The sequence below is a fragment of the candidate division KSB1 bacterium genome, assembly GCA_034506255.1.
GTDB lineage: Bacteria > Zhuqueibacterota > Zhuqueibacteria > Zhuqueibacterales > Zhuqueibacteraceae > Coneutiohabitans > Coneutiohabitans thermophilus.
The window spans coordinates 115,344-173,014 of record JAPDPX010000008.1 but is presented as its reverse complement, the minus strand read 5'-3'; the positions used below and the strand labels follow the sequence as shown (position 1 = coordinate 173,014).

The window sequence follows — 57,671 nt, the reverse complement described above, 5'->3', positions numbered from 1 at the left end:
CCAATGGCCTTGTCCGCGCCGCCGTAATAGACCAGTAATTCCTCGCCGAAGAGTGCGGTACCGGTTGGAAAAACCACATTGGGGACGTCCCCGATCTTTTCGAACGGGCGTTCCGGTTCAAGGATGGGATCGGGGAAGCGCGCGATGACGCGCAGGGGATTTTCATAATCCAGCAAGGCGGCACCGGCGCGATACACCAGTTTGTCATCCACGCCATGATAAATCACCAGCCATCCCTCCGGTGTCGCAATGGGCGGGGCACCGCCGCCGATCTTTTTGGCCTCCCACCAAAACGCTGGCCGCATGACGGTGTAGTGGTCCAGTGCCGCCACATGCTTCTGCCAGTAATCCTTTTCCGGCCGTAGCAGATGCTCCAGGTCGCTGAAAAAAGCGAGTTGAATATTCGGTTCCAGGCGGTGCATCAGAATCAATTTGCCTGCCACCAGTTCCGGAAAGAGCATGGCATCCTTGTCCCACAGATCGGGAATGATGATGCCGTGTTTCTGAATGTTCTTGAAATCGGTGGTGGACGCCAGGCAGACACGCACGTTGACGCTGTCGTAGGCGACATAGACCAGATAATAGCGCCCGTCAAACCTGGCCAGACGGGGATCTTCGACACCGCGTTGCTCGTACGCCGCCTCGCGGCGCAGAACCGGTTGCGGCCAGCGTTCCACCACCCTGCCGTTGCGCTCGAGTTTGGCGTAGCCCAGCGTCGAATAGTTGTCACCCTCGACCGCGCGATAGATCAGGATCACATGCTCGCCTTCCCGAATGGCCGCGGGATTGAATACGGCCTGTGATTCCCAGGCGTTTTCCGGGATCGGTTCGAGAACGGCGTTGCCAACACGCTGCAGTTTGAACATCTTCCTTCGCTCCTCCAAAATGAATGGTGCCTTCAAAACACTTGGCCGGGAGGGCACTCGTTCAGAGCATCTTCCCTGGTGCTGCCCTGCCGGTGTGCTTCTGCGCAGCGGCGGGCGGCTGGCGCGCTGCGCTTCTTTCCCACAGTTTTCGACGTGCCACCGGATTGGCTTCGAGTTCGAGCATGGTGTACAATGCTTCGATGGTTGATTCGGCGCCGGCGTTGCGGTTGATGTCTTTTTCCGAGAGAATGCCGTCGAAACCGCGTCCGGTTGGCGGATCATACATGTGTGCCCCGGCGGCGTTCTCCCCAAAAAACCATTGCGCCAGCTCTGCCGCGCGCACCGCGAAACGCGGATCACCCGTGCTTTCCGCGACACGCAGCGCGCCCACGATCATCGGGCGCAGAGCGTAGGCGATTTGTGGAAAGCGGTCGATTTTCACGGCGTGCACCCGGTTGCCGTCACGGCGGAATTCCATTTCCCGCGGAAAACCTTGCTGCTGCAAATACGGGTAGAAGAACTCGGCTTCCCGTCTTGCCGCAGCGAGGAAATCCTCCCGCTGCAGCAGCGCGGCGATCGTTGCCAGGGCCTGCGTCTGGCCATTGGCCCAGCCGTGCCAGACATTCTGCCACGAAAGGATCGCACCGAAGGGGAAATGGTTCCGGTCGCCAGCCTGCATGGCCACAAAGGCTTCCCCGAATTTCTCCAGATAAGCTTTGACCCGCGGCTCGGCCGTGGCGCGATAATAGGCGGCCAAACCGAGAACCAGCTCGGAGGTGGCGTCGCCCGCGGCGTTGTGCAGCAACCAGCGCGGCGCAGGGAAGCCCTTGATGGTGTCGATGGTGGGATGGCGTTGCAGCAGCGTGTCGAGATGCCCGAACGTTTTGTGCAGGTGCTGCTGCAGCAACCCGGCGTAGGCCGGATCGCGGTCGCGAAAAATGCGATAGCCTTCTGCCAGTGCCCACACCCCGCGGGCCGTCCACCAGCCCAGGCTCTTGCGGCTCGTCGGACCGTCGCGATTGATGGCATGATCGGGAAAAATGAAATTGTAAAACAGGCCGTCGTCGGCCTGCATGTAGCGACAAAACTCGATCAGGCTGCGGCAGCGGCGCAGGTTCGCGCTGTCACCGGTCAATTCGAAATGCCGCAGGTAGACCACAGCCGCGCGTGCGGCGTCATCGACACAGGCGATGCCCTCGTCGCTGTCATCGACCCATTGATAGTCGGGATATTCCGAATAGATGTGGATGATCGCCATCGGCCGGCCGTCAATTTTGATGTCTTCATAAAGCGAATTCAAATGTGACAGGTTGGCGAGCCGCGGCTGCGGGGTTTGCTGTGGTGTGCACGCGCCCAGCGCAGCGGCCAGCACCGGGAAAACGGTTGCAGCCACAAAGGCAAAGTCGCGGAGATCCCGCCAAGAAAAACCCCGCGGGCATGGCCTTTGGGGAGGCTGTGCGCCCTGGCACCCATGCGGGCGGCATTTTTGCGTTGAAAAATTTCCCACGGACATATTGGGTTATTCCTTCAATCCCGTGGCCGCCAGGCTTGCAATGAAATACTTTTGAAAAAACGCATATGCAATCACGATCGGCAAAGCCAGCAGAGTCGCCGCGGCCAACTGCACACCGAGCTGGCTCTCGGCGGCGCCGCCCGTAACGAACAACGCCACAAGCTGCGGCATGACCATCAGCTCGCTCTTGCGAATCGTCAACATCGGCCACAACACTTCGTTCCAGATTCCCATGAACGTCAAGATGGCAACCGTGATCAGGGTCGGCAGCGAGAGCGGCCAGAAGATGCGAAAGAGAATACCGAACTCGCCGGCACCATCGAGGCGGGCCGCATCGATCACATCCTGGGGAATGGCTTTGAAGGCCTGGCGAAACATCAACACGCCCAGGGCATTGATGCCATGCGGCACGATGAGTGCAAGGTAAGTATCCAGCCAGCCAAACTTCACCATGAGAATGTACAACGGAATGAGGGTCAACTGCACGGGCAAAATCATGGTGAGCAACACCAGCAGAAAGATCAGGCTCCGGCCGCGAAAATGCAAGCGGGCAAGTGCGAAGCCGGTCATCGATCCGAACACCAGCACGCTCGCCACCACCGCAAGCGACACCAACAGGCTGTTGGCAAGGGCGCGCAGCAGGGGGATTTTCTGGAAAACTGCAGCGTAGTTCGCCAGTGTCCATTGTGACGGCAACAGCGTGAGCCCGCCGATCTCGTTTTCCGGCCGCAGCGTGGCGGAGAGCATCCACAAAAAGGGATAGATGAAAACCAGGGCGGCGAGACTCAGGACAAAGTACCGCAGGATTTTGTGCATCGCGCTGTCTTTCCGGTAAATGATTCCAGCGGATCAAAGCGGTCACGGATGGAAAAACCGCCGGCCGCCTTTGACCGTTGTTTTGCTCCATGCGTTGTGGGTTTCATTCCCGCTCAACCAGCCGTTGCTGCAGCAGCACCACCATCAGCACAATCATCGCAAACGCGAACCCCAGCGTGGCGGCATAGCCCATGTGATAAAAAAAGAAGCCTTGTTTGTAGATGTAAAGCATCGCCGACAGCGTGCGGTTCATCGGTCCGCCGCCGGTCATGACGTAGGGCTCGATGAAGAGGGAAAAGCCGCCAATGGTGGAGAGAATGACGATCATGAAGATCGTGGGATTCAGCAGAGGCAGGGTGACACGCCGGAATTTCTGCCAGGCGCCGGCGCCGTCAAGTTCGGCGGCTTCGTACAGTTGCGGCGGCACGCTTTGCAGGCCAACCAGAAAAAGCACGATGTAAAGACCGACGTTCTTCCACGTGGCCATGAGGGCAATCGCGGGCATGGCCAGGTTCGGGTCGGTCAGCCAGCCGACTTTGGGCAGCCCGATTTGTGCGAGCAGGGCGTTGAGGACACCGGAGTCCTGCGCGTAAAGCTGATCCCACAGAATTGCGACAACCACGCCGCTCACCACCACCGGCAGAAAAAAAGCGGCACGGAAGAATCCCCTGAGCTTGAAACGCTGATTCAATTGCAGGGCGAGAAACAGTGCCACGACGATTTGCAGCGGAATGTGCAGCAGCAGAAAACTGGCGGTGTTCAACATTGCCTGCCAGAACAGATGGTCGTGCACGAGTCTGGCAAAATTGTCCCCTCCCACCCACACCATCGGTGCGATGATGTCCCAACGGTGAAAGAGCAGCACCAGCGAGAACACCAGGGGGAAGCCGATGAAAATGGCGAAATGCAGGGCGTAGGGGGTGACAAACAAATAACCGATGTAATTGCGAGAGTGCATGGTTGCTGTTTGCAGACGCGTCTGCAGGCGCCGCTGCTCCTGAGAAATTGGGGGATGGCGCAGCCGACAAAGCATGTGGCCCCGCCAGGGCATTTGCGAACCTCATTCCAAAATCAACCGCACCCGTTTTGCGGCATCGCGCACCGCCGCTGCCGGCGATTTGGCGGCGTACACGACAGCCGCCTCGTATTCCTGCGATATCGCATCGAAGACTTCCTTCATCCCCGGCGATTGGTCGACACCGCGCACGTATTCGGCCTGTTGCGCAAAGGCAATCATGCGCGGGTTAGCGGCGAAATAACCGGCAAACAGCGCATCGTTGAGCATGTTTTTGCGCAGGGGCAACTGGCTGGCGGTTTCCAGCAGGCGCAAATCATTGCGGCGCGACACCATGAACTTGACAAATTCCCATGCCGCGCGCGGCCGCCGGCAGGTGGAGAAGATGACGATGTTCTTCAAATCGCCGAAGGTATAAACCGGCCCGCGGTGACCGTCCGGCACCGGTATGGGCGCGAAATCATACTCGAAACCCGCCGGTTTGTATTTTTCCGCATGGCTGATTTCCCACGGTCCGGTGAAGCGCGTCGCCACCCTTCCCCGAAGAAAGAAATCACCAGTGGCGGACATCTTTTGCCGGGGAAAATAGCCCCGGCGAAACAGGGTTTGCAAAAAACTCATCGCGGCAATGGCGCCGGCATTTTCAAACAGCACGCTGTCACCGGAGACCAGAGTCCTGCCACCACTGGCGGCAAGATACAAGGGATAAAAATCAAAAAAGCGCTGCCACCACAGGACCCGGATGTCACTCATGCCGATCCAGCATGAGAGACTGTCGTGCAGCTTCGCGGCGGCGGCAAGATACCCGGAATAGGTGGCGGGCGGCCGGTCAAAGCCGATTTGCCGAAACAACCCGGGGTTGTACATCATCATGATGGGATTGGTTTTCCACGGCATCTGGTAGAGTCTGCCGTCACGCGCGCGCGATTGTGCCACCACCTCGGGTGTGCAACGCGAATTGAGCACACTGTCACAATCCGGAAATTGATCGAGTGCAACGAGTGCTTTGGCACGGACATAAAACTCGACGTCACCCGGCCAGGCATTGGAGTAGATATCCGGCGTGGTGCGGCCGGCGATGGCGGCGAGAATCACCTCCTCACTGGACTGGCCCTCCGGAATCGGTTGATGATGCACGCGCAGCGCGGGATGCAATGCGTTCCATTCCTGCACCACCACGCGCGCCACCTCCTGCTCGTAGGGATTGTTGGCGGACCAATAGAGCAGCTCCGGACGGTTGGAGGCTGGCTCATTGCGGCAGCCGCCTGCAAACAGCAGGGCGAGCAATCCGAGAACGATCATGAACGAAGGGCGCCGGCTAAATGTGATGCGGTTGCTTTTTCGTTGTATCGGCCGCTGCCCCGGCAGGGAATGCCGCGCGCAAAGCGGACTGCGGCCCACGGAATCCCGTTGCGATGAGGCAGCGCACCCGTGGGCCGCGACATTCATCCAAAAGCGCAGCGAAGATCATTTCAACAGCAACAGTTTGCGTCTCTCCACAAACTTCCCCGCCGTCATCTCGGACACGTAGACGCCGGCGGGGAGGGGGCAGCCCCGGTCATTTTTCCCGTCCCACGCAATCTCGTGCCCACCCGCCGCTTTTTGCCGCTCTTCGAGCACGCGCACTTGCTGTCCGAGCAGGTCATAGATTTTGATGATCACCTGCCCGGCGTCACGCAGTCGATAGCGCAGAATGGTTTGCGCATTGAATGGGTTGGGGTAGTTTTGCAGCAGGGCATTTTCCCCGCGCCCACCATCCTGCGAGCGGCTGCCCACGGCGGTGCCGGCGTCATGCAATGCCTGGATCTGCGCCACGGAGAGCGCGTAATTATAGATGCGAATGTCATCGATCACGCCGTTGAAATTATAACTCCGGTTGCCGGGGAGAACCTGCCCGACCATCAAGTCAATTGTGGTCGGCAAAATGGCGCCAGCCCAGGAGGTGAGGGCATCGAGCTCGCCATTCACATAAATTTCAAAATCCCTGCCGCTGAAAAGTGCGGTGAGATGATACCATTTATCCACGACGAATTTGGTTTTCGAATCCAGGTCTTTGATGCCGGCATTGACGGGATGATCGGTTTTGACGGTCCATCGGACGCCGCCATTCGTGAGCGAAATTTTCCAGCGGTTTTCCCAATTGCCATGCGAGAGGGGGTAAGCTTCGCGCGCATAGAATTGCCCGATCTTCATCCAGAAACTGACGGTGATCGCCTGTTGGAAATTGAGGCCGGGGTGGTTGGGAATTCGAATATTGTCATCGACACCGTCGAAGGCGTAGGCGCGATCAGGCTGACCGAGGCGATCGGCGACCAATCTTGCGTCAAACACCGTGCCGTGATGCCCGTTTCCGCTTTCGTCATTGGCATTGCCGTTGAACGGGTAATAGGCCACCAGCCTGCCGGTCTGCGCTTGTGAGAAGTCGCGAACGCGCACAGCGATGCTGTCCGCGGCCTCCCCGCCGCGGCCGTCGTTGATCCTGCATACGATGAAATAATCGCCTTCGCGCATCGGCGCGGTCCATGTGACGGCCGGGCCGCTGCCGGTCAATGTGCCGTCTATCGCGCGCCAGAAAAAGGACAAGGTATCGCCATCGGGGTCCTGCGCAATGCAGGTCACTTCGGCGGCGGCTCCCAGGTCGATTTTCCCGGGACGCGCGGCAAGCGCGGAAATTTCCGGCGCGTGATTGATCGAGGCAACAACTTCGAGCGATACGCTTGCCGAATCCCGGCCGCCGCGGCCATCGTCCACCAGGCATCGAATGATATAATTCCGCGCCGAGTCGGGCGCCGTCCAGGTGATCTGTGCGCCGCTGCCGGAGATCGTCCCGCCCGTCATTTTCCAGAGGTGAGATAATTCCCCGCCGTCGCGATCTGTCCCCGTGCAATAAATCGCCGTGCTTTCACCGATGAGCAGCGTCGTTTTTTGGGCTGCCAGGCTTTTGATGCGGGGAGGATAGTTCGACACCGTTTGACCGGCACGGTAGTCGACCACGACGCCGTCGATCAACATTTTGTCGAGCTCATAGGTGACGGTGCCGCCGGCGGGAACGATCACCAGCAAGACCGCGGTATTTGCGGGAATCGCAAAGGCGGTCTTGCCACTCACATTGGTCTGCAGGAAATTATTGCCGACCGCATCGTACAGATCATGCCGGCCGCTGCCCACATCGAGCGCAACCGTCTTCCCGACATCATGGGGGTTGAAGTAAAGAAATGTCGGATAGGCCCGGTCATGAAAGTAGTCGGTTTTCAAAACATCCAACTGCAGAATCATTTCGACATTGGTGGGGGCGATGATGCCGCCGAGGATGCCCACGTGTGATGATCCATACAGTGCCAAATTCGTCCTGCCCCAGCCGCCGCTGAGGGCGTCACCGGTGGCATACGGGCTGGCGCCAAACGCGAATTCACGCAGCGCTTCGTGTGCGACAAGGGAGCGGGGATCATATTGCTGCGACCACTCTTCACTGTCCTGATTTTGATTGGGCAGATACTTCGGATAAAACAAGCGTGCGGCATGGGCAGCATTCAGCACCCACTTGCCGAGGGCGCGGGCAAAGCGGTCATCATAACGCACCAGCGGCACCAGCGCGCCGATGTGTTCGAAGGTATTCATCACGAATGCATAGCCGTTGCTGCCCGCTTCCCCGATCAAGCCGTGACAGTCATAACCGCCCCAGTTTTCCACGATGGCACCCCATTGCCGCAGCGGGCCGACGTCGAAACACCAGTTGAACATTTTAACGACGTCATAGGTTGTTCCGAGTTCGGCATTCATGCGCGCCGCGGTATAGCTCCCGTAGGGCAGTTGCAACTCATAAGAGGGATTCGTCTGCCAGTTGTTCAAAAACTCCATAGCCCATTCGGCGCCGAGGCGATAGCGCTCATTTTTTGTTTCGACATAAGCATTGTACAACAGCCAAGCGATGGCGCCGGCAGCCTCCGGCTGCGCAACCCCCGCGGTGTGGGGCGTCATGGTGGCGAGCGACCAGCCCCGATAGTTCATGTAGGGCACCCGCCACGGCGTGGCGCTGCCGCCCATTTTTTCAACGGCAGTCAACCATTGTGTGGCAACCGAGATGAACTGAAAGGCAAAATCACCGGTGTTGGGGTACAAATCATAAAGCTGATAGAAAAAAACATTGGGCATGGTGGCGTACCACCAATCATCGCCACTTTGTGCCACCGGATGATTGAGATATACATTTTCCTCCGGCCGGCGGTTGAAAAACTCTTCGCACATCAGCACCCAATTTTGGCCGTTCTGCCTGCTCTTGTCAACGCCCACCAGGCTGGCACTGATGACGGCCGGCAATACGTTGATCGCCTCGGCGGACCGGGGGGCTGTCGTGCCCACCACCGTGTGCAATCCAAAACTGGCGTGGTTGGGATAATTCACGGTGTTGTGCTGCCACCAAATGAGCGGCAAAAACTGGCCGCTGAGGTCAAAATTGAAGACCAGTGAATCATAGCCGAGTGCCACCTGTTTCCAATCACGCATTTCATACGGTGCCGGCAAATTCGGCATCATCTCGATACGATTGACGGTGATTTGCTGCGCGGAGAGCGTGGCGGCCAACAGAACCACCGCCATGGCACCGAATGCGCTTGGACTGATGACCGTTGCCTTGAAAACCAGGCTGGTGAGCGATCCCGCCGCCACCGGTCTGTGCTTTTTTGTGCCGTTCATTTTTCCATCACAAGCCCGATGCGGGTCTTCATGGCCGGGGCTTCCAGTCGAAATCGATCGTGGGGATCGCGGGACGGGGAAAGATGCCGCCCGTCTTCGCAGTGATCAGGTCAAAGGCTCGGGGGTCCGGCGCGGCACCATCGGGCAGGGCCTCCAGCGCGGCGCGATTGACCTGCACCGGGTATTGCGTTCGCAAAATCTCGAGCGTGCGCAACAGGGTTTTCGCACATTCCGCCGCGTAGCAATCCTGGCGCACTTTTTCCGCCACTTTCTCATAAGGCGGAATTTGCCCCTTTTGCTCGCGATAGCGGCCGGGGTTTTGCCGGTAAAACTCTTTTATTTGTTCATCCGTGAGGTGGACGGTCGCGAGCATTTCCTGCTTCATTTTGGCATAAACCAGCTTGTGCTCCCACCATTGTTTCTGTTTGCGAACCGCGGGCCGGAACTGCAATCCTCTTTGCCGTGCCCGGTCGATGAGCAATTTGTCCCGCACGCTGCGCCAGACCATTTGCTTGAGCGACACGAAGAAACGCTGCGGCGAATCCGTCTCGCAGCGCAGGTACGGGCGGCGGTTTTGATACCAGGTCCAAAACTCGCCCAGCAGCAAATCATCGTCCCGCAGCCGCACCAGGCTTTGACCATGATAACGGTCGATCACGAGTGAATCAAGAGCCCCGGCTTCCGACAGCAATTTCCCTCTCAGATTCCAGGCGTGGTATTTTTCCGGTGGCAGCACGGTTTTGCCGAGAAGGGCGCGCAGGAGGTTGAACGTTTGCCGGTCAATGACGGGATTTTGCTGTCGCATCAGGTCGTTGATGTAGCGCTCCGACAGTGCCTCCGCCCGGCGCCGGCGCAGCACACGCTGCACAGCTTGTTGCAGCCCGGCCTGCTCCGTTTGCGTCAGGATCGGATTCGTCCAGACGCTGGTGAGCCGCACGAGATAGAATCCATCCGGAGCTGCGATTGGCGCTGACGGCCTGCCAGGCGGGAGCGTGTCCACGACACTTGCCATTTCGGGATTCGAAGCCTCCAGGCGAAAGCGGGTGGTTGCGAGAGAACGGTTTGCAATGAGCACCGAGTCGTTGAGCTGGCGGTGAAAAAGCGTGTCAAACGGCACGCCCTGCGAGAGCTGGTCGAGCTGGTCGGCGAGCGCCGTACGATTCGGTGCGAACAGCCACTGCAGTTCAAGATGCAAGCGTTCTTTTTTGATGGCCGCTGCCAGCTCCTCCTGTTCAACGACAATTTGACTCAGAATGTCATCGCGATACAGCTCTTCGGTGGCCAGATCACCTTCGATTTCATGCAGCCTGCTCACGACTTCCGGATCATCTGCCAGGCCGCGGGCATAGCCGGCGAGCGCCACCAGTTTTTCATTGACCATCAACTCGAGATGGTGCTCGCGGGGATTGTCATGCCGCTTGACGAACGCCGGGCCGAAGGCAAAGCTCAACAGAAATTCTTCGGCGGTGAGCGGAAGATTGCCGATGCGCGCCACGACGACGGTGTCGCTGCCGGCGGGCAGCAGCGCGGCATGTTGCGAGCGGCCGTCTTTGCTGACGTCACCAGATGCCGCCCAGCCACCCGTGGCGGTGCCGGCAACAAGCAGGAGGGACTTGCAGCAAATGGCAAAAATCAGGCGGCTGCGCCTCCCTGGGCCGGAGATTGTCATGTTCATCGCGATGGTCCTGTTTCGCACAAACGGTCTGTGGCAGCGTGCAGGGGGGCACCCTTTTTTCATTCAAAACTCCACGGCCACGGAAAAGCGTTGTTCGTTCTCCAATCGACCGAAGTCGGCGTAGGCGTAATCGAATTTCCAGCGCACATTGCCGAGAAAGCGCACCGCCGCGCCGCCGCCGATTGTGAAGGTTTGTTCGCCGTCGCGCAGGAAGAGGTCGCGGTAGCCGCCGCGCAGAAAGAACTTTTCCTGCCAGGCATATTCGCCGCCAAGGTTGACGCTCTCGGTGTTGTCGCTCGGGTGCAGCGCATCGCCGGCTAGGGTCAGACGATGTTGCTCGTTCCTCAGGAGTTCCATCGCCACGCCGAATTGAAAAGTCAATGGCAACGCCCAGCTTTGTGTTTCAATGTGGGAGGGAATGCGCTCATTGTTGCCGCTGATGGCGGGATCCAGATCATGAAAGACCAGCAAATCCTTGCCGTTCATGCGCATGTCGCTGCCAAAATTGGACAGGGTGGCGCCCAGGCGCAAGCCGCGAAAGCCGGTGACGAAAAGCGTGCCCAAATCCAGCGCGAACCCGGAGGCGCTCTCGTGCCAGATGCGCTGATTGATGTATTTTGCAGTGAAGCCGATGGTGAAGCGGTCGGTGAGGCGCCGGCTGTAGCTGAGAGCAAGTGCCAGATCGGCGGCGGAAAACCGCTCGCCCGTCCCTTCCGGCCGCTCGATGGTGCGCACCGCCATGTCCCCCATGGTCAGCGCCGTAAGGCTGCCGCCGAGCGTGCCGAATTCGCCGAGCGGCAACACCACGCCGGCGAAATCGAAATCGGTATCGGCAAGCCAGCGCGTATGCACGAGCAGCAGTTCCGTGTGCTCGAGCCGTGCCAATCCGGCGGGATTCCAGTACAACGCACTGGCATCACTCGCGGTGGCAACAAAGGCGCCACCCATGCCAACAGCGCGCGCCCCCACGCCGATGGTCAGAAATGGCGCCGCGGTGATGCCGACTTTGGAGACATCGGTTTCGCCTTGGGCGAAGGCTGAAGAGAAACTCATCAGCAATGCCAATACGGATGATGAAACAATGAATTGCTTCATTGCTTTGCTCGTTTTGGTCAATGATGATTTTGGGAATGTCCGTTTAAGTTGCTCTTACCCGTTTTGAACGATTTCCAAAGCGAGGGCGAGTATTCATTATTCCATCTGGCCAACGGAACTCGGACTTTCGACCTCAGAGCTTATTTGATCACCGCAAACTTTCCAATCTGCGTTCCAATCCCCGGCGCGTCGACGTGATAAATGTAGACCCCGTACGCAATGTTCATCCCATCCTTTGAAATCAAATCCCATGCCTCGGCGCCATTTTCGGCCGGTGCCTCGTGCTCGATGGTATCCACCAGATAGCCACGCATGGTGTAGATCCGGATCGTGCATCTGGCCGGCAGATTGATGAAATAAATCCGGCGTTCGCCGCGGCCGAATTGAAATGGATTGCGCGGCTCCCACGAAGCCGCGCCCACATAGGGATTCGGCACGACGGCTATGTCGGCCAGCGCATTCTTTGCGCGTTGCGGATCAACGCGCGCACCGCGAATCTTGAACTCGAAGGATTCCCCGGTGCGGAACGGCTTGCTGACGACGAGGCGATAAACGTCACCGGCTTGGGGCGGTTTTGGAGATGCACCGGGATTATCGAAGAAAATCGTCCATGCCGCCCGAAAACGGGAGCCTTGCGGGCGTTGGCCCAGCGCCGAGCCGGTGACAATGGTCACGGAATCTCCCGGCGTGAACTGGCCGTCATTGTCCCGGTCGCCAAAAATAAAATCCATTTGCCGGTCTTCGGTGAGATTCCAAATTTTGAAATTGGTGGGAATGCGGCGCTGGCCAAAGAGCAACGATTCGGACGTATCGACGATGCTGTCGAAGAAGCGCAGCTCGAAATCCGCCGGATAAGTGACGAAGCGGCCGATCAAGCTGCGATTGGAGCCAACGCGCACGCCGTAGTTGCTCGAGCCGACCAGCCAGCCCGTTTCCGCCTCCAAGAGTTGCACCTGTGTGTCATTGAACAGAAAACTGACAAACCCCTCAGCCACCGGCGTGGTGGCGCGGCCGTCGAGAATGGGGGCCTGCTTGACGAGTGTATCGCCGGTCGTCACGTTGACCAGCGAATATCTCGGCGCTTTATCAATGGCGAATGCCGAAGTATCGCTGAACACGAAACGATAACGGTTGCCGTTTTTGATGCGGCCGGGATCCAGCATTTGCACTTCGATGGTGCCGGTACCCGGCCCGTTGTGAATAATCTCGCCGTCGATTTGCGGATCGACATAACCGGCGGCGGGGGCCTGCGGTGTGACGATCGCGGTGTTGATGTCCGTGCTTTGCACCACTCCGGCAACACTGACTTTAATGACGCTGGCGGCTTCCGAGGGCGTGATGCCGGAAATTTCGCCGGTGGCGGTGGTGTCCACCAAACCGCGATCATACGGCACCACCGCGTAATAGTAAGTTTGGCCGTTCTTGACATTACGGTCAATGTAAAAATGCTGCAAGCCGGTGTCATCGCCGAGATTGAATTTGATGCCTTCGACGTCGATGGGATGCAGGCCGCGGATGCCGTTTTTCAAATCGAACTTGGCAATCGGCTCGCGGAAGCGTTTTTTGCCGTAGCTGTCGGTGATGGTCTGCACCTCGAGAAATTCCGGATCAGTGGCCCGATAAATGTTGTAGCCCTCGAAATCGAAATCTTGCAGGAAGGGGTCATGGGAGCGCTCGGCTTTGTCGTCCCAGTAAAGCACGACTTTGCGATCGCCGGCAATGGCGGTGAGTTGTGGTTTGTCCGGCGGTTTGGCAAAACGATAGTCGGCGTTGTAAATTTGCTGGACGGTTTTTTTGGTGCGCGCCAGGTCGTTGATGTCCTCGGCAAACATCAGCGCCATGGAATAGAATTGCGTGTCGCCGGCTTTCAATTCAAACGGGCCGGAGGCGAAGAACATGCCGAGATTGGTGTTCTGCACCAGTTTGTCGCGCGGCGGCAATGCCGCCCGCAGGCCGTTCCAATACGCTTCGTCGTTTTCCATCTTGTACTCGTGCAGCACGAAAACGTTGAAGCCGGTGAGGCCAATTTGATCGCTCTCGTCCTTGTCGGTGAAATCGAAGTCCGGCTCGCCGGCGGTTGGGATGCCGTCCGCCTCGCCGTGGTCCGGGCCGGGATAGTTGGCGTCGAAGGGCCCGAGGCCATCACTGCCAACATCGTCGCGCAGCGGTTCGCCCTGATCCCACACCCCGTTTTGATTCATATCTTCGAAGGGGTCCCAATCGATATTTTCGTCGCCGGACCAGTGCGGCCGCAGCTCGTGCTCCGGATAAAATTTTTTGAACGCCGCGACGTCGTCGACTCCGTAGGGATATTGCGTCAAAAAAACGCCGGGCCCGCTGTCACGGCGCTCGTTGATCAAACCATCATGATCATTGTCGCGCGCGTCCCGGAAAATTCCCGGGCTTTCCAGAAAGGCGAAGCCGCCGACGCCGACCGGCGACCAGTTGCCGGGGCTGCCGAAGCCGTTGCCGTCAAACGCCCACGCGATATCGAGATCCTCGTCGTAGTTGCCGCCGTCATCGGCGGAATCATCGGTGCCGCCAATCCCCCAGTCGATGTGAAACGCGAAATAGGTGCTGTCGTAATCCGTCATGCCTTCGTTGGTGATGAAGTAAATCGCGAAGATGACATCCTGCGCCAGCACCTGGTTCCATTGAAACATGCGCGACGCCACCTCCAGACCCAGGCCGCGCCGGCTGGAATCGGCCGGGTCGGGGTAGAAAAGAAATTCCTCGTCGGGATCGTCATCGAAAACCATGTAGGATTCCAGATCCGCGTTGGTCACGCCTTTGCCAAAGAAACCATTCCACAGCCCGGCCCAGTCCAGCGGCTTGTCCGGCCAGCGAACCGGCCAGGTGCGCGGATCGTTGCTGATCGCCGGTGCATTGGAGGGATTGGTTTTGGGATTGTCATTGAAATAACCCGGCAACGGTGCAAAGCCCCAGGGAATTTGTTCCGGCGAAACGTCCATATCTTCGCGATAACGCGTGACCACCGAATGGCGCCGCCGGCCCTGCGCATCGACAATGGGCGCCGCTACCACCAGCGCCACGCCATCGACGTAGGAATGGCCCGAACCTTTCGGCCATTCGCCGGAGGGTTGATTCGGCCAGTCCGCCACCTCGCCGTGATTCCAAAAAATCGTGCGGACAAGATTGCCGTCCATGATGCCCTTGCGGGTGTTTTTCAACTGCCCGACGTTGGGATCAGGCTGGCGCTGGGCAAAGGCGGCAGACGCCAGCATGACCATACAACAAAATGCCCTGAAGATTCTGTTGAGCAATCTCATAAATTTTCACGATTTGATTTTTTGTGACAGAAAGAAACAAGACAGAAAATTTTTTACGGCTTCTCGTTGCTCAACAAGATGAAGGTTCCCTCAGTGATACCAATCCCATGTTTTCGGCCTTCATTTTTCTGTCAATGTTTTGTTCCGCGCCATGCGAATTTTTAAAACTCGACCGTCACTCCCGCTATCACCTGCCGCGGTTCCGAATAGAAATCCGGGCGGGTGAAATATTCCTGCGCAGTATTCAGCCCGAGGATCGTGCCGCCGGTCAGCGCTGACAGCGAATAGTTGGCGCGGCCGGTGTCGGAGAAAACTTGCAGTTCGTTCTTGCGGTCGAACAGATTGTAGACGCGCACGAAAACAGTGCTCTGCAGGCCCGCCCGGCGCACGTTTTTAGAGACATAGAGATCAAAATTGATGAAGTTCGGCCGGCGCTCACTGTTTTCCACGCCGGTGCGCACGTTCTGCGCCGTTGGCGTGTAGGGCAGGCCGCTGCCAAATTTGCCGATGACACCCAGCGAATGGCGCGCGGGATCGCCGGCGGTGAGCGTGACGTTCAGGCTGTGGGTGCGATCCCATTCCAACGGCACCAGCTCCTTGTTGGGCTCACGATTGGCCTGCACGTCGAGATAGGCGGAATTCGGATCACTGGCATTGCCTCTGGCGATCTGAAAGGTGTAGTCGACGGTGGCAGCCAGGCCGTTGAAACGGCGCTTTTCGAATGACACGGTGAAGCCGCGCACGCTGCCGTAATCACGATTGATGTAGCGTGCATAGCGGATGCCGGTCACGGTGTACAGAATCTCGGTGCCGAGCAGATTGCGAATGTCCTTGGCGTAGGCGGTAAGATCGAGCGCAAAGGCTTCGCCGAGCTGCTGTTGCAGGCCGATTTCGTAAATTGCCGTGTGCTGGGGTTTGAGCGCGGCATTGCCGATCACGTTGGGCGTGCGCTCCGGCGGCGGCGTGCTGCCATAGTATTGCGTCGGATAGATTTCAAACTCGGGCGTGGAGTAGAGATACGCGAAATTGGGGATCTGGAAAAAATGGCCGTAGGAAATGTGAATCACGCCGCGATCGGTGATGGGATAGGCCAAACCCAAGCGCGGGCTGAGCTGGCCGGTGCCGCCGGTTTGCAACAGACCCGCGAGGTTGGGGGCGCCGAAATCGTCCGGCACCCTGCCGTTGGCATTGAAATAGTCGAAACGCAAACCGGCATTGACGATGAGATCGTCGAATTCCATCTTGTCCTGCACATAGGCCGAGATTTCATATGGCCGGCGCAGATACATGTCGTTGTTGCTGACGTTGTTCGTCTGCTGCGGCACGTGCGGCTTGAAACCGGTGTCGCGATTCAGACGGATTTCAAACGCGCGCAACCACAGGCGGTGCCGCCGGGTTTCCAGCCCCATCTTGAGGAGATGGCGGGAGGTTGCCTGCCAGGTGAAATCCAGTTTGCCGATGTGGGTGCGGGTGTTGCGATAGAAATGCCACATTTGTTCGCCGCCGGTGCGAAAGGCATTGCCGCTGGCGGCGTTCAACAACTCGGGATTGACATGGGCGGGATCGAGGGGGTTCTCGTGGACGAACTGCCGGTAATCGGTGTTGAACGCCGCGCCTTTGATTTGCAAAAAAGTGCGGCTATTGAAGACCCTGGTCACGGCCAGGGCGCTGCTCCATGCCCGTTGTTTGCGCCGGGAATTGCCGTCCGGGTTGAAGCGAAAGCTGTGGTCATATTCACGAAAGTCGCGCTGTTGCAGCAGGCCTTCATAGTCGATTTTCACACTGGCGGCCGGCTGATAGACCAGTTTCAATTGCCCGGTGAGGCGCCGGTTGGGGTTCATCGCCACAAAATCCGCGCTCGCTTTCAAGCTGTCGGCCAGGCGCTGAAAGTCGGCGTCGGAGAGAAAACGATAGCCGCGGCCGCGTGCTTCGATGTACCAATCGCGCACGGCATTGCCGGGAAAATTCGAGGAGTCCGAGGGCCAAAAGACACGGCGGCCGTAAAGCGCGCCCTCGTTGTGATACGCGCGCGCCGCGGCAAAGAACGTGAGTTTGTTGCCCAATCGCGGCAGCGGCCCGGAAAAGCTCGCTTCAAAATTGTAGATCGGATTGAACGCGCCGATATTCCAAAAGATGTCGTCATGCGTGCTGACATAGTCGCCGAGGAAACTGGAGAGACTGCCGTGAAACTGCTCCCCGCCCTCCTTGGTCACCACATTGACGACCCCGCTCATGGCCTGGCCATACTCGGCATTGAAAGTGCCGCTGATGACTTCCAATTCCTGAATGGCGTTGTTTTCCACCTGCAGGGCAAACGAACCGGAGTAGACATCATTGACCGCAATGCCGTTGATGAGATAAGCCACCTCGCCACTGCGGCCGCCGCGAAAATGGCCCTCCACCACCCCTGCCTGCAAATTCACCACTTCGGAAAGATTGTCCACCGGCAACTGCGCGATGGTCTCCGCCCCCACTGTGTTCGAGGTGGACGTCAGGTCTTTTTGAATCAGCGGCCGTTGCGCCACCACCGTGACCGTCTGCCCCAGCTCGAGCACGGTCTCGCCGAGCTGAAAGTCAAGCGGCGTGGTGAGATCGATCGAAACCCGGACGCTTTCATAGACCATTTCCTGATAGCCAATCAGCGAGGCGCGGACGGTATGGATGCCCGGCGGCACCTGCAGGATGATGAATTTTCCCTCGTGGTCGGTGACAGTGCCCAGGCGCGTACCCGCCACCACGATGGTGACACCCGGCAGCGGCTCACCACTTTTCCGGTCCGTCACTTTGCCGGCAATCTTTCCGGTGGTGCCGGCAAAGCCCGCCAGGGCTGCCAGCAACACGCAGAAGACAATCAGGCGGTTGAAAGATGGCATGATCGCCTCGCAAGCTTGTAAAAATGGCGTCCGGTGATGCCCAAATTCTGCAACCGTCTCCCGACAGGATTGACGGGCGGCGGCGGCATACCCGCCAACCGCCCGCCAAGCACCCCGATTCCACCATCCCTTCCGGTACGCCGCACTACCGCATCAGCAGCATGCGCCGCGTGAGTTTGGCATCCGCGGTGCGCAGTTGGTAAAAATAGATGCCGCTGGCCACCGACTGGCCGTCATCGTTGCGGCCATCCCACACGATCTCATGCCGGCCGGCCGGCTGGTTGGCCTGCACCAGCGTGCGCACTTTCTGGCCGAGCGCATTGAAAATGGCAAGGGTGACATGGACATCCCGCGGCAGGGCATAGCTGATGCGCGTCTCGGGGTTGAACGGGTTGGGATAATTCTGCGCCAGCGCGTAGGCCGCAGGCAGTTCCCGGCCGCCCTGCACGCGCGTCACCTGACCCTCCACCACCGCGAAATCGTCGAAGTAAACCCGGCCAGTGGCCCGGTGTTGCATGCGGCCGCGAATCGACATGCGATTGGCCTCCGCCGGCGTGGTCAGCGTGAAGCTGTACAGCGACCAGTCCTTGTCCGTGACCGTTTGATCGATGACAAAGTAATCCTCACCGCGCACTTCCGCCCAACCGGCTCCGGCCTTGTGATAGGTCACGGTGAAAAAAATCGCCTGCTCGACATCAAACGGTACGTTGGTGTTGACGCCCACGGTCTTCACCCAGGCCGAGACTTGATAAACGCGATTGCCCTGCACGCTGTTGCGATTGCCAATCAGCACCACTTCGTCGGGGTTGCCGGCATCATCGGAAACCAGGAGGGAATAATCGCCGGAGTGTGCATAGTCCCGGCTGAGGCTCACCACCCCTTTGCCGGCCACACCTTCACTCATCTGCCCCTTCCAAAAAAACCAGCCTTCCGGCGTGCCGAAATTGGCGTTGAACAAATCACCCAGCCAGCCCTGTGCACCGGGCGCATTACGCAGGAAAAGATCGTCGAGCCAAACCGTGCCGGTGGCATCGGCGCCAAATTTGAACGTGACCACCAGGGAATCGGCGTCAACCGGCAGGACCACCGGCGAGGGGTTCTTGATTTCCGTCCAATCCGTGCTGGGCTGTGCCTGCGGCACGTTGAGCACGACGGGCTGACCAAAGATCAGTGCGCCATTCTTGTCATAGAAGGAATAAAGCAATTGAATCTCGCCGCTGGCACCGCCGGGGTTGACGTTGACATTCTCGGTTTTCACCCAGCCGCCGATTTCCATTTCGACGTTGGCCGGCGTGCCGGTCACCGGGTTCCAGTTGAGCTTGGCCATGTTGGCGCGCGTCTGCCAGGCCGGCTCGCCCCCGCCCCCGACCTTGCTGATCTTCAACGACCGCTGCGGCGAACGGACCTGATCGGTGGCCCATTCAACGGTGGCGGCATCGGTGTTCAGCTTCATCCAGTAAGCCGGCACCTCCGCCTCGTCGAAGCTCAAATTGGCATTCGGCGTGGCGATGGGCACAACGTGAAATTCATCCCAATAGGTGTCACCCGTGGCTTGATGCTGCAAGCGGGCGCGGATCGAGAGGCGATGTTCATCCGCGCGGGTTTTCAACCGGAAGGAGTACTGTGTCCAGTCCCGATCGACGGTGGTTTGATCAATGACGAAGAAATCCTCGCCGCGTTTTTCATCCCAGCCGGTGGGGCTGTTGCCGTGATAGGTGACGGTGAAGAAAATCGCCTTCTCCACGTCACGTGGCGGCGGATTGAGAACCGTGCCGACGCGCTTGACGCGTGCGGTGACCAGATACTCGGTGTTGGGCTGCACCGGGTTGCGGTCGGAAATGGCCACGACTTCGTCGGGATTGCCGGCATCATCGCTGACGCGCAACGAATAGCGCCCGCTGTAGGAGTATTGCGCGGTGATGGTGACGATGCCCTTGCCAGCCACGCCCTCGCTCATCTGTCCCTTCCAGAAGAACCAGCCTTCGGGCACACCAAAATTGCCATTGTAAAGATCGCCCAGCCAGCCCTGCGCGCCCGGCGCATTGCGCATGAAGACGTCATCGAGATAGACGGTGCCGCTGGCATTCGGCCCCATCTGAAATTCGATCACCATCGAATCGGCAGCGACCGGCAGCACCACGGCGGAGCCGTTCTTGATTTCGGTCCACTCGGTGGAGGCTTGCGTCTGCGGCACGTCCAGCACCACCGGCTGGCCGAAAATCAAATTGTGCGAAGCATCGAAAAACTTGAAGCGGAGTTGAATCTTCGCCGCGTCGTTGGCGGGGTTGGTGTTGACATTCTCCGTTTTCACCCAGCCGCCGATTTCCATCTCGATGTTGGCTGGCACACCGCCGGAGGGATTCCAGTTCAATTTTGCCATCTGCCGCGCCAGCCAGATTGGATCGGCGCTGCTGCCGGCGTTCTTGCTGAGCATCAGGCTGCGTTCGGCGGAACGATAGACTTTGCCAGTCCACACCGCCTGGCCGCCGTTGTGGAAGCCCTCCCAGTAGGCTGGTCGGCTCGATTCATCCAGGGTCAAATTCTTTCTGGCCACTTCCACCGGGTACATGCGAAAATCATCCCAGTAGGTTTTGCCGGTGGCCTGATGTTGCAGACGGGCGCGCACCGAGAGACGCGTGGCGTTGGCCGGCGGTGTGAAGGTGAAGGAGTAAAGCGTCCAGTCGCGCTCGCGGGCGGATTGATCGACAACGAAGAAATCCTGTCCGGAGATTTCCGCCCAGCCGGCGGCGTCGGTGTGATAGGTCAATGTGAAGAACACCGCCTTCTCGACGTCAAAGGGCTCATTGGTATTGACCCCGGCGAGCTTGACCCAGGCGGAGATGCCGTAGGCGCGGCCCGGCTCGATGGGATTGCGATCGGAAATCGCCACGACCTCATCCGGATTGCTGCCATCATCCTCCACCAGCAGGGAGTAAGTGCCGGAGTGTGACGCTTCGCTGGTGATGGTGACCACGCCCTTGCCAGCCACCCCCTCACTCATCTGGCCTTTCCAGAAGAACCAGTTGGCGGGAACGCCAAAGTTGCCGTTGTAGAGATCGCCCAGCCAGCCCTGCGCGCCGGGTGCGTTCCGCAGAAAAATGTCGTCGAGCCAGACCGTGCCGGTGGCACTGGCGCCAAATTTGAACTGCACCACCAGGCGGGCGGCATCCACCGGCAGTACCACCGCGGTGCTGTTCTTGATTTCGCTCCAATCGCTGGTGGCCTGGCCTTGCGGCACGGCGATCACGACGGGCTGGCCGAAGATCAGGGCATCGCTGGCATCGAAAAACCAAAAGGACAGCGTGATCCGGGCGTCGTCGCTGGCGGGATTGACATTCACCCCCGAGGTTTTCACCCAGCCGCCGACTTCCATTTCGATGTTGGCGGGAATGCCACCCACCGGATTCCAATTCAACCTGGCGAGGTTGTCGGATTCCCACATCGGCGCATCGGAACCGCTGCTCTTGCTGATCTTCAATGAACGCTGCGGAGAGCGATAGACGTCACTCGCCCATTCCAGCGTTGCCCCGCCGGCATTGGCTTTGTGCCAGTAGGCCGGCGCTTCGGCGTTCTCAAAACCGCCGTTGACAATCGTGTTGATCTGGCTGTGCACGCTGCCTGTCCCCATCAAACAGAAGATGAGGGGCAGCGCCAGCAAGACGGTCAAGCGAGATTGCATGGAACACCTCCCTTGGCTTGGGGTTGGACTGTGGGATGCTGAAGTGATGTGAGCACTTTTCAGCCTGTGCTTGCCGCCGTGGTGACTGCAAGCGTCACGGCGAACCCAAAAACCTCCTCATGTACCGCATCCAAATTCCACGCGCACTGCACGCGCCGGAACAGCAAGCGAGCAATTGACGGCCGCGCCACGGGCATTTCCCCCAGCTTTTGCACTGCCGATGCCCTGGCCGGCATTGTTTTTTGATCGACCGCAATTCTTTGTGGTGCTTGGTCACTGCCGAGGCCGGCATCTGGCAGCATACCCGGCGGAGCCACGAAAATGCCGGCGCCGGAGTGGCAATTTTGCGGCACAACGCCGGGTGCGCGGCCGCGCTTCTTTTCATGCGCGTCGTGCCGTCATCTGCTTGCGTGAAACTGCGACGGGACAACCCGGAGGTCACAGCATTCAGCGGGGGAAGGCCGACCTCTGCAGCGAGCACCGCCCCGCCGTGGTGCTTCTGATCAGATTGTTTCAATTGGATGATCCGCCTGCAGCCGCCGGCGGTGGCGGAGCAGTGGATTGCCGCACGACCAATTCGACGGGGGTGAAAACTTTGCCTGGTAATTCTTTTTTCGTCTCGATCATTTCCACCAGCCGGCGCAGCGCCACGGCACCGAGCTCTTCCTTGTCCACGCGAATGGTGGTGAGTTGGGGCTGCGTGTGCATGCCAGCTTCGATGTCATCAAACCCGACAACCGAGACCTCCGCCGGGATGATGCGCCCCTGCTCGCGCAGGAATTGCATGGCGCCGATAGCCATGGCATCATTGGCGGCAAAGATGGCGGTGAAGGGCGTCTTGCGCTGCGCCAGCGCGGCGGTGGCGTGATAGCCGTCCGCCGCGGCGGTATGGCTTTCCACGCTTTCAATCAGCTCTTCTGTAACGGCAAGCCCGGCTGCGCTGAGGGCTTGTTTATAGCCTTCCAGGCGGGCGGCGATACTGGGATGGCTGATGTCTCCGCCGATGAATGCGATGCGGCGGTGGCCCAAAGCAATCAAGTGGCGCACCGCCAGGGTGGCGCCCAGGAGATTGTCCATCATGACCACATTGCCCTGTTTGTGGCGCGGCGAGAAATCGATGAACACATGCGGCATTTTGAGATCGCGCAGGTATTCGCACAGGGCATGGGGGATATGGCCGGCGAGCAGCACGCCATCGACGTTGCGCTCGCGCAGAAAGCGCGGCAGATCGGTGTCGGGATGAAACGTGCGCGGCACGGTGGTGAGCAGGATGTAGTAGTTGTATTTGCGCGCTTCGAATTCGGTGCCGAGAAAGATTTTGGTGTAGAAGGGTTCGGCACGGGAGAAGTGATCGTCGGTGAGGATGAAACCGAAGTTGCCGCTCTTGCGGGAGGCCAGGCCGCGCGCCATGTGGCGGGGGTGATAGTTGAGTTGCCGTATGGCCTTGAGCACGCGCTGGCGGGTTTCCTCGCGGACGTTGGCCTTGTTGTTCAACACCAGGGAAACCGTGGCTTCCGAGACTTTGGCCTTGCGGGCAACATCCTTGATGGTGGCACCGAGTCCCATGCTTAAATCGTTTTTATGATTTTTTGCTCAGCAATCAAAAATTGTCTCTGATTTACATGCAGTTAAACCATGATGTCAAAAACGTTCAAAAAAATTTATTAAAGCGGTTTAATAGAATAGCAATCTCCTTCGCCTTTGTCAAGCAGAATCTTGCCAACCGTCGATCCTCGAGCTTTTCCCGGTATGCCCACCCGCTCCGCTATTCACGCAGGGCTGGCACCGCTGCCTGTTCCGTGTTGCTGCTCCCTGCGGCCTCTCCCATACTTGTTCCAATCGGCTCGCGCAGGTACCGTCTGACATAGCACGAGTTATATGAGAGCACCTCCCCTGGCACCCATCTATCTTCTAACAAAAGTCAAATCTCCTGCCACGTGATGTTGCGCTGTGATTTTCGCGTATTTCGTGGGAGGTTTCTTTTGCGCTGGAGAGAGGGATTGCAAAGTGCGGGGCTCGGGATTTTTTCAACAAAAGTCATCGGCTCATCCGTGCATTGAGTATCGAGCCACTTTTTCATCGTGCAGGCCGTGCGCTTTTCTGGAGAGTTTTGTGCAAGCTGTGCACAAAAAATTTTGCCTGCGCCGACATCACCTGCAGACAAGAGACAGATTAACAAAAAGTTGCGACGGAGCAAGCCGGCCGGCATGGTAATTGACATGACAAATGGCGTAACCTTCATTGACCCGCACTGGCCAAAGACCAGTGAAAAGCGCAGGGCTGGATCGTGATGCTGCCCCTGACTCGCGAAAGGGAGGGTTGCCCATGCGGGCGCAACACATCCGGAATGGCGGGAACACCACCCCATGGAGGTGCCATTCCGACCGGCGCGTTGGAATCAGTATGCTGGTGATTGCAACGCGTGGTGCGACCGGCCCCGCTTTTTCTCAGTCAAGCCCGCGATGTCCCTCCTCCCATTCTACATGGTCACCTTCCCAAAGCGACGACTCAATCCGAGAGGGTTCATTAGGTGACGGCTCATGCGAGTTGTTGCGGCAGAATTATCCCAATCCCTTCAATCCCGAAGCGCGCATCGTGTTTTAAGTGCCGTCGCAGGCGGCAAGGCAGCGCGTCGAGCTGGAGATTTACGATCTGCTCGGCCGGCTGGTGGCGGTGCTGTTCGACCGCGAAGTCACACCAGGGAGATATGAAGTAGTGTGGAACGGGAAAGATCTGCACGGGCATGAGGTGCCGAGCGGGATCCATGTCTATCGCCTGCGGGCGCAGGATTTTTCGCAGAGCAGAAAGCTCATCCTCCTGCGCTAATTTCATTGCTTCGTGTTCGAGAGAGGTGTTGCGAAACGCCTCCGTTCAAGCAGCGCGCTGCAGTGTTTCACCCTGCCCGGCGCGCGGCTGATTCGAACGCCGCGCAGATTGCCCGCCGGCCTCTGGAAGAGAAAAGTGCCGGCGGGCAACGCCTCCCCGGCTGTGCGGCTGTATTCCACACCAAAACCGCGGGCTTGTCTGGCATTTGCCTCTGCGCCGGGTTTCAGTGCGGTGGGGGGATGTTGTTGCGGCCCGACAACCTGGCGAGGGCAGAGCCGCCTGACAAAATCCTGTTAGAAAATGAGGGAATGCTTTCGTATCTTCGCCCGTTCTTTTCCCGACATTCACGGCAAGGCGGACGAATGCAAATGCGATTGAATTCCCAGATCCTGCGGGCTGCTCCGGTCATCATCGCGTGGGGACTGTTGATTGTGCTGGCGCGTGCCGGCGTGTTCACCGAACGTTTCTATGGCCTGCCGATATTGTTTGTGCTGGTGAGTGTGGCCACCGCGTTCTTTCCCGTGCCGGTCAATGTGTTGATCCTGCTGGCGGGCCAAGCGACCAGCGGGGTCGCGGTCGTGACCATTGCGGCTGCCGCAACGTTCTTTGCCTTCCTGCTGGAATACTTCATCTATGATTTCATCGTGCAGCGCGGCAGGATGCTCGATGTCAAGAACGTCAAGCTCATCGCCAGGTTGTTTACAGGCTTCCGCAAGCACCCTTTTCCCATCATTGCCCTGGCCGCATTTCTGCCCATCTCCTCGGAGCCGCTGCGGCTCTATGCCATTTCGGTGAAATACAACAAATATCATTTCGCGCTGGCCGGCGTGCTCGGCCGGGGGTTTCGCTTTGCCGCGCTGTTGTGGATCGGCGCGCTGTTGGGCACGCCGGACTGGCTGCTGGTGCTGGTGATGTTGCTGCCGGGGGTGCTGCTGCTCATTGTCTACGGCTTGCGCAAAATCAGGCTCGCTCTCGCGCAGGCGCGGTCCTCTTCTTCCCTGCCCGCGCGTGAAGGCCTGGCACTGGCGCCGGATGATCTTTCCGCCTGACACGCATTCTTTTGCAGACCGGCTGAAAATTGCGCCGGCCTCACGACCACCATTATTTTTGACCGGCTTTGAAATTTACAGGAAAACTGTAAAACCTGTGCCTGGAGCTCCGGCGCCCGGTTAACCCGGCTTTTGCTGGGTTGGAGCTGTTTGTCTGCGCCCGGGAATGCAACGGTGGGTTGTGGAACCGACGGTGGGCCACCCTGATCAGCAGAAAAAAAGGGAGCGCAAATGCGCTCCCTTTTGGTTTTCCGGGAGGGTTGGCATCATGCCATCACTTTGTCGGCCGGGGGTGAAGTTGTCACGCGCACTTTGTGAATGCGATAAACCGCAGTGGGCAGGATCAACACAGCCCAAAACAGCAGGGCCCACAGGCTGCTGAACAGCAGTGCGATACCCAGATAGGCAATGGCCGCGCCGAGGTCGAAGAGATGAAACAGTTTCGACTCTGCCGGCTCGAGTCCGACACGCGCCGGCTCACTGGCTTTTTTCTGTTTGCGTTTGGCGGGCTCGGTTTTGGGCGGGGCGTATTGCCACAGCGCCTGAATACGCACGGCTACGCCCGCCGCCAGAATGAGCAGCCCGATCCAGCTCCACCACGGGTCACGCGCGAACGGACTAGTCCAGCTCCATTCGCCGCGATAGCGATAGTCAGCGATCGGCAAAACCAGGTTGGTCAGAAAGCTCAACCCCACCGCCCAGAGCAGCCAGCGACTGTGCTCACTTTGATGGTGGCGGTTCTTGAAAACCTCCGCATGAGGCAGCAGGCTCTCCGCCAGCCAGCGCACCGCCATCACGAGAATAAAGCCCCACAGCATGAGATTGCCGCCGAACTGTGTCTGTTCGGAGAGCAATCCGACAAACAGGATAAGCAGGAGGGTATTGAGCAGGGGTTGAATCAGCTTGCCAACAGCGCTCATTGAATTTGATCAAATTGAAGGTGAACGCCTAGCGGGGTTTGTTATCAAGGCTCTGCCAGAGATACCAGGTTGCCACACTGCGATAGGGACGCCATTTCCCGGCGAGCTGTTGCAGGCGCCTGGCGTCGGGCAGTTTGCGCAGGCGATAGGCTTGCTGGACCGCCTGGCGGAAGCCGAGATCATCGACCGGCAGCACGTCCAAACGGCCGAGTGAAAAGATGAGAAACATTTCCGCGGTCCAGCGACCGATGCCTTTCACCCGGGTGAGCGCGGCGATGACTTCTTCATCGCTCAGGCGTGCGAGCCGGCGGCCATGCAGCAGGCCGTTCTGCCATTTGGCGGCAAGATCGCGCAAGTAGCTCGTCTTCTGGCGGGAGATGCCGGCCGCGCGAATTTGTGCATCGGTCAACTGCAGAATGCCCTGTGCGTTGATCCGGCCGCGCAGCAGGTTTTTGAGGCGGGCGTGTATCGTGGCAGCCGCCTTGACCGAAAGTTGTTGGGATAAAATGGCTTCCACCAGTGTGGCAAAGTACCGCCGCTCCGGCTGCAGGGTGCAGTCACCAAGACGGTCGATGATCTGCGCCAGCACCGGATCGGCGCGGCGAAGGTGGCGTTGCGCTGCAGTGAATTCAGACATGTGAAGAAGTTAAACGAATTTCCCAAAGTTGCAACAGCTTTGATGCGGTGCAACAGTCCGCAAAAAAAACGACGTTGGGTATATCATAGGGCTGTGTTGTGAGCTTGGCCGAACGGGGTTTGGAGTTTTGGTCTCAACCCACTGCAGGAGGCAGGTCTGCATGAAATCCACATGGCTGTTACTGGCTTTAATGTTCGTCGTTGGTTGCGGTGGCGGCGCCCGGCAAGTGAGCGCGCCGGTGCAACCGGTCGGCAAGGCGGAGGAGGTTGCGTCATTGCGCAAACGTGTGCTGAAGCATCCCACGGATGTGGCGGCACGGCTGGCGCTGGGCGAAGAACTTCTCCAACAGAAACAGTTCGAAGAAGCGGTGGCGCAATTCGACTCCGTGCTGCTGCAGCATCCGGCTTCGCTGCCGGCCAAGTTTGGCCGTGCGACAGCCCTCTATCACCAGGGCCGGCAAGCGGTGGCGCTCAGCGGTTTTCTGGATGTTTTGAACGCGCCGGAATCCGCGCCCTACGTGCCGCAGATTGCCGCGATTGTGGGCATGCCCTACTCGACCCGCCAGCTCACCTTCGGGCCGGGTGACAACATCAAGGGCCGCTATTCCCTCGCCGGCAATGAAATTGTCTTTCAATCCAATCGCGATGGCAATTGGGAAATCTACCGCATGCCAGCGACAGGCGGCAACGCGGTGCGTCTTACTTATGATCCGGGCGATGACCTGTCACCCGATTTTTCACCGGATGGCCGGCTGATCGTCTTTGCCAGCACGCGCGGGGCCGGGGACAAAAAAAACGCGGGTGAGAAGCAGCGCGGCATTTATCAGATGCATGCCGCGGACGGCAGCCGGGTCAAACGCCTGGTCGCCAATCAACACGACAACTGGAACCCGGTGCACTCTCCCAAGGGCGGCTGGCTGGTTTTCGTCTCAGACCGTGATGACCAGCGCGATCTCGAGTACGGCGGCCGCCAAAGCGATCTGTTCATTTATGACTTCGCCGATTCCTCCATCAAGCGCTTCACCCACGGGTTCGGCGACAAGTCTGCACCCTTTGTGAATCACACCGGCGAGGTGATTTACTACATCAACAATGTCAACGGTGATTTCGAAATTTACGAGCAGGGTGTGCGGGAAACAAACGGCCACCGCCTGCTTTTTGAGGGTGGGCCAAAGGGCAGCCCGCAGTGCTCGGAAGACGGCAAGTGGCTGGTTTATTTCGAGAAGAATCAAAACAACTTCGATCTCTATCTGCATCATCTGGACTCGCGGCAAACCGAACGCCTGACGTCGCATCCCGCAAGGGATACCTTCCCCGCTCTGCAACGGTATGGCAGCAAGATTCTCTTCACCTCGAACCGAACTGGCAGCCACCAGCTTTTTGAGATCGATTTGAAGAAGCCGATTACCCGCGAGGAGCTGTCCGCCGGGCTTTCGCACTTGCTTTCGGCAAACAAAACAGCCGCCGACTGAAATTTTTTAAAATTTATGTGAACTTCGTCGCCGATTCGGAGTCTAATAGGCTGAAAAGGATCTATACCTTTTCATCTCTCTACCCTCCCTTCGCGTGGCAGTGGCAACCCGGTTTGCCACTGCCGTGAGAAGGGAAATTTATTTTGGGCCTGACCGTTTCCCGCCCTGCTCCTGCTTTCCGAGCTCCTTCCTTCCCACCCTGATGCCAGCCTCTCGGGCTGGCCGTTGGCCCGGGTCATTGCTGTGATGGCAGAAAAATGCCGGTCTCCCGCTCGCGTTGCAGGTTGGCCTGCAGCGCGGCCCGGGCTTGCTCCACCAATTCCGGCGCGATCCCGAACAGCTCATGAATCACGGCGTGATAGTTGCGTTTGAGGTTGACGTTGCGTTTGCCGGTCATGGAAGTGATGCGCAGATGCTCCTTGTGAATGAAGATCAGCTCGTCGTCCTGCACCCGTGTGAGGCACAGACCATGCATGCTGTTGCGGTGAAAGGAAGCCTGCCAGTGTGCGAGAAACTCCGGCAGCGGCGTGGGCCGGTCGTCAAAGCGGTAGCGCCACTTCACTTCCTGGCGATTAAAAGTGAAGAGATCATAACCGGCTGCGGGGGGCAGCAGACGCAACTCCACGCCGGTGAAGTCATTGTAGTAGAGGCGCGGCCTGGCGGGATCGAGCGCCATCGGTACACGCAGCACATAGCCCGGGTCCACCAAATACTTGATGCCGTCGACGAACACGATCAAAGCGCAGTGCAGATTGGGGCCGGCGCGCATGTCCGCCATCACGATGTAACTGGCAAAACCACTGTGCCAGAGAATCGTGTGCAGAAAGAAGGTCAGAGAAAAACAGGTGCCGCCCAGTCGCCAGCGGGCGTGATCTTGCATCACCTCCTCCGGCAGGCGCAGCCGCTTTTCGAAGTCTCCGCCATAGCGGTTGAATTTGATGATCTTGCTCAAATTTTCATATGGCAGATTGCCGAAATGGCCAAGCAGCTCGCGCAGGTATGCCCGGCTCGGCGGTGCAACGGCGAGATGAAAATGCGCGCGGAAGTGTCTCACACTTTCCCGGTGTCGCGCGGGATCGAGCAGGGGCGTGGTCATTTGGTGGCGTCCGCAAATTCAGCTTGGGGTTTTCCCGATTGCGTGCTAAATTAGCCCGGTCAAGATAGCAAAATCCACGGCGTTTCGCATGCAGATTTTGGAGGAGAACGTGAGTAATCACTTGCAACCCGGCGACCCCGCCCCGGAGTTCGAAGCGCTGACCGACGCCCAAACCCGCGTCAAGCTCAGCGATTTTCGCGGCCAGCGCGTGGTGCTTTATTTCTATCCCAAGGACGACACCCCCGGCTGAACAGTGCAGGCATGCGGCTTTCGCGATCACCGCCTCGAGATCGAAGCGCAAAATGCGGTGGTGCTGGGCGTAAGCGCGGATGGCTGGGACAGCCATGTGAAATTCAAAACCAAATACAACCTGCCGTTCACCTTGCTGGTCGATCCCGACTATCGCATCGCCGAAGCCTATGGCGTGCTGGACAAGAAATCGCTGCGCCGCTTTCTCTTCTCGGGTTTGCGCCGCAGCCATTTTGTGATAGACGAAGACGGACGGATTCTTGCCGCCCACTACGGCGTTGCAGCCAATGCCAGCGCCACCGAGGCGCTGGCCACTTTGCGCGAGGCCGCAGAAAAGACGTGACGCAAACCGGCGGCCGCGGCAGGGGCGGGAACGGCAGGCCGGCCTGCTGGTTTGGAAACCCTGCCGGTTCCATTCATCCCGTGATTTTTTGCAACCCGATGCCGCCCGTTTCCCATCTCACTTTTCAGCTCTTATGAACCCTTCTGTTCCGCCGCGCACCGGCATGGACACAGTTGAAATCTACACCGATGGCGCCTGCTCCGGGAATCCCGGGCCGGGGGGCTGGGCTGCCATCCTGAAATACGCGGGGCATGAAAAGGAGATTGCCGGCCACGCCACCGCCACCACCAACAATCGCATGGAACTGACCGCGGTCATCGAAGCACTCAAGCGACTCAAGCGGCCATGCCGGGTGATCATCTACTCGGACAGCAGCTATCTCATCGACAGTTTTACCAAAGGCTGGCTGGCAAACTGGAGGCACAACGGCTGGAAACGCGGCCCGCACAAACGCGATCCGGTACCCAACGCCGACTTGTGGCAGCAGCTTGACCAGCTTGTAAACCAACATGAAGTGACCTGGCGCAAAGTGCGCGGCCATGCCGGCCATGCGTTCAACGAGCGGGTCGACCGCCTCGCGGTGCAGCAAATCGAACGGCTGCGCAGCCAGACAGAAGGAGGGGTGGCGTGATCATCAGAAATCGTCGCGCCCTCGTCCGGGGTCTTCTGTGCTTATGGCCGTCACCTTCTGGCTTCCGGTTTGCTGAAGATGAACTTGTCTGCGGAAAGCATGTGTCGTGATACAGCCTCCTTGTGCTGACAGATTTCGCCATTGGATCCTGCTGCCTGCCTGCTGCGCCGCCGGCATACTTTCGGGCGTCGCGGCACATGCCCAAACCGGATATTCCCCAGCAAGCCCGACAGATTCCACCCTGACTTCGGCTGCAGACTCGGCGCTGGCCGCGTGGAGTGAGGCCGCCGACTATGAAATCTCCCGGTTGCGCTTGCAGCGCTGGCTGATGCGAAATCATCCCGAGGCAACGGCCGACCTGCGGAAGCAGGTAAGCAGCCTGTTGCGGGATGCCGAATCTTTTGCCGCACAAGCCGATTGGATAACCGCCAAGCTGCTGCTGGAGGTGGCGGCGGATCTCATCTTTCCCTTTCCTGCCCCGGAGTCTGATAAACCAAAGGGCAACAAAGCAAGGGCGCAGTCAGCCAAAGAGGCAAAAGGGCAACCAAAGGAGAAGGCCGGGGGAAAAGAGGACAAGATCGCGTGGCGGTGGCAGCCGCAGGCACTGGCAGGCGTGGACTTTTGGCGCCAGGAATTTGAAATCGGCTATGCCCGGGACGAGAGTCTGTTTGTGCAAAACACGGGCAATCCCTATGGCGGGCTGCGGCTGGGCGTGAGTCGCTCCAACGGGAGCCAGGTGCCCCTGCTGATGTCGGCGTTGCTCAAACTCAGCCGCGACTACAACAGCGGCGAAATCGAGCTGCGCGGGCAGCAGGCATTGGGCACGGCACTGCAGATGCGCCTGGAAAACCGTTTTGAAACCACGCGCTATTTGCGCGATTTTGACCTGCGTTACTGGCAAAACAACGCCAAGGTGCTGCTACACGCCACGCTCAGCCGACGGGTCAAACTCGAGCTGGAAAATGAATGGCGCATGCGGCGCTATGCCCGCGAAGACGAACTGTCGCGCAACTATTCACAAAACGAAACCGGACTCGCGGGGGTCTTTTCCGCCGGGATCAGCACGCGTGCCCGCGCGCGCTACAGCTATCTGACACGCAGCCATCTCTCCTTCGATGAATACAATTACTTCGAACACCGGCTGGAAGGCTCATTCTTCCACACCGCCGCCGGCGGCTCCTCGCTTTTTTTGCAAAATCTCTGGCGCCGGCGCCTCTACCCGCGCGGCTTGTCGGACAGCACCTTCGAAAACACCCATAGCGAAGAGTATCTGCGCGCCGATCTGCGGCTGGCCACCGGCCGTACCGCGGCACTGCGGCTGGAAGGCGAATTCTCTCTGCGGCGATACCCCGCAGAACTGGATAATCAATTCACTCCCGACTTTTTTGACTTGCGTTGCAACCCGCAGTTTCAGTTCAAGCTGCTGGCGAATTGGCAGGCCAGCGCCGGCTATCTCTTCCTGTTGCGCCGGCACGAGCGCAGCCCCGCGGCCACGGCGGGCGAAGGCTTTCTGATTTTTGAAGATTACTACAGCCACGGTCTCACCCTCGGCGTGGATTTGCTGACCACCTCAGGCATTCTCCTGAGCTGCAGCAATGCCTTCGAAATCCGGACTTATCCAAACGTCACTTCCAGCAATTTGATCATTTCCAATTCCTATTCCGACCGCAACATCCATTCGCTGCTGTTTTTCCTTTCCTGGACGCTGGCCCCCCGCTGGCAGCTCGGCGCCATCATGAATTTTGACAATGAGATCAGCCGGGGGCGGGAGGCGAATGATTCACGCCACACGCTTTTCTCCGTCGATTTGACCCATACTTTTTGAGGGGGAAACCGGGGAAATCGCCTTATTTAATATTGCCCTGGAAAAACCATCACAATCGCGAAGATTTTTTGAACCGCCAAGCGCGCCAAGAGCACAAAGAGAATGGCATGGCTGGCTTCACGCGTTGAGGTCGACCTGCCAACAAAGTTATGCTTGAAAACTACGCGAGCGCGGTTTACGAGTGGATTGCGAAGGATCGCCACTGACTCCATATGACGGCCGGCAGATTGCTGCCGGCTACCGCATTGACCGGCTCGTCGAAGGTTGTACCAAAAACTGTTACAAATACACGAAGCCCAACTACTGCCCTGCTTGAAATGATGCGCCTGCCATCCTGGGTTCTTCTTGAACTGGAACGTCAAACCAATGAAAGAAGGCATACAGCGAATGATGAGTAATCGCAACGCATGATCGATCGCAAAGCATGAAAAGCACAAAGGAATGCTTCGCGCTCCTTGCGGCTTCGCGGTTGACGGGTTTGCTTGCGGCTCTGACCGCCCTGTGAGTGTCTGGCTGAAAATGTTTCAACCCCGTCTGAGCCGGGTCTCTCATGTTGGCAACGCCGACAAGACCGCGGGAATTTTGTTGCAATGGCAAACCGCTGCCGAAGCAGGTGCTCGCAAGCCTGCCCCGCCGGACTGACGCTGGTTAAAAGGGGAATTTTCTCCGCACGTGGATGCATATGACCGTAGTTTCTGGTGTCGCGATGAGGGACAGGTGAGGTTGGCCGCCGGCTTCCCGATTATGAAACGCCGGGGTGGAGGCAACCGGCACCAGCGTCGCACCAAGGGCTGTAGTGGAAGCGCCAAGGAAAAGCCTTTCCTGGCAGGGTACTCCCACCATTGTGATTCACACATTCCAGATTCCAATCAAACATATCACCAAGAGCACGGTTTACAGACGGCTTTGGGCTGTTTGAGAACGAGGGGATGGCAAAGCTGCTTCCCCCGGTCCGCAACCCATCGCATTCAAGAACAAACATGCGCTGCGGCAGCCATTCCCACTCTCAAACGCTGCGCCACAGTCCTTCTTTCGCGAATTGAGGGGGCAACCGTACAATCCCCCGCTGTCACATAAACCTCGACGAATCACCTTGTCATCTGGGCAAATCGTGATGTGAGGGCCGCGGTTCCGCGGCCAAGGGGAGGCATTGCCGGCCATTTCCTTTCGGCAGGGGCATGTCCCGGCCAATGGGCAATGGTTCGGACAATTTACTGAAGGAGGTGATACCAGTTCCTCTTAAACCGGGCAGTGTTTTAATGTCACAGGTCGAACCTCGGCGAATTCCCGACCAAGTTGAATACTGATTGCGACAAAAGAAGCCGCAAACGACAGAGATTGTCGGGCAGTTGTTTTGACTGCTGGGGTCCTCGGGGTTCTGTCTATTTCAACGGCTTTATGCTGGAGGATGACCATGAAGAAGGTATTTGTTTTGTCGGTCGGTTTAGCCTGCGCGGTGACCTTGTCTGCCTACGCGCAAATCGTAACCCCCGTCAATCTCAATGGCTGGGGGCCGGCGAACGTGAGAGCGGACGCGACGGTGGCGATTACCGGTGATCAGCCGCGTTCCGGCACGGGTTCACTCAAATTCACCACCAACACCGTCACGCCCGGCCAGGACAAGGCGGATTTCGAGAAAATTTGGGGCGTGGTGCCCGGCCGTACGCTGGGCAATCTGACGGCTTTGCGGTATGAGTTTTATCGCGATGCCAGCAGCACAACCGGCGGCCATCTCGCGGCGGTGTTGCGACTCTATTACTACAATGCCATCACCGGTGAGAGCGGTTTGTTGATTTGGGAGCCGGTGTACAACGGCTATGGTACCCTCACCACCAACGTCTGGTATTCCGCGGACATTTTTACCGGCAATTTTTGGATGCGGGCATTCGGGCCGGGCCGCACCATCGACGATTACAACGTCAGCCTGGCGGAATGGATGGCCAATACCGATGAAGAGGGCACTCCGATTGATGATGATGCCGACGCGGACGTGCCGCATGTGCTCAACCCCGGTGTTTACATCACCGGCGTCAATGTGGGCGTCGGTTCGGGTTGGGGCGCCACCTTCCTGGGTTACGTGGACAACGTGGAGCTCGAATGGGGCAGCGATGTCGAAGTCGCCAATTTCGAATTGCCTCCTCCCTGCACCACGGACTGCTACGTCGATGCCGTCCTCGGCAATGACGCCAATGGCGGCACCAACCCCACCACGGATGCCAAAAAGACCATTCAGAATGCGGTCAACACCGTGAATGTGGGCGGCAATGTGCATGTGGCGTCCGGCACCTACGTTGAGCAGGTCACGATCACCAAGTCCCTGCACCTGCTGGGTGCGGGCGCCCCGACGACCATTGTCAAGGCGCCGGCGACAATTCCCGCGGCTTCCAATCCGGCTTCCACCGTCATTGATGTGAATGGCGCCGGAGTGAGCGCGGAGATCACCGGCTTCACCGTCAGCGGACCGGGGCCGACTGGTTGCGGCAGCATTGGCGCCGGCATTTTCGTGCGTGGCAACGCACATGCCGACATTCACCACAACAAAGTGCTCGACATTCGTGACAATCCCATCAGCGGCTGTCAGAACGGCATCGGCATTCTGGTGGGGCGGGCCAGTTTCGCCACCAGCGGCACGGCCACCATTCGCAACAACGAGATCGCCGGCTATCAGAAGGGCGGTATCGTGGTGAGCAATGTCGGTTCCAACGCCACCATCGAGGACAACACCGTGACCGGCGCGGGCGCGGTCAATTTCATCGCGCAGAACGGCATTCAGGTGAGTGCCGGCGCCACCGCCACCCTCACGCGCAACACCGTCAGCGGCCACTCCTATCCGCCGTTCAGCTATGTCGCGACTGGCATGCTGCTTTACGGTTCGAATGTCGACACCGATGACAATACGCTGAGCGAGAATCAGGTCGGCATTTACCACATCAACGGCTCCGGCACGCACCAGAGCAACAGCGTCAGCGCCACCGCCGCGGGCACCAACTCGCCGGGGTTCTGGGGCATTGTGGTGGATCCCGGCACGGTGGTGCGCACCCAGCCTTCCCCCTTCGAGGATGGCAGTGCCAGCACCAGCCTGGGCAAGGGTGGCCGCGGCAGCACACTGGCGGCGACCTACACGTATTTGCTCGACCAAAATGTGGTGAACAGTGATGGCAGCGCCGGCGGCGTCGGCGTGGAAGCTGATGCCCTGGGCAGCGACGTGGTGAATTTTACCGCCACCGGCAACACGGTCAGCAACTGGGAGTATGGCATCTATCTGTACAAAGACGCCGGTGCCACGCTCAATGCGAACATCATCGATTGCAACAAGATCTACGGCAACACCGCCTACGGTCTGTACAATTCCACCGGGGTTGAGGCTAATGCAGTGGGCAACTGGTGGGGGGCGGCCAATGGTCCGGGCGGCAGCGGCCCCGGTTCCGGTGATGCGGTGAGCACGGAGGTCAACTTTGCCCCCTGGGGCACCGATGCCAATTGCGGCGGTCTGCTGTACCACAACTATGTTTTCCTCGCCGATTATGTCTCCATCGAGCGCAGCAAGCAGGTTCCTTCCAAAGGTGACATTCATTCCAACGGCAAGATCGACTTCATGCGCGGTGATCCCACGGTGTTTGAAGGGAATCTGACAGCCGTGGGTAACATCAACATCGGGAAGGAGAACACCATTGACGGCTATGCACATGCGGCGGGCACCGTCACGGTTCATGCCACCTCCACGGTGCTGGATGGGGTGCTCTCCGGCGCGGCCATCAGTGCCCAACCCATCCCCGCGATGAGTTATTCGGCCGGCGGCCCCAGCGTCACTGTTCCGCAAAATGGCACCGTCACGCTGGCGCCCGGCTCCTACAATGTCGTCACCATGAACGGCTGGAGCACGCTCAAGCTCAGCAGTGGCGACTATTATCTCAATCAGCTCAAATATGTCGGGGAAGAATCGGTGATCGAGATCGATGTCAGCAACGGTCCGGTGATCGTCAACGTGGTGAGCAGCCTGCAACTCGGCAAGGACATTGCCATTCAAATCGTGCCGGATGGCGAGGCCGGCAGCACCAAGGTGGTCTTCAACACGCTGCAAACCACCACCATGACGATCGGCAAGGAGGCTTATGTGCTGGGCAGCATCAATGCCCCCTCCGCGACCGTGGTGCTGTCCAACAACTCGCAATTCCGCGGCGGCCTGTGCGCCAAGGCGATCCAGGTGAAACGGGATGTGTTTTTCCTGCATCATTTCTCCTCCGGCACCTTGCCCGGCCCCGGCGATTTGCCCAAGCCGCACGACAGCGAGTCGGAAGAGACGGCCGCGGTGGTGACGCAATACGAGCTGGCGCAGAATTATCCCAACCCGTTCAACCCCGGCACGGTCATCAAATTTGCCCTGCCGCAGGTGGGCCGTGTGCAGTTGCACATCTACAACAGCACCGGCCAACTGGTGCGCACGCTGGTGGACGGCGAGATGGCGCAAGGCTGGCATGAGCTGAGTTGGGACGGCCGTGATCAAACCGGTCAAACCATGGCCACGGGCATTTATCTTTATCGCCTGACGGCGCAGGACGCCTCGGGCGGGACGCTGTTCTCCGAGACCCGGCGGATGATCATGGTCAAGTAGGCGGTCTCTGCGGGCAGGCAGTTGCCCAAATAGAATTTGACAGCCTTGCCTGCGGCGATTATATTTCCAACGCTCGCTCCCAAACGGGGCGGGCGTTTTTTATCTCACCGCCAAACACGATCGCAAAGCGGCATCACGAAAGCCAATTTCGCCGTGGCGAAGAACATTTGTTTGACGATCCTGGGAGTACTGGCGTGGACGGTGACGCTTGATTCGACCGCCCGGTCCACGCGTCCGTCTTCGCAGCAAAACCCGGCGGCCGGCGCCCCTTTCGCGCTGGCGCTCGCGCCGCGTGCCTGGCAATTCCCGCGTGATCATGGCCAACATCCGGAGTTTCGCACGGAATGGTGGTATTTCACCGGCAACCTGCACAGTGCCGATGGCCGGGCCTTCGGCTATCACTTCACCATTTTTCGCAATGCGCTCACGCCGGTGGCCGCCAACCGGCCCTCCGCCTGGGCTTTCCGCGATGCCTATGTTGGCCACTTCGCCCTCACCGACATCGCACGCCAGCGCTTTCACTACGATCAGAGAGTCGCGCGCGCCGCCCTGCAGCTTGCCGGCGCGAGCCAAGATTCGCTGCAGGTGTTTGTGGGGGACTGGTCGGCGTGGCAGGTCCGCCACCACCTGCATGTGCGGGCAGCCAGCAGTTTCGGCAGCATTGCCTTCAGGCTGGAACCGACCCTGCCGCCGGTTTTGCAGGGCAATGGCGGCTTGTCGCAAAAGGGTCCGCAACCGGGCGAAGCTTCATTTTATTACTCCCTGCCCATGCTGCACACCGAAGGGCGGTTGACCCTGGGCTCCGACACCTTGCAGGTCAGCGGGGTAAGCTGGATGGATCATGAATTCTTCACCGGCGTCGACGCCAGCGAGGTGGCAGGGTGGGACTGGTTCAGCCTGCATCTTTCCGACTCCACCGCGCTCATGCTTTATCGCCTGCGCCGCGCGGATGGCACGCTCTCCCGTTATTCTGCCGGCGCTTTGATTCGGTCGGCGGGCAGCGTGGAGCGGATTGCGTTCGGGGAATTCCAGGCGTCTCCCGGCGGCTGGTGGCGCAGTGCAAAGTCTGACGGTGACTATCCCCTTGCATGGAGGCTGCGTTTTCAGGACTATGAGTTGACGGTTACCACTCCGGTGGCGGGACAGGAGTTGGACACGCGCGCCACCACCGGTGTGATCTATTGGGAAGGATATGTGGAGGCAACAGGCGGACGGGCAGGCAGGCCAATCACAGGCCGGGGGTATTTGGAAATGACGGGGTATGTTGCCGCGGCGCGGCCGCGCCTGTAATTTCACTTTGACGACGGAAGGGGTTCTTACGAGCGTGGCAGGCGGTTGGGATCGACATGGCGCGGTCTTTCCACTTTTGAAATCGCCGAGGGAGCGGCTGGTGGCAATTTCATTTCCGCATGTGATTGCCGATGGCGCTAATATATACTGGTTGAAGTTGAGTACAAAATCGTAATTTCGAGTGTCTCATTACAAAACAGTTGTTCGAAGTCGGTTCATGTAAGAGCTTTGAATTACGTGATATGCGCTAGCCACAGCAGACGAAAATTTGTCACGCGGCTGCGACTTGGAATGATTTCGAAACTGTAAGCTCTTGAAAAACAGTTTGGCTATTCAGCCTTTGCCGGGCATCTCCCGTGTTTGTCAGACGTGCAGACGCGCGACACAATCGTAACGCCTGGTGGTATGGAGATTGCCAAAATGTAAGCGGCTTGCCAGAAGCGAGTAGTCGCTGCCCACCTGCGCGATAAATGGGGTGGCGGCGACGATCCGGCGTAGAGTCGCATGCGAGTGCTCCGATCAGCACAATCGTTCACGGCCAATCGGTAGTTCACTCCCCTCCAACTCAACCCATAAGTGTAACTGATCGCATCGTTCGACAAGGTGGTCGAACGTCATGATCTTGCCTGCTTTGGCATGACAAAGCACGGCGGAAGGGAAGCCAGTTGTCTCGCAAGGATGGAGGCAGCCGGCGCCAAAACAGCGGGTGAGAGCATCGTGACAGAAGTAGAGGTTAAGGACTTGGAGCTGGTGGAAAGCATGCCACCGGACGGGGAGAGTTCGTGGGGCAAGAATTTCGGCTTCGACTATCATTACCCCCTGGTCAGTCGCAGTCCCGAAATCAAGGAGATTTTTTCACTGATCAAGAAAGTGGCCAAAAGCAATGCCACCATTTTGATTCAGGGCGAAACCGGCACCGGCAAGGAGCTGATCGCCGGCTTGATTCAATTCATCAGCCATCGCGCTTCCAAGCCGTATGTCAAAGTGAATTGCGCAGCGCTGCCCGAGAATCTGCTGGAGAGTGAGCTGTTTGGCCACGAGAAGGGCGCCTTCACCGGGGCGTATCAAACCCGCATCGGCAAGTTTGAGCAATCACACGAGGGCACGCTCTTTCTTGACGAGATCGGCGACATGCACCTCTCGACCCAGGCGAAGATTCTGCGGGTGCTGCAGGATCAGACCTTCACCCGCCTGGGCGGCAATCGTCCCATCGAGGTGGATGTGCGCGTGATCGCAGCCACCAACAAAGATTTGTGGACTGAGATCGAGATGGGCAACTTTCGCGCCGATTTGTACTACCGTCTCAATGTGGTGACGCTGCACATTCCACCGCTGCGCAAGCGGCGCGAAGACATTCCCCTGATCGCCGAGTTCTTCCGCCGCAAATTCTCCCGCGAGATTCGCAAGAAGACCAAGGGTTTTTCCGCCGAGACCATGGAGCTGCTCACCAACCATTCCTGGCCGGGCAACATTCGCGAGCTGAAAAATCTGGTCGAACGGGCCGTGCTGGTCTCGGAGGAGAATGAAGAGATCAAGCCCAAGGACTTGTCAATGGCGGGCAAGGATTACTTCGCCGCCGGCGGCAAGGACCGGCGCCGCACCAATGACGGCGATTTGCTCTCGCTCGACACGCTCAACCTTGAAGTCATCGAGAAGGAGGCGATTCTGCGCGCCCTGGAACTGCGCAACTGGGTGCAGAAGGATGCCGCCCAACTGCTCGGCATCTCACCGCGCGCGCTGAATTACAAAATCAACTACCATAACATCACCCATCCCACCTGGAAAAAGAACACCTGAAGCGGCCGGCGCACCTCACACGCCGCAACGGTGATTGCACAGGTCAAACGGGTGCGGGAAATCTCCCGCACCCGTTTTGCGTTTGCAACCTTACGCTTTCGAATTACTGCGAGGTAATTTCCACTTCCCTCCTGGCGCACCACACCGGCGCTGCTTACCGCTAAATGCTTGCGAATCAAAAGCTGCATTTGCGCTGCCCCTGCCTGGCATATGCTTTGCACCCGGGCGCACCGGCGAATTATTGTCGCCGGGAGGATAATTTTTAGGATGATGGCTTTGTTATGGAGGACTGGCACAACGTGTGGGTAGCATTGTTTTCCCGGCTGCACCCCGGAGACTGGCCACCGGCAACGCGCGCGCAACGGGTGCCGGCGGCCCGAGCCTCGCGCCGTGCAGCCCGATTCCTCTCGCTTTTCCTCTGCGCGAAGGTATTATGCTCGTTGGCGCATGCCGGCAGTCTCACGGTGAGCTGGGACGCGAACAGCGAACCGGATCTGGCCGGTTATCGCGTGTATTACAGCCTCACCACCCAGCGTTATTCGGCAGCCAATTCCCGCGATGTCGGTTTGAAGCTGACCACCACTTTCGACAATCTTGAAGAGGGCCGGAGGTATTACTTCGTCGTCACCGCCTATGACCGGGCGGGCAACGAGAGCGCCTACTCCCGGGAAGTGTCGGCCACGGTGCCAGTGGTGGATCGCACGCCGCCGCAAATCAGCACGGTCAATGCGATCGATCAAACCACGGTGGCGGTGGCATTCAATGAGGCGGTCACCAAAGCGAGTGCCGAGAATAAGAGCAACTACCGTATTGATCCGCAGATCGTGATTGCGCGCGCCACCCTGCAGGCTGACAATCACACCGTCCTGCTTAAGACTTCGGAGCACAGCAACGGCAAAACCTATACGATCACCGTGCAAAACGTGAGCGATGCAGCCCAGCCGCCCAACAGCATCAACCCGGCGGTGTCGGCCACCTACACCTTCACCGGCCTCGACCAGGCGCCTCCCGTCGTCACCTATGTGGGCGCGGTGGACGCCGCCACCGTGGAAGTCCGCTTCGATGAGCCGGTAGCGGCAGCGAGCGCGGAGAAACTCGACAATTATGCCATCAGCGGCGGCATCACCATCAGCAGCATTGCACGGCACGCGGACAATCGCGGCGTGCATCTCAAGACCAGCGCGCATCAGGACGGCGCCAGTTATCTCATCACGGTGCGCAACATTGCCGATCTGGCGGCAACGCCCAATGTCATGCCGGAGGCCATGACCCTGGCTTACACCTATCGCGCCAACGACCGGCAGGCGCCGGCTGTGCGCGCTGCCGCGCTGCTCGATCTGACAACCCTGAGTGTGACCTTTGATGAACGCGTCACCCGCGCTTCCGCCGAACAGGTGGGGAATTACCGCATTTCCGACAACGTGCAGGTGCAGAGCGCGCGCTTGAACGCGGAAGCCACCGAAGTCATCCTGACGACTTCCGCGCATGTTTACGATCACGATTACACCCTGACAGTAAGCGGCATCACCGATGCCTCGGCCAATGCCAATGTCATGAGCCCCACGTCGGTGCGCTACCGCCTGCAACAGCAGGGTGTTGACCGCGAGGCGCCGGTGGTGACCTATGTTGGCGCCCATGACGAAACCACGGTCGAAGTGCGCTTCAACGAAGCGGTCACCAAAGCGAGCGCGGAAAATCCCGCCAATTACAGCATCACGCGCGGCATCACCATCAGCGGCGCGACGCTGCACCTGGACGGCCGCGGGGTGCATCTCAAAACCAGCCCGCACAGCGACGGCGAGACCTATGAGCTGACGGTTTCCGGCATCACCGATCGCGCACCCGTGCCCAACAGAATGACGGGTTCCGCCACCATGGCCTACACTTTTCGCGCAAACGACCTGGATCCGCCCGCCGCCCTCGCCGCGATTTTATCGTCTGATCTGCTCACGGTCACCGTGCTCTTCAATGAAAAAGTCAGCGCGGCAACGGCCACCAATCCGGAGAACTACACGATTTCGGAAAATGTGCGGGTCTATTCCGCGAGCTTGAATGCCGAGGGCACCGAGGTCACGCTCGCCACTTCGCTGCATTGGTACGATCACACTTTCACCGTGACCGTGCGCGGCATTGCGGATGCCTCCCCCAACGCCAATGTCACGGTGCAGCCAGCCGTGCTGCGCTATTCCCTCGGCGCGCCGGGGCAGTTTCCCGGCGGCGGCCTCACCATCAGCGCCTGGTCGCGCAAGGAATACCAGATCGACACGCTGCGCGCCGGCAAACGGCTTTATATCGATCGCGCCCACACCATTACCAGCGTCCCCAAGAAATTCGAGGGCCTGTTGATGTTCCGCACGGCCTATCGCGACCGGCGCGACCGCTCGCAGACCTTCTTCGAATTCAATCTCAATCGCGCCGCTGACGTTTACATTGCCTATGACCCTCGCGGGGAACCGGTGCCCGACTGGCTGGCAAACCATTTCACCCGCGTCAACAAAACCGTGCTGATCAACGGCCCAACCGATCAGTTGCAAATCTGGAAGGCACATTATCCTCCCGGCCGCGTGCAGTTGGGCGGCAACATGGCGGAAGGCGGCCGCACCGATGTGGCCCTGACCATGTATTTCGTATTTGTGGACGATCTGCAAGGCGGGCGCGGCGGCAGCAGCGCGAGTGTGCCCCGGCTGTTCACGCTGCATCAGAATTTTCCCAATCCCTTCAATTTGAAGGCCGGTCACCTGCAGACCGAGATCAGCTATTTCCTGCAGCAGCAGGGCCATGTTGTGCTCACCATCTACAACATGCTCGGCCAGGCGGTGCGCACCATGCAGGACGGCGTGCTGCCGCCCGGTTTGCACCGCCATGTGTGGAATGGCCTGGACAACGATTTCCAGGCGCTGCCCAGCGGCAAGTACCTCTATGTTCTCGAGATTCGCGAGCAGGTGAGCAACGGCGTCTTCACCGTGACCACCGCGCTCGAGCGCCAAACCAAAGTGATGACCCTGTTGAAATAGCCCTTCCCGACACCGGCCGCCGTCCGGCTCCTCAAGGTGGCGCAGCGCTGCCTGCGAAACTCGCCCGTTTGTCGAAGGCATCACAGCTTTTCTCCCAAGAAAACGGCCTCCCACGAAATGGCTTTTTCCGTGGGAGTTCTGTTTTCGTGGGCGGAATATTTGTGTTTGATGTTGAGAGCGCCTCCTGTTTGCACTCACGAAAATGCACTCTACAAAATGTTTTTTCCGTGGAAGCCCTGTTTTCGTGGACAGATTTTTGGGGTTGATCTTCACATCGAGGTTTGAATCTCTGCCGTGCGGTGAGAAAGATGTTCCAAGCGGAACTGCCGGTTGCCCTCCTTCTCATCGCGAGAGAGCACCGAGAAACAGCTCCAGCGGAGCGAACGGTTCATAGCTGCGCCCCACCTCCAAAATGCGAACGCCGAGGAGCGGCCGGTAGAATTTACCACCTGAATTTTGCACGCAGATTGATCTCCTCCGCGAGAAACGCCGCTTTGATCGCGATGGCCAGCCACCCAAGGAGTGGTGCATAAAAAAGTTTGCAGGCAAACGTGCGGTCAACTCTGGTGGAAGTGAACTGTTTTTAGTAAAGCGGCTTCCCGCAGTTCCCAAAATTCCGTCAGGAGTGACCTGCCTGCTCCTCCTAAAAAAGCCGCGTCAGATCATGAGAAATTCTACAGGTCACTCCCAACGGCGTTTTGTGAACCCGCCATTTCTCCCGGGCAACAGCAAGCCGGCATGCGAAATTCAGGTGGTGACATTGGAAAAGATGTCTGCGCCATGTCCCCACATGCAACTGAGGCATTACCACTCTTCTGATTTTTGCCTTGCGCCGCAGCAGAATTTTCTTATCCTCTGGCCAGCACCGGAGATTGGAGCGCAAACCGATCCCCATCATGCACCAAGAGAGGAGGATTCTGCCATGGCGGCGCAGCACAAGCTCAGCGAACAGGAAATCAACCAGGAGCTCTCCCGGCTGCCCGGCTGGACGATTGCCGGCGGCAGGCTGCATAAAACCTTCCACTTCCCCTCGTTCGTCGAGGCTTTCGGCTTCATGGCACGCGTGGCGCTGCTGGCCGAGGCCATGAATCATCATCCCGAATGGTCGAACGTTTACAACCGTGTCGTGATTGATCTGGTGACGCACGACGCTGGCGGCATCAGCGCGAAAGACTTCGCCCTCGCCCATAAAATCGAGGCAGCGGCCTAGGACGGCTGTAATCCCTCAGTAGCTGTGTGGGGTGGTGCAGGCATCCCTGCCTGCAGACAAGATGTCCGCGTTGGGTCATCAAATGTAACTGAGGCATTACGGGCGGCTTGGGAATCCCCTTGCAATCCAGGCCCTGAATGTTTATTATCGGCGCCAATTCCGGTCGCGGGAAAGTGCGTATCCCACCCCACCGGTCGCGCGGCTATCTGTTCCAAATTACCCCGCGACCAGCATGAATCCGCTGCTCAAAGAGTTGCAAGTCTGCATGATCTGCTCACTGACTGTCTCCCCGGTCAGCACCGCAGGCTGTGCTGATCTGCGGCAGGCCATTCACCGGCTCCAGCCCGGGTGGGCGGCCGCGCGCAGTATTTTGCACCCGCATCTCGGGGCGCTTGGCGAGCCGAGCGCGCCTGGCCAGGGCCTCACGGCGACAATCCAGTTTTGCGCCGGCCCTGCTGCGTGAGGCCGGTTCCCTGCGACCGTGATTTTTTGCACAAATATTTGCGGGAGTGAAGAACATGCATTGGTTGACCGATCCACAAGCCTGGGTGGCGTTGGTGACGCTGACGGCGCTGGAGATCGTGCTCGGCATTGACAACATCATTTTCATTTCGATCCTGGCGGGCAAACTGCCGCAGGCACAACAGCCGCGCGCGCGCACACTCGGCCTGGGTCTGGCGATGCTCTCGCGCATCGCGCTGTTGTTTTCGCTCACCTGGGTGATGCACCTGACCCGGCCGCTGTTCACCGTCTTCCGCAATGAAATCTCCGGCCGCGATCTCATCCTGATCCTGGGCGGGCTGTTCCTGCTGGCCAAGAGCACCCACGAAATTCACAACAAGCTCGAAGGCGAGGAGGCGCATGGCGCTCCCAGAGTGCGCGCGGCGTTTCTCGGGGTCTTGGTGCAGATCATGCTGCTCGATATCGTATTCTCGCTCGATTCGGTGATCACCGCCATTGGCATGGCCAATCATCTCGCCATCATGGTGGCGGCGGTGGTGATTGCGGTGGGCTTCATGATGCTTTTCGCAGGGGCCATCAGTGATTTCGTGCATCGCCGCCCCACCGTCAAGATGCTCGCGCTCAGCTTCCTGCTGCTGATCGGCGTCACGTTGATTGCAGACGGTCTCGATCAACACATTCCCAAAGGCTACATCTATTTTGCCATGGCGTTTTCGGTGTTCGTGGAGATGTTGAATCTGCGCCTGCGCAGCCGGGAGGTGCAACCGGTGAAGCTGCGCGGCGAGGTTTTTCTGGAGAAGGAAGCGGGTCGGCCGGGCCAATGAAATGCCGGGGATGGTGGCACACCGCAAGACAGTCAACAAAAAAAGCTCCTGCCGGCAGGAGCTTTTTTTGTTGGAGAATGCGGCTGGTGGCGCGTGCAGGATGTATTAAAAGAAACGTTCGCGTTTGTCCTCGATGTCGGCATCCTTCTTCAATGCCGCAAGCCATTGCTCGAAGGCCTGCTGGCGGGCGCGGTTGGTGAGCTGATTGCGCAGGTCTTCCTTTTTGTCGTTGTAATCGGCCTGGTTGAATTCATCGCGGCTGAGCAGTTGAATGAGGTAGGAACCGCGCAGTCCCTTCACCGGCTTGGAGATTTCCATCGGTTGCAACGAAAAAGCCGTGCCAATGAACGCCTGATCGCGCCCCACGCCGGAGACGAATCCGGCGCGGGTGAAAGGTTCGGGAGTTTGAAGGGCAATTGTATCGCGCTGGGCCAGCGTCTCGAAGGAGCTGGTGCCGGCCTGCAGCAGCGCGGCGTAGAACTTCTCGGCGGTCTGCTGCGCCATTTGGCGCCAGCGTTCCTCCTTCAAAGTTGTCTCGATTTGGGTTTTGGCCTCCTCCAGCGACTTGGTGTGCTCTTTCTGTATCTCGGCCACGCGAATCACGGCGAAGCCCTGCGGCGTCTCGAAGGGGTCACTCACCGTGTTGACGGGATTGCGGAAAATGAACTGCGAGGCGGCGTAATTCAAACCCAAACCGGGGACGAAGCCACTGCCCTTGACGAAGAAGGTGCTGGTTTGTGCCGGCACTTTCTCGCTGGCAACCGTTTCGTTCCAGGAGGTTTCGCGTGCCTGCTCGGCGAAAAAGCGGGCGTCGCTCTCTGCGGCTTCCCGGGTGGCGCGCGAGGCCTGATAGCGCAACAGGATGTGGCGTGCCCGCACTTTCTCCTCGCCGTTCTCCTGCTTGCGTTCCTCCACTTTGATGATGTGCAGGCCGAAATTGGTGGGGACCGGCCCCACGATCTCGCCCGGTTTGGCCGCGAAGGCGGCCTCTTCGAACGGCTTCACCATTTGCCCGCGCGGAAAAAATCCCAGATCGCCGCCTTTGCTGCTGTTGGATTCGTCTTCGGAGTAAAGCTCCGCCAGTTTGCCGAAATCTTCGCCGGCCAGCGCACGTTGATAGACGGCGGCCGCGGTATCCTGTACCGCTTGCGAATCCTGCCGGGTGGGATTGGTTGAAAAGATGACGTAATCGATCTTGCGCTTTTCCGGCTCCTTGAGATCGTCCTGGTGTTCCTTGTAGTACTTCTGAATTTCCTGCGGGCTGATGGTCACCGCGGCGGTGCGATATTTGTCCCACGGGAAGGCTGCGTAACGCACGGTGGCCTTCTGATAGCGGGCGAGATATTCACTCCTGATGTCGCTTTCGGTGACGAGCACCGAGGCAAACAGCATATCCTGCAGCTTCTGCACTGGCAACTGGTTGCGCATCTCCTGCTCGACACTGATCCAGGCCTGATCCAGTTGCGGATTCTTCAGGGCCGCCTGATAGCGCGCCATGTCGAACTGGCCCTGCTCCGTGCGGAACATCTGTTGAATGAACTCCGGCGGCTGATCGAACAGATAGTAGGTGATCTCCTTGTCGGTCGTGCTCAGGTTATGCTTGCTGATTTCCTGGCGCACCAGCCGGCTGTTGATCAAATCGTCCAGCACGCGATTGCGAATGGAATTGAGCTGGCTGTCGGTGATCTCGGCGCCGCTGTCTTTGTAATTTTCGAGCACCTGATTGACGGCGCGGTCAAACTCGGTAATCGTAATGTTTTCACCGTTGACCTTGGCAATGGTCAAATCGCGGGTTTGCAAACCGGTGACATTCATGCCCCAGTCAAAGACGATGGTGCCGACAAACACAGCCACCAAGCCATAGAAAAAGATCTTGGTGTAGCTGCGCATTCTTTGCATCATTCCCATGACGGAAAACTCCAGAGGTTTAAAGCTGGGCGCCGCAATTCAGCGCGTCAAGTTTTCAATTTACAAGCGCGAAATATACACTGGAGGGCTTTGATTTGCAAGGTGTTTTTCCCCGCGGCACAAATGGCGTCAGGGTGAAGCGGGACACAGCCGGCGGCATCATGTGCCCGGCCGGATTGCTGAAATTTTCGCCCGGCCAGGCCTTTCCGTGTCACCGGCCGGCTGCAGCCTCTCATGGCCGGACATGACTTGCATTTATGATTGATTCAACGGCGGGGCCATGGCTTGCAATTGCTGCTGTGAAGCTTCATGCCACCGCGGAGCTGTAGCAGATCTCATGAGGGGACCTGTGACACCTTTTCAGCCAAGCCGCGCAGCTTGACATTGGTGGCATGAGGATGTATATTCGCCGTGTCACTTGCCAAATTGGCATTTTCCGTGATTTGGCTGTGAATTTGCAACGAACAGGTTGCCAGTCTTTCTTATCATGCCATCATGCCGCCCAGAGATGGCAGTTTTTGTTTTGCCAATGGACAAGTTTGAACTCGTCTCAGACTATCAGCCGACCGGTGATCAACCCCGGGCCATTCAAGAGCTTACCGAGGGGTTGTTGCGCGGTGTAAAGCATCAAACCCTGCTGGGTGTGACCGGCAGTGGCAAAACTTTCACCCTGGCCAATGTCATTGCCAACGTGAATCGGCCGGTACTGGTCATTTCTCATAATAAAACACTCGCCGCCCAGCTTTATGGTGAATTCAAGGGCTTCTTCCCGCGCAATGCGGTGGAGTATTTCATCAGCTACTACGACTATTACCAGCCGGAAGCCTATGTGCCGAGCACGGATACCTACATCGAAAAAGACACGGCCATCAACGACGAGATCGACCGGCTGCGCCTGAAGGCCACCAGTGCGCTGCTTTCCCGCCGCGACGTGCTGATTGTGGCCTCGGTCTCCTGCATCTATGGCCTGGGCGATCCGGAAGATTACAAGGCGGAGCTGCTCATGCTCAGCCGCGGGCAGCGCATCGAGCGCAACCGCATTCTGGAGCGGCTGGTGGACATGCAGTATTCCCGCAATGACTTCGATTTTGCACGCGGCACTTTTCGCGTGCGCGGCGACGTCATCGAAGTCATCCCGGCCTATGAGCGCGAAGCCTACCGCATCGAGATGTTCGGCAATGAGATCGAATCTTTCGCGCAGATCAACACGCTCACCGGCGAGATTTTGGGCGAGGTGGACAGCGTGGCGATTTTTCCGGCCAAGCATTTCGTGACCCCGCGCGAGAAAATGCTGCGCGCCCTCGCCGCCATTCGCGAAGAGCTGGCCGAGCGCCTGGCCTGGTTGCGTGCGCACAACAAACTGCTGGAGGCGCAACGGCTGGAGATGCGCACCAATTTCGACCTCGAGATGTTGCAGGAGATCGGCACCTGCCACGGCGTGGAGAACTACTCCCGCCACCTCTCCGGACGCGCACCCGGCCAGCGGCCGTTCACGTTGATCGACTATTTCCCCGCGGATTTCATCACCATCATCGATGAATCCCATGCCACCATTCCGCAGATCAACGGCATGTATCACGGCGACCGCTCGCGCAAGGAGACCCTGGTCGAGCATGGCTTCCGGCTGCCCTCGGCGCTGGACAACCGCCCGCTCAAATTCGATGAGTTCGAAGCCATGATGAAGCAGGTGATTTATGTCTCGGCCACACCGGCGGACTATGAACTGCAGAAGAGCGGCGGCGTGGTGGTCGAGCAGGTCATCCGCCCCACCGGCTTGATGGATCCCGAGGTCGAAGTGCGGCCGGTGGCCAATCAAATCGATGATCTCATCGCCGAAATCCGCCAGCGCGTGGCGCGGCATGAACGCGTGCTGGTGACCACCCTCACCAAGCGCATGGCCGAGGACCTGGCCGATTACCTCGCCGAGCTGGACATTCGCGTGCGCTATCTGCATTCGGAGATCGAAGCGCTCGACCGCGTCGAGATTGTGCGGGATCTGCGCCTGGCCGAGTTCGACGTGCTGGTGGGGGTGAACCTGCTGCGCGAAGGTCTGGATTTGCCGGAAGTGTCGCTGGTGGCGATTCTCGACGCCGACAAGGAGGGTTATCTGCGCAGCGAGCGCTCCCTGATTCAGACCGGCGGCCGCGCGGCGCGCAATGCCAACGGCAAAGTCATCATGTATGCCGATACCCTCACCGGCTCAATGCGCCGGATGATCGAAGAAACCAACCGCCGGCGCGAGATTCAGCGCCAGTACAACGAGGCCCACGGCATCACGCCCAGGACCATCTACAAGAGCACCGAGGAAATTCTCAGCTCGACCCAGGTGGCGGACGTGCGTGGCGACAGCAAATACAACCGCGAAACCCAGGCGCCGGTGTCGGCCTCCGCGTGGGAGAAAATGACGCCCTTCGAGCGCGAGGAATTGCTCGACCGCCTGGAGCAGGAAATGCTGAGCGCGGCACGCCATCTCGAGTTCGAACGCGCTGCCGAGCTGCGCAATGAGATCGAGTATCTCAAAACCGGGAAAAAGAGAACTCCCGCGACCTACACGGTGAAAAAGACGCGGCGGCGTGGTCGGACGCGCTGAACCGCGGCTGCCGGGCGGTATGGCCGCGGGCCGCCTCATCTCCACCCCGTCACGAACGGTTGACCATCCATTATTCCCATGAACCCTGTCGGCAAAAACGCGCGCCCGGCCGGGCCGGTGCGTTTGCTCGTGCTCGGCGGCGGTGGTCGCGAGCATGCGCTGGCGTGGAAGCTGGCACAAAGCCCGCACGCCGGTAAAATCTATTGTGCGCCCGGCAATCCCGGCATTGCGCAACTGGCCGAGTGTGTCGATATCTCTCCGGCCGATGTTTCCGCCCTGCTTGCTTTTGCCCGCGCCACCGCGATCGATCTGACCATTGTCGGGCCGGAGGCGCCGCTGGTGGCGGGCATCGTTGACAGTTTCGCCGCCGCCGGTCTGGCGATCGTCGGCCCCACCCGCGCGGCCGCCATGATCGAGGGCAGCAAGGCCTTTGCAAAAGTCTTCATGCGCCGGCATGGCATTCCGACCGCGGCTTTCGAGATCTTTGAAGATTTTCCCGGGGCGCGCAGCTTTCTGGAGAAATGCCGCCTGCCCATCGTGATCAAAGCCGACGGTCTGGCCGCCGGCAAGGGTGCCGTGGTGGCGCACACGCATGCCGAGGCCATCGCGACCGCTGCGGCCATGCTTGAACGCCGCCTGTTCGGGCAGGCCGGCAGTCGAATCGTCATCGAAGAGTTCATGCCGGGGGAAGAAGTGTCGGTACTGTGTCTCAGCGACGGCGCGAATATTCTCACTCTGCCGGCGGCGCAGGATCACAAGGCGGTATTCGATCACGATCGCGGACCCAACACCGGCGGCATGGGTGCCTATGCGCCCGCGCCGGTGATGACTCCGGCGCTGCTTGCCCAGGTGGAAAATGAAATTTTGCGGCCCACGATAGCCGGTTTGGCGGCAGAGGGACGCCCCTACCGCGGCGTGCTTTATGCGGGTTTGATGATCACGGCCGCAGGCCCCAGGGTGGTGGAATTCAACTGCCGTCTGGGTGATCCGGAAGCGCAGGTGATTGTGCCGTTGCTCGAGTTCGATTTGGTGGAGCTGTTCTGGCAAATGGCGCATGGCACGCTGCCGGCGACGCTGCCCGCGGCTGCAAACGGCTGGGCGCTGACAGTGGTGATGGCTTCTGCCGGCTACCCGGGAGAATACCAAACCGGCCGGGTGATCTCGGGTTTGCCGCTGCGCGAGGCGGAAGAGGTTCTGGTTTTTCATTCCGGCACGGCGCGAGATGCGGCCGGGCGTCTGATCACCAACGGCGGCCGGGTGTTGGCGGTCACCGGTCTGGGCCGGACCTTTGAGCAGGCACGCCAGCGGGCGTATGCGGCGGTCGGCAAAATTTCTTTTGAGGGCGCGCACTACCGGACTGACATTGGGGCAAAGGCGCGGCGGCACTTGGGAGGGGGATGATCAGCATCGTCCGGCGGTCAGTGGCTGGGCGAATCGGCCGGCAAGGGATGAACTCAAAGTGAGTCAAGGCTGGAACCAAGCAGGGGCAGCAGTCTTCGGGCATTTTCTTCATTCAGAAAGGACAGAGCATGAAAGTGTTGGTCACCGGCGGAGCCGGTTTCATCGGGTCGCACATCGCAGACGCATTGCTGGCCAGGGGCCATGAGGTCGTCATCATTGACAATCTCGTCACCGGTCGAAAGGAGAATCTCAACCCGCAGGCAAGATTTCATCAAGTTGACATTCGCGACCGGGAGATCGCCGCGATTTTCCGGCGCGAGCAGTTCGAGGTCGTCTATCATCAGGCGGCGCAGATGGACGTGCGCAAGTCGGTGGCGGATCCGCGCTATGACGCCGAAGTCAACATCCTGGGCACGCTCAATCTGCTGCAGCAGGCGCAGCAGACCGGGGTGAAGAAATTCATTTTTGCCTCCACCGGCGGCGCGATTTACGGCGAACAGGTGCACTTCCCGGCGGATGAAGAGCATCCCACCTGGCCGGCCTCACCCTATGGCATCACCAAGCTGGCGTGCGAGAAATACATCGCGTTCTTCGGCCAAAGCTACGGCCTGTCGTACGTCCTGCTGCGCTACGCCAACGTCTATGGCCCGCGGCAAAGCCCGCACGGTGAAGCAGGGGTGGTGGCCATCTTCACCGCACGCCTGCTGAGCGGCGAACAAGCGGTGATCAACGGCGATGGCCGGCAGACACGCGATTATGTCTACGTTGGCGACGTGGTGGCGGCCAACCTGGCGGCGCTCGACTATCCGGTGAGCGATTACTTCAACATCGGCACCGGCCGCGAGACCGATGTCAATCAATTGTTCCGGCTGCTCAATCAGGCGACCGGCAGCCGCTGCGAGGAACGGCATGGCCCGGCCAAGCCCGGCGAGCAGCGGCGCAGCGTTCTCTCTTATGAAAAAGCGGCGCGCCTGCTGGGCTGGCGGCCGCAGGTCAACCTGGAGCAGGGCCTGGAGCAAACGGTGGCATGGTTCAAAAACAAACGTTGAATGCCGGCTGCCCGCAAACTCGCCGGCCATTCTTCAACCTCCGGCGTCAGATGACATGAAAGCATTGACGGCAAAAATTGGCGGCAACGGCGTGAGTGACGACTTGCGCGCGCTGCGCGATCAAATCGGTCTGGTGGGCGAGTCACCGGAAATCTGGCAGATCATCGAAACCGTGCAGCAGGTGGCGCCCACCAACATCCCGGTTTTGGTGCTGGGAGAAAGCGGCACCGGCAAGGAGCTGGTGGCGCAGGCGATTCACCGCCTCAGCCCGCGGGTGGACAAGCCCTTCGTGGTGGTCAATGCCGGCGCGATTCCGGAGGGCATCATTGAATCGGAATTGTTCGGCCATGAGAAGGGGGCCTTTACCGGCGCCATCGGCACACGCAAAGGTTACTTCGAGCAGGCCGACGGGGGCACGCTCTTTCTCGATGAGGTGGGCGACATGCCGTTGCCGGCGCAGGTCAAGTTTCTGCGCCTGCTGGAGGGCAAGGATTTTATCCGGGTGGGCGGCAGCAGCAACCGCAATGTCGATGTGCGCGTGGTGGCGGCCACCAACAAGGATCTGCGCGAGGCGGTCGAGCAGGGCCGCTTTCGCGAAGATCTTTATTTCCGGCTCAACGCCATCCGCATCCGCATTCCACCGCTGCGCGAACGCCTGGAGGACATCCCGCTGCTGGTCAAAAAATTCGTGACGGATTTCTGCCGCGAAAACAAGGTCGAATTCGAAGGCATTTCCGAGGGGGCCCTGCGGCTGATGCAGGACTATTACTGGCCGGGCAACGTGCGCGAGCTGCGCAATTTCGTCGAGATGTTGATTGTTTTGCAACGTGGCCGGCGGGTCGATGAGAATGCCGTGCGCCAGCACCTGCCGCGCAAAAGCGAATATGACCGCCGGCTGCCGGTGCCGCTCAACCGCCGCAGCGAAGAAGTCGAGCGCGAGTTCATCTACCGCGCCCTGGTCGACCTCAAAAACGAAATTGCCCAGTTGCGGGAATTAATCATCGGCCGCTACGTTTCTCCCATGCGCCGTCTGAAACCCGGCAGTTACGTGGAACCGGATGATGTGCAGGAAGTCAGCGCTGATGAAGTCGGCAGCGAGGAAGAAGAACTCGAGTCCCTGGAGGGCATGCAGAAGCGTCTGATCTATGAAGCGCTGCAGCGAACCAACGGCAATCGCCGCAAGGCTGCCCAAATTCTCAAGATCAGTGAGCGCACGCTCTACCGCAAGATCAAAGAATACGATCTGCCCTTCTAACCGCTGCGATCAGGGGCCTGCCGGCCCGGGGGAATGTCCGGCGCACATGCACCTTGTTCCCGCGGAAAAACCCGGGCAGACCCTGTTGGTTGCAGGCCGAAGGTCCGCCCCGCGGTCTCTCACGGGGCTGCCGCGACGGGTTGCGGTGAGCAAAGCATCGAGGTGTGGACTGCGATGAACCATTTCCTTTGCCCGGCCTCGCGCCCACCAGCCGCGGGGCAGAGCAGCTGCACAACAGCGGTGGCAGTGTCGCTGCTGACTGCGCTGTGCGCGCTGCTGGCAGGTTGCGGAGTGTACTCCTTTTCGGGCTCGGCCAACCCGCATCTGAAGACCGTGGCCGTTCCCATCTTCGATGACCGCACGGCGGAATTCGGCGTGAAGGAACAGCTCACCGAGGCCATCATTGCGAGCTTCAACCGGGACAACACGTTGAAGCTTGCCGATCGGCGGGTGGCGGATGTGATTGTGAACGGCACCATTTTGCGGTTGCATGAACAGGCGGGCGTCTACACCGCGGAGGAGCAGGTGCAGGAAATCCGCGTGTATCTGACGGTGAAAATCAAATGTGATGATGTGAAGAAGCGCAAGGTGCTGTGGGAGGAGGAACTCACACAATTCGGTACCTACACGCCGGCGGGCGCCAACTCCGGTGACCGGCAGAGCGCGATCAGCAGCGCGATCGCCAAGATCGCCACCGAGGTGCTGAACCGCACGGTCTCCGGCTGGTGAGCATGCAACCGGGGGCTCCCTGCGGGCCGGTAACTCAATAAAGAAGTTGCGCTTTAGGTTTGATTTACTTATTATCGCCTTTGTCTTTCCCTAAAAAATCAACGGTGAGGAGGAATTCTGTCACAAGCGGCACATGCGGTGCCGGTTGGGACGGTCACGGAGCTTATGAACACAGTGCTGGAATACGGCGTTCTTTCCCTTTATTTCATCGCGCTTGCGATCCTGTTCATCTTTGGCGTGCATGGCTTTGTGATGGTCTACTATTACAAAAAGTTTCGGCGCGTCAACGGGTTGCGGCCCAAGCCCTTGCAACACCATCCCAAAGTCACGATTCAGTTGCCCATCTTCAACGAATATTATGTTGTTGAGCGGCTGATTCACGCGGTGTGCAGCATGACGTATCCGCGCGAGCGCCTGCAAATCCAGGTTCTGGATGATTCGACGGATGAAACCCTGGCGCTCTCCCGCCGGCTGGTGGGGGAATACCGCAGCCGCGGCATTGACATCACGCTGTGGCACCGCGAGCAGCGCCGGGGGTTCAAGGCCGGTGCCTTGCGAGAGGGTTTGGCGCATGCGAGCGGGGAATTCATCGCGATATTCGATGCGGACTTCATTCCGCCGCGCGATTTCCTGATGCGCACCATCCCCTACTTCGACGATCCCCAAGTGGGCATGGTGCAGACGCGCTGGGGGCATCTTAATCCGAATTTTTCGCTGCTGACGCGCGCCCAGACTATTGGCCTGGACGGCCATTTCATGATCGAACAAGTGGCGCGCAACGGTGCCGGTTTCTTCATCAATTTCAACGGCACCGCCGGCATTTGGCGCAAGAGCTGCATTCTCGATGCCGGCAACTGGTCGGATGACACGCTGACGGAGGATCTCGATCTCAGCTATCGCGCGCAATTGCGCGGGTGGAAATTCAAGTTTCTGGCCGATGCGGTGTGCCCCGCCGAGTTGCCGGCGGAGATCGGGGCACTGAAATCACAGCAATTCCGCTGGACGAAAGGCGCGATCGAGACCGCCAAAAAAATTATGCCGCAAGTCTGGCGTTCGCATTTGCCGCTGCGCGTCAAGCTGCAGGCGACGATTCACCTCACCAACAATCTGGTGTTTCCGTTCATTCTGCTGGCCGGCCTGCTCAATGTTCCGCTGCTGCTGCTGAAAAACGACGCCGGCAACGATTACCACCTGTACTTTACCATCAGCTCGGTTTTCGTGCTGGCGTTCTTCGGGTCGTTTTTGATGTATATGACGGCACAGCGCGAGCTTTATCCGGACTGGCGGCGGCGCATTCTGTATTTTCCGGTGTTCATGGCCGGCAGCACGGGATTGGCGGTCAACAACACCCGCGCCATCTTCCTGGGCATGTTCAACCGCCGCAGTGAATTTCAGCGCACGCCGAAGTATTGCATCGCAAACGAGCGGGATCATTTTCTGGGCAAGAAGTATTTTGTCGGGCGCGGACCGGCCACTCGTTTTGCCGGCACCGGCATTGTGGAAGTGTTGCTGGCGATTTACTGCCTGGCCGGGGTGGTGATCGCGCTGCACTATGCCGAGTTTGCCGCCATCCCCTTTCAACTCCTGTTTTGCTGTGGCTTTGCCTATATCGGGGTGCTCTCGCTGCAGCAGGCGCTGCTGCCGCAGCTCCGCAGCAAGCTGGCGCGCGTCTTCTGGCTGGCGGGACGCTCCATCAGCCTGCTACAGCCGCGTTGAAACCGGTCAACAGGTCGGGCAGGACTTTTGAACTGAGGAAGCTGTCATGACTAGAGTCGAAACCGAGCGTCTGGAATCGCTGCAGGTTTTGCTGCAGCAAAATCCCGACTCCCTCACTTTTGCGCGGGTCGCCGACGTCCTGATGCGCAACGGCCGCCTCGATGAGGCCATCCAGGTCTGTGAAGAAGGCGTGCGCCGCCACCCCTACTATGTCACCGGCCATTTCGTGCTCGGTAAATGCTACCGCCAGAAAAAGCTCTATGACATGGCAGAAAAGGAATTCAAGCGCGTGCTGCTGTTTGATCCCAAACACATTGCCGCCCATCGCCAGTATGGCGATCTGATGCGCGAAATCGAGTGGGACAATACCTGCGAAATGAGCTACCGCAAGATTCTGCACATTGATCCACTCGACAGCTACGTGCAATCGGTGGTGGATGAGTTTGCCCGCCAGAGCCAGGTCGCCGCGCCGGCAGCACCTGCGACAACGACCCGCCGCCCGGCGACACCTCCCGCACCTGCTGCGCGCAAAACCGCCACTCCCATGCCCGCAAAACCCGTGGAACCACCGGCCCGCAAACCGGTGCCCTCCCCCACATCCGGCGAGCGCAAACCGCCACTCACCGCACTGCCTTTGTCCGATGAAGAATTACTGGCGGCCTCCGCCAAAACCAGCCCGCCGGCAGCGCGCCCGGCGCCTGAACCGGTCAACCTTCCCGAACCGTCGCTGGATCACAGTGCCGACAAAAAAGGCGAGAGCAACACCGTGGTCATGACCAAATCGGACGAGGCCCGTTTCTCCTCGATCCTTGATGACATCTTCAACGATGAGGTCGTCGAGGAGGCCGATGACCGCCCGGCAGCCACGGTGGAGCGAAGAAGTGTTGCGGCGCCCGAACCGCCAGCCGCCAGGCCCTTGCCGCCGATCGAGAGTTTCGAAGTGCAGCCCTACGGGCGCAAAACCCCCGCGGGTGCACCGCCGCTCAACACCACGGACGTGCCCCGGCCGCCCGTGAGCGAGGCTGCGCCCGCCACCGGCGCCGAAATTGATGACATGGATTTTCTCCCGCCCTCGCCGGCCGCACGTCCTCCCCGGCCTGCAGCGGATCTGGATTTTGATTTCGATACCATGCCGCCGGTCGATAAAACGGCTGAGCATGACAGCAGCAGCGAACGCACGCCCGTCACGGCCGCGCCGGCGAACCGCCGGCGGCCCGCGCCCACCCGCCTGCTGGAGCAGTTTGGAGAAAGCG

At 59.1% G+C, this 57,671-nt stretch carries 37 protein-coding genes (2 of these 37 cut by a window edge); 19 read left to right on the top strand and 18 right to left on the bottom strand.

From position 1 onward, the window contains the following. From ONB52_17220 to ONB52_17160, 13 genes are all read right to left on the bottom strand, one after another. On the bottom strand, positions 1-866 hold the 5' portion of the coding sequence (locus ONB52_17220; protein ID MDZ7417877.1) for a glycosidase. It extends 58 nt beyond the left edge of the window; the window shows 866 of its 924 coding nt (coding positions 1-866); the start codon lies at positions 864-866; the stop codon falls past the left edge of the window. 61 nt (positions 867-927) lie between these two features. Further along, the gene (locus tag ONB52_17215) at positions 928-2,259 is read right to left on the bottom strand and encodes a glycoside hydrolase family 9 protein (GenBank protein ID MDZ7417876.1); all 1,332 of its coding nucleotides are present in this window, start codon (positions 2,257-2,259) and stop codon (positions 928-930) included. A gap of 126 nt (positions 2,260-2,385) precedes the next feature. Next, positions 2,386-3,195 carry a carbohydrate ABC transporter permease gene (locus ONB52_17210; protein ID MDZ7417875.1) on the bottom strand — a complete coding sequence of 270 codons (810 nt, stop codon included), beginning with the start codon at positions 3,193-3,195 and terminating at the stop codon, positions 2,386-2,388. 103 nt (positions 3,196-3,298) lie between these two features. Continuing rightward, on the bottom strand, positions 3,299-4,153 hold the full coding sequence (locus tag ONB52_17205; protein MDZ7417874.1) for a sugar ABC transporter permease: 855 nt from the start codon (positions 4,151-4,153) through the stop codon (positions 3,299-3,301). A gap of 102 nt (positions 4,154-4,255) precedes the next feature. After that, complete coding sequence (locus ONB52_17200; protein ID MDZ7417873.1) at positions 4,256-5,512, bottom strand: extracellular solute-binding protein; 1,257 nt, start codon at positions 5,510-5,512, stop codon at positions 4,256-4,258. A 165-nt stretch (positions 5,513-5,677) separates the two neighbouring features. Beyond that, the gene (locus ONB52_17195) at positions 5,678-8,902 is read right to left on the bottom strand and encodes a T9SS type A sorting domain-containing protein (GenBank protein MDZ7417872.1); all 3,225 of its coding nucleotides are present in this window, start codon (positions 8,900-8,902) and stop codon (positions 5,678-5,680) included. Between the two features lie 28 nt (positions 8,903-8,930). Next, positions 8,931-10,577, bottom strand: a complete 1,647-nt coding sequence (locus ONB52_17190; GenBank protein ID MDZ7417871.1) for a peptidylprolyl isomerase — start codon at positions 10,575-10,577, stop codon at positions 8,931-8,933. A 63-nt stretch (positions 10,578-10,640) separates the two neighbouring features. Continuing rightward, a complete protein-coding gene (locus ONB52_17185; protein MDZ7417870.1) occupies positions 10,641-11,672 on the bottom strand; it encodes a PorV/PorQ family protein in 1,032 nt (343 codons plus the stop codon). A 140-nt stretch (positions 11,673-11,812) separates the two neighbouring features. Continuing rightward, on the bottom strand, positions 11,813-14,962 hold the full coding sequence (locus tag ONB52_17180; protein ID MDZ7417869.1) for a hypothetical protein: 3,150 nt from the start codon (positions 14,960-14,962) through the stop codon (positions 11,813-11,815). 161 nt (positions 14,963-15,123) lie between these two features. Then, on the bottom strand, positions 15,124-17,835 hold the full coding sequence (locus ONB52_17175) for a TonB-dependent receptor (GenBank protein ID MDZ7417868.1): 2,712 nt from the start codon (positions 17,833-17,835) through the stop codon (positions 15,124-15,126). 145 nt (positions 17,836-17,980) lie between these two features. Next, complete coding sequence (locus tag ONB52_17170; GenBank protein MDZ7417867.1) at positions 17,981-21,514, bottom strand: carbohydrate binding domain-containing protein; 3,534 nt, start codon at positions 21,512-21,514, stop codon at positions 17,981-17,983. A gap of 513 nt (positions 21,515-22,027) precedes the next feature. Continuing rightward, positions 22,028-23,080, bottom strand: a complete 1,053-nt coding sequence (locus tag ONB52_17165) for a LacI family transcriptional regulator (protein MDZ7417866.1) — start codon at positions 23,078-23,080, stop codon at positions 22,028-22,030. A gap of 355 nt (positions 23,081-23,435) precedes the next feature. Further along, a complete protein-coding gene (locus ONB52_17160; GenBank protein MDZ7417865.1) occupies positions 23,436-23,735 on the bottom strand; it encodes a hypothetical protein in 300 nt (99 codons plus the stop codon). A 383-nt stretch (positions 23,736-24,118) separates the two neighbouring features. Between ONB52_17160 and ONB52_17155 the strand changes: the two genes are divergently transcribed. Then, positions 24,119-24,340, top strand: coding sequence for a hypothetical protein (locus tag ONB52_17155; GenBank protein MDZ7417864.1), 222 nt, complete (start codon positions 24,119-24,121; stop codon positions 24,338-24,340). 368 nt (positions 24,341-24,708) lie between these two features. Continuing rightward, entirely contained in the window at positions 24,709-25,389 is a 681-nt protein-coding gene (locus ONB52_17150) for a hypothetical protein (protein ID MDZ7417863.1), read from the top strand. 266 nt (positions 25,390-25,655) lie between these two features. Here ONB52_17150 and ONB52_17145 read toward each other — a convergent pair whose 3' ends face one another. Together ONB52_17145 and ONB52_17140 are read right to left on the bottom strand one after the other, a co-directional pair. Next, positions 25,656-26,309 (bottom strand): hypothetical protein, encoded by a 654-nt coding sequence (locus ONB52_17145; GenBank protein ID MDZ7417862.1) that lies wholly within the window; start codon positions 26,307-26,309, stop codon positions 25,656-25,658. A 28-nt stretch (positions 26,310-26,337) separates the two neighbouring features. Continuing rightward, a complete protein-coding gene (locus ONB52_17140; GenBank protein MDZ7417861.1) occupies positions 26,338-26,946 on the bottom strand; it encodes a DNA-3-methyladenine glycosylase in 609 nt (202 codons plus the stop codon). Between the two features lie 160 nt (positions 26,947-27,106). On the opposite strand from ONB52_17140, the gene ONB52_17135 reads away from it, so the two are divergent. Further along, the gene (locus ONB52_17135) at positions 27,107-28,417 is read left to right on the top strand and encodes a hypothetical protein (GenBank protein MDZ7417860.1); all 1,311 of its coding nucleotides are present in this window, start codon (positions 27,107-27,109) and stop codon (positions 28,415-28,417) included. Between the two features lie 235 nt (positions 28,418-28,652). On the opposite strand, the gene ONB52_17130 is transcribed toward ONB52_17135, so the two are convergent. Beyond that, positions 28,653-29,513, bottom strand: coding sequence for an arylamine N-acetyltransferase (locus ONB52_17130; GenBank protein ID MDZ7417859.1), 861 nt, complete (start codon positions 29,511-29,513; stop codon positions 28,653-28,655). Positions 29,514-29,601: 88 nt separating this feature from the next. Here ONB52_17130 and ONB52_17125 point away from each other — a divergent pair, with 88 nt between their 5' ends. The 7 genes from ONB52_17125 to ONB52_17095 all read left to right on the top strand — a co-directional run bounded on the left by ONB52_17125 (position 29,602) and on the right by ONB52_17095 (position 43,274). Continuing rightward, positions 29,602-30,105: a peroxiredoxin gene (locus ONB52_17125; GenBank protein MDZ7417858.1), complete on the top strand. Its 504-nt coding sequence runs from the start codon at positions 29,602-29,604 to the stop codon at positions 30,103-30,105. 163 nt (positions 30,106-30,268) lie between these two features. Continuing rightward, the gene (rnhA, locus tag ONB52_17120) at positions 30,269-30,736 is read left to right on the top strand and encodes a ribonuclease HI (GenBank protein MDZ7417857.1); all 468 of its coding nucleotides are present in this window, start codon (positions 30,269-30,271) and stop codon (positions 30,734-30,736) included. 106 nt (positions 30,737-30,842) lie between these two features. After that, a complete protein-coding gene (locus ONB52_17115) occupies positions 30,843-32,561 on the top strand; it encodes a hypothetical protein (GenBank protein ID MDZ7417856.1) in 1,719 nt (572 codons plus the stop codon). Positions 32,562-33,975: 1,414 nt separating this feature from the next. Beyond that, on the top strand, positions 33,976-37,173 hold the full coding sequence (locus tag ONB52_17110) for a right-handed parallel beta-helix repeat-containing protein (GenBank protein MDZ7417855.1): 3,198 nt from the start codon (positions 33,976-33,978) through the stop codon (positions 37,171-37,173). A gap of 153 nt (positions 37,174-37,326) precedes the next feature. Beyond that, complete coding sequence (locus tag ONB52_17105; protein MDZ7417854.1) at positions 37,327-38,463, top strand: carotenoid 1,2-hydratase; 1,137 nt, start codon at positions 37,327-37,329, stop codon at positions 38,461-38,463. Positions 38,464-39,180: 717 nt separating this feature from the next. Continuing rightward, complete coding sequence (locus ONB52_17100; protein ID MDZ7417853.1) at positions 39,181-40,260, top strand: sigma-54 dependent transcriptional regulator; 1,080 nt, start codon at positions 39,181-39,183, stop codon at positions 40,258-40,260. A 464-nt stretch (positions 40,261-40,724) separates the two neighbouring features. Continuing rightward, positions 40,725-43,274: an Ig-like domain-containing protein gene (locus tag ONB52_17095; GenBank protein MDZ7417852.1), complete on the top strand. Its 2,550-nt coding sequence runs from the start codon at positions 40,725-40,727 to the stop codon at positions 43,272-43,274. A 269-nt stretch (positions 43,275-43,543) separates the two neighbouring features. On the opposite strand, the gene ONB52_17090 is transcribed toward ONB52_17095, so the two are convergent. Continuing rightward, positions 43,544-43,666: a hypothetical protein gene (locus tag ONB52_17090; GenBank protein ID MDZ7417851.1), complete on the bottom strand. Its 123-nt coding sequence runs from the start codon at positions 43,664-43,666 to the stop codon at positions 43,544-43,546. A gap of 530 nt (positions 43,667-44,196) precedes the next feature. Here ONB52_17090 and ONB52_17085 point away from each other — a divergent pair. Together ONB52_17085 and ONB52_17080 are read left to right on the top strand one after the other, a co-directional pair. Then, positions 44,197-44,484 (top strand): 4a-hydroxytetrahydrobiopterin dehydratase, encoded by a 288-nt coding sequence (locus ONB52_17085; GenBank protein MDZ7417850.1) that lies wholly within the window; start codon positions 44,197-44,199, stop codon positions 44,482-44,484. A gap of 518 nt (positions 44,485-45,002) precedes the next feature. Then, the gene (locus ONB52_17080) at positions 45,003-45,770 is read left to right on the top strand and encodes a TerC family protein (protein ID MDZ7417849.1); all 768 of its coding nucleotides are present in this window, start codon (positions 45,003-45,005) and stop codon (positions 45,768-45,770) included. A 105-nt stretch (positions 45,771-45,875) separates the two neighbouring features. On the opposite strand, the gene ONB52_17075 is transcribed toward ONB52_17080, so the two are convergent. Further along, entirely contained in the window at positions 45,876-47,678 is a 1,803-nt protein-coding gene (locus tag ONB52_17075) for a peptidylprolyl isomerase (GenBank protein ID MDZ7417848.1), read from the bottom strand. 529 nt (positions 47,679-48,207) lie between these two features. Between ONB52_17075 and uvrB the strand changes: the two genes are divergently transcribed. The 7 genes from uvrB to ONB52_17040 all read left to right on the top strand — a co-directional run. Then, positions 48,208-50,268, top strand: coding sequence for an excinuclease ABC subunit UvrB (gene uvrB, locus ONB52_17070; GenBank protein ID MDZ7417847.1), 2,061 nt, complete (start codon positions 48,208-48,210; stop codon positions 50,266-50,268). Positions 50,269-50,385: 117 nt separating this feature from the next. Further along, positions 50,386-51,669 (top strand): phosphoribosylamine--glycine ligase, encoded by a 1,284-nt coding sequence (gene purD / locus ONB52_17065; protein MDZ7417846.1) that lies wholly within the window; start codon positions 50,386-50,388, stop codon positions 51,667-51,669. Positions 51,670-51,797: 128 nt separating this feature from the next. Then, a complete protein-coding gene (locus tag ONB52_17060; GenBank protein ID MDZ7417845.1) occupies positions 51,798-52,718 on the top strand; it encodes an SDR family oxidoreductase in 921 nt (306 codons plus the stop codon). A 55-nt stretch (positions 52,719-52,773) separates the two neighbouring features. Then, positions 52,774-53,973: a sigma-54 dependent transcriptional regulator gene (locus ONB52_17055; protein MDZ7417844.1), complete on the top strand. Its 1,200-nt coding sequence runs from the start codon at positions 52,774-52,776 to the stop codon at positions 53,971-53,973. A gap of 291 nt (positions 53,974-54,264) precedes the next feature. Then, a complete protein-coding gene (lptE, locus tag ONB52_17050) occupies positions 54,265-54,702 on the top strand; it encodes an LPS assembly lipoprotein LptE (protein ID MDZ7417843.1) in 438 nt (145 codons plus the stop codon). Positions 54,703-54,867: 165 nt separating this feature from the next. Continuing rightward, complete coding sequence (locus ONB52_17045) at positions 54,868-56,418, top strand: glycosyltransferase family 2 protein (GenBank protein ID MDZ7417842.1); 1,551 nt, start codon at positions 54,868-54,870, stop codon at positions 56,416-56,418. A 46-nt stretch (positions 56,419-56,464) separates the two neighbouring features. Then, positions 56,465-57,671: the 5' portion of a tetratricopeptide repeat protein gene (locus ONB52_17040; protein ID MDZ7417841.1), read on the top strand. Its footprint extends 206 nt past the window's final position; 1,207 of the gene's 1,413 nt are visible here — the first part of the coding sequence; the start codon lies at positions 56,465-56,467; its stop codon lies off the right edge, out of view.

Bases quoted from the DNA above. Each gene is read 5' to 3' on its own strand.
- ONB52_17110 (MDZ7417855.1), top strand. From the start codon at position 33,976: ATGAAGAAGGTATTTGTTTTGTCGGTCGGTTTAGCCTGCGCGGTGACC.
- ONB52_17170 (MDZ7417867.1), bottom strand. From the start codon at position 21,514: ATGCAATCTCGCTTGACCGTCTTGCTGGCGCTGCCCCTCATCTTCTGT.
- ONB52_17180 (MDZ7417869.1), bottom strand. From the start codon at position 14,962: ATGAGATTGCTCAACAGAATCTTCAGGGCATTTTGTTGTATGGTCATG.
- ONB52_17075 (MDZ7417848.1), bottom strand. From the start codon at position 47,678: ATGGGAATGATGCAAAGAATGCGCAGCTACACCAAGATCTTTTTCTAT.
- rnhA (MDZ7417857.1), top strand. From the start codon at position 30,269: ATGGACACAGTTGAAATCTACACCGATGGCGCCTGCTCCGGGAATCCC.
- ONB52_17195 (MDZ7417872.1), bottom strand. From the start codon at position 8,902: ATGAACGGCACAAAAAAGCACAGACCGGTGGCGGCGGGATCGCTCACC.
- ONB52_17210 (MDZ7417875.1), bottom strand. From the start codon at position 3,195: ATGCACAAAATCCTGCGGTACTTTGTCCTGAGTCTCGCCGCCCTGGTT.
- ONB52_17090 (MDZ7417851.1), bottom strand. From the start codon at position 43,666: ATGAACCGTTCGCTCCGCTGGAGCTGTTTCTCGGTGCTCTCTCGCGAT.
- ONB52_17185 (MDZ7417870.1), bottom strand. From the start codon at position 11,672: ATGAAGCAATTCATTGTTTCATCATCCGTATTGGCATTGCTGATGAGT.
- ONB52_17085 (MDZ7417850.1), top strand. From the start codon at position 44,197: ATGGCGGCGCAGCACAAGCTCAGCGAACAGGAAATCAACCAGGAGCTC.
- ONB52_17150 (MDZ7417863.1), top strand. From the start codon at position 24,709: ATGCGATTGAATTCCCAGATCCTGCGGGCTGCTCCGGTCATCATCGCG.
- ONB52_17205 (MDZ7417874.1), bottom strand. From the start codon at position 4,153: ATGCACTCTCGCAATTACATCGGTTATTTGTTTGTCACCCCCTACGCC.
- ONB52_17165 (MDZ7417866.1), bottom strand. From the start codon at position 23,080: ATGGGACTCGGTGCCACCATCAAGGATGTTGCCCGCAAGGCCAAAGTC.
- ONB52_17160 (MDZ7417865.1), bottom strand. From the start codon at position 23,735: ATGTCAATTACCATGCCGGCCGGCTTGCTCCGTCGCAACTTTTTGTTA.
- ONB52_17045 (MDZ7417842.1), top strand. From the start codon at position 54,868: ATGAACACAGTGCTGGAATACGGCGTTCTTTCCCTTTATTTCATCGCG.
- ONB52_17130 (MDZ7417859.1), bottom strand. From the start codon at position 29,513: ATGACCACGCCCCTGCTCGATCCCGCGCGACACCGGGAAAGTGTGAGA.
- ONB52_17055 (MDZ7417844.1), top strand. From the start codon at position 52,774: ATGAAAGCATTGACGGCAAAAATTGGCGGCAACGGCGTGAGTGACGAC.
- ONB52_17060 (MDZ7417845.1), top strand. From the start codon at position 51,798: ATGAAAGTGTTGGTCACCGGCGGAGCCGGTTTCATCGGGTCGCACATC.
- ONB52_17135 (MDZ7417860.1), top strand. From the start codon at position 27,107: ATGAAATCCACATGGCTGTTACTGGCTTTAATGTTCGTCGTTGGTTGC.
- ONB52_17200 (MDZ7417873.1), bottom strand. From the start codon at position 5,512: ATGATCGTTCTCGGATTGCTCGCCCTGCTGTTTGCAGGCGGCTGCCGC.
- ONB52_17080 (MDZ7417849.1), top strand. From the start codon at position 45,003: ATGCATTGGTTGACCGATCCACAAGCCTGGGTGGCGTTGGTGACGCTG.
- ONB52_17175 (MDZ7417868.1), bottom strand. From the start codon at position 17,835: ATGCCATCTTTCAACCGCCTGATTGTCTTCTGCGTGTTGCTGGCAGCC.
- ONB52_17140 (MDZ7417861.1), bottom strand. From the start codon at position 26,946: ATGTCTGAATTCACTGCAGCGCAACGCCACCTTCGCCGCGCCGATCCG.
- ONB52_17190 (MDZ7417871.1), bottom strand. From the start codon at position 10,577: ATGAACATGACAATCTCCGGCCCAGGGAGGCGCAGCCGCCTGATTTTT.
- uvrB (MDZ7417847.1), top strand. From the start codon at position 48,208: ATGGACAAGTTTGAACTCGTCTCAGACTATCAGCCGACCGGTGATCAA.
- ONB52_17145 (MDZ7417862.1), bottom strand. From the start codon at position 26,309: ATGAGCGCTGTTGGCAAGCTGATTCAACCCCTGCTCAATACCCTCCTG.